We start from the raw sequence: 57,671 nt of genomic DNA on the forward strand, positions 1-57,671 counted from the left end.
TAGGAGTGACCTCCATCCCTAGATAGGTAGATAGAAGTTCTGAATGAAATTTATAGCTACCCACATCATTGACGACAATATCGTTAAACGCATATCGTCCATTGACCGCATCAGTATGAGGCTTGGATAAGTCCCCAATAGAAACATCGTCTCCCCCTGCAGGTGCACTAATTTTCGCTGTGGGATTTAAAGCAACAGAAGCAGATGGTGCACCACCTTTCCAGAAGTTAGGTGTACTTGCCCAATCAGAATCACAATGCTCTAGCCGCCATTGAATGACAGACGCCCCGCCTTTTTTAGGTCCTATCATATGTTCTTTACTCCAGATGATAGGTTTTAATGCCAAGCTGAATGACTCTCCCGCTTTTATAAATTTGTTGTCAGAACCAATCTCACTATCATCAGGCAACGAGGATCCTGCTTCACAGATCGCCAACGTATAAGGGCGAGCATAAATAGTTGCTCGTGCTTTCTCAGGGGGAGTTTCAGGTAAGGGCTTTCGTTGATTATCTATATGTTCGATTATCTCTGCGCTTGGAGATAGCGCAACCTCTAAATCAACACTGATATGCCCCGCATCCAGATAGTCGATATCAATTTCTCCCACACCTTTTTTAAATTTAATTTCAGTGAGGTTATTCCCATCGCCAGTTTCAACACCATTGAGGACCGCTTTTCGCATCCCGGAATTTGGACTCTCGAAGTTAGTCTTGGTATTGAAGTAAAATTTTCCATCTATGCCTTCCTCTGTTTCACATTGCCCTCCTCCGATTGATGTAACTACTTTTATATTTACAGTATTTGTTTTACCAGCAATTAGTTCAACCGGCCTACCTTCGTTCACCAAATAGCCAGATGGGGAAAACGAGAAGGGGCCTGCAGAGCCCATAAGACTTTTTGCACTGGATGAGGTTGGGTCATAAAAACCAACAATATCAATGCTTCCACCCCATCCGGACAATAGCAAGTTAGCAACGCCATTTTTTACTTCTACTTCTCTAAGAGATATGGCATGGCAAGTTTCTGTGGCGTCATCAGGTTTCGTCCAGCAAATATCCTTATTTTCTGACGTCACAAATACATCCAGGAGGCCATTTGCATTCCTGTTCAGATTACCGTTGGAATCTTTCACACTGAATGTTAATGGAATACGTTCGCAGGCGGATGCTGAATAAGAGATGGGAGAGATATCTAGCTGCTCGCCATAAAGTTCACCCGAGTAAACAATTTTTGCATTGCCTTGCATGAAGATTTGTCGGGCTGTTACCGAGCCAAATAAAGTCCCATCCCATGGAATTTGCACCACTCCAGAGGAATAAACATAAGCTTTAATATCAGCAGGCGTATTAAACGTAAACATGTCCTCCACACTGACAGTCGGAGCTTCATTGAAAACATAGTTCTTTTCAAACTCTTGATTATGATGATAAAAAACAAGATTCCTTGGCTGCCCACTTGCATTAACATCATTGTCCCCCCCTGCGGAAAATTGGTTGACATGAATTTCAACCTCTCCGTTAACAACAAGCTTTGCGCCATTATTTAGTCGAAAGGAACCGAAGTAATAGATTCCTGGCTCAAGCGTTAACGTGGCACCATATACGGTGTAACTCGAGAATTTGTTATTTGATGATGTCAGCGTGCATTTCTTCCCCCACTGACAAGAGCCAGTTGCTGACCCGAACTCCTTGCTAGTGAGAAGCTCAAGACCGATATTAGCAGCTCTGTAATTCGGAGCATGGGTACAGGCAAACGTTTTAAAACCATCAGAACAAAATGTATTTTTTTCCCATGGCGGCGGATAAACATAACGCTCAAAGCCAATCTTAACTTTGTCCCGCCCAAACCACTCAACAACTCCCGTATCCGCCTTAAACGCAAAAACGGTGGTATTCATGCCAGCAGGGCTTTGAGCAGGACCCGGAAAGAGTGTATCTGCACCTGAAAAAGCTGGTAATGACAAAGCCATCAGCAAAAGAAAACAAAAGGTTTTCATCACAACATCAACTCCCTCGCCCAACTCTCTTGCACGCGCACCACGTTCAAATGCGCACTTCCGCACTCGCCTTTGCTCTCAATACGATATTGCGCCAAGGGTGCAACGCCAACGGTTTCACAGGTGACAGAAACAGAACAGCCCGTCAGGCCAGCGGCATTAAAATTGGTGGTTATCACCGCCGCACTGCAGCTGGCTTCTGGGAGGTTATCTGCATCTTTTGCTATTGGAAACAACCTTGCCATCGCCATTTCCGTTCCGCTGTTCGCTGCCAACCACGCGCGCGTACCTAACACCTCTCGGGTCGTGGTGTCGCTTTGTGACCAAGTGATTTGCATCAAGGCTGCGCCAAGCGCAGCCAATGCAGTAATCGCAAACACCGCGACAATCAACATGCTGCCCTGTTGGCGTTGTAAAGAAGACAAAGAACTAAGGCGCATTGAGAACCTGCACTTGTTGGTTGTAGATCGAGGTTTCACCGGATTGGGTAAAGCGATAATAAATGTTAATCAGGTTACCGCTTGAGAGTGATTCGCCAGAAAGATTGAAACGACTACCCGCCGCGATATTTTGTGCCAGTGTGACATTCTTGGGCGTCGCGCCATTGTTCACGCGTCGAAGAAGCTCACCATTATCAAAGCAAAGTGTCACTGAATGATGATAGATGTAGATCCGCTTAGATGGCGAAGGTGCGGGCCATTCGTCTGTAAGAGGTTTATCAAGCTTCAGGGTGCTCCCCGACGCATCAGTAATCGCAAAACTGTTCGCCGCACCACCGACAAGATCAGACGGCGTCATTGGTAGAAAGACCAAGCGATGATCACCGCCTTTGACTGCGTCTTGCCAATCTGTTTGCTCGGTAGAAAGGACGACATCCAGTGTGTTCGAATTTTCTTCTAACTGGTTATACACACCTGAGTAACGAATTGGGGTATAGGTTAAACACGAACCGCCATCCCACACCGTCATGCTGTTTGGCACAGCATGGCGAAGTTCTCGTCCTAACCGCTCAACCGCAAAACGCGCTTGCGATTGCAAGGCTTCACGGTCACGAGATTCAACGTAACCCGTGGCGCTCGATTCAATAAAGCCAAAGATGCCCACAGACACAATCGCCAGAATTGTCATGGTGACGATAAGCTCAACCAGCGTAAATCCGCGTTGTTTGCGAGAGAGCAAAGCCATCAGAAGTTGCTCCGATAGGCGGTGAAGTCATATCGGCCAAAGTTGCCGGTATCCACATACAAATCAATGCGCTTGTACAATTTGCTGTTGTTTGTCGAATCATCAAACGTGCTGTTGTCATACACCACGTTAATATCTACCGTAAAACCACGGTAATCATCGGCTGCGCCGCCAATCAATTTATCTAGCGCGCCGCGATGTGTTCGTGGACAGGAACCGAGGTCACCCCAACAGCCAATGTAATCTTCTGTGGCAATGAAACCTTCGTTCGCTGAGAGCGATGTCGGTATCGGTATCGGTGTGCATACCGGCACAGGGTTGGGGGAAATAATACCTTGCGCGAGCAGCGCTCCGGCATCTTCATCACAGCGCCAACGGCTGCCATTAGGATCAGAATTGCGATCAAACTGTCGCGCCAATACTTGGTTCATCACCGCTTGCCCTAGCGCAGCAGCGCGAGCTTCGAAATGCGGGTTGGCTGATTTGGCGAACATGGGGAATAAGGTTGTGCTGATCAGCACCATGGCAACGCCGAATACGACGATGCCGATAACTAATTCCACCAGCGTATAACCACGCTGATGGCGAGAAATTGGGTTTGAAGCTCTATGCAATTTTTCAGCGACAGGCATAAAAATAACCCTCGCTGTTTAAACAGATACTAGCAGAACTAGAACCTTGCGAGAAGGTGATTTTGCATACCGATGAGATGCACAGGCGTTTGCCATCATTGTTAACGCGGCGACCGAGCAAATCAAAACGATACGTTTGTGCTGGTGACACACGAACAGAAGAATCAGATAAGTCCACCACATCACTGCGATCGGTTTTGAAACCACAGCCAGAAGCAGCACTGCCCCCCATGCGGGTGGCAGTGCTGCTCAGGGTATGGCAATCAGCAGACGGCGTCTCCTGCTGCATCGCCCTAAGCTGAACTTGCCTTGCGACAGACAAGCCCGCATCCCGCGCCCCGATCACTGAAAAGGCTTCAGATCCCGACAGGCGCGGTACGGCAAACACACTAATAATACCGAGGATAACCAAGACGGTGATGAGTTCGATTAGTGTGAAGCCTTTCATCTAATTACCCCAATTAACAACCTGAAGTATCTGAAGGGTAAGTTGGTTCTGCGTTTGCTTCAGCAGGCGCTTGATAGCCTGCATAGCAGGTATCGCTGTAACTCCAAACATAACCAACATCTGTGAGTGCTTTAACTGTCAAATCATCGCTCACTGATACTAGCTTCCCAATACCACCAGCATCTGCTGTTGGATACTGATGAATGTCAGTAAATTCATCAGTAGTAGGATTCAAAAGCAAGACACCATGCGCCATGCTTGCCGCACTTACTATTGCAGCTTCAATACCTTTCAGAGTTCCAGCTTTCGCTTCTTTTTCCAAACTCAAAAACTTAGGCGCAGCCGTTACCGCCAAAATACCCAAAATTACAATCACCACGATCATTTCGATCAGTGTAAAACCGCCTTGACGTTTCATTTTATAACTCCTGATTTTCTCTCAAAACCTCTACGCGGCCAGTCACCGGGTAGTAAGCAAAAATATGACGCGTCAGGTGTTCTGACGAGTCATCACTCCAAATACCGGTGCGAACCGGCCTTTCAAATCGGCAATAGGGCTGCGGAGAGTCTTTTTCTTTACCCAACATCACCACTGCGCGAATCTGTGGCTGAGGGCGCTTTAACGCCTCCGGCCTTGTATCTGTCTCCAACCAATAGGATTGGTTGGTAAAGTTTGCCAAAAGCTCACCACAATCTTTTGATGACATCGCCATCAAGGTGGTTGCGCCTTGCACCAGCGCAAAAGGAAAGCCCGCTTGTGCATGTTGGCTTGGCGATAATCTGAAACTGACATTATCGACAGTAACGATATCGCTTTGTTTATTCTCTGTTTTTAATGCAGATCGCATTTGTACGCTTCTGGCTGAACCTTCGAAGGCATTCGCCAGATAACGAAACTCGACTTCATCAGCAAACAGCATCACCCGATCGAAAACAGGGACAGTTGCCAATGCCAGAACGCCAATGATTAACGTAACAATCCCCCACTCTGTCGGGGTGCGATCCCAGCTAAGAAATCGCATTTAGCCGCCGCGGATCAGATCGAGCATGTTCCACATCGGCAAGAAAATACCGAGCGCGAGGATCAACACCATGCCAGCCACGATCAACAGCAAAATTGGCTCCATGCGTGCCGACAGTGTTTTCAGGTCGTAATCCACTTCGCGATCATAGAAATCACTCGCTTCCAGCAACAGGGTATCGATCTGGCCCGTTTCTTCACCGACTTGGATCATCTGGTGTACCAGGGGCGTAAACAGCTTGCTGTCTGCGGTGACCGAACTCAGATTGATACCGGATTCAATCGCCGCCTTCATTTTGTCCACTTCCACCGCGAGGTAGTGGTTATCCAACGCTTCACCTGACATCTGCAAGGCTGTGTTAAGCGGCACACCTGCGCGTAACATCAAGGCAAAAGTACGGGAGAAACGCGACATCAAGGCGCGATTCACCAAAGGCCCAACCAAGGGGATACGCAGTTTAAATCTATCCCACTGCACCCGACCCTTGTCGGTTTGTTTCCAGACGTGCCACCCTATGATCAGGCACACGGTGGAGAACACAATCAACCACCAGAAATCGACAAAAAAGCTCGATGTGGCCATCAATATCTTGGTCGGCAGTGGCAAATCTGAACCAAACTTGGCAAACATACCCGCAAACTGCGGCACGACTTTCACGTTCAAAAACGCCATCGCCGCGACGATCACGATCAATACAAAGGTGGGATAACGCAGCGCCGATTTAATGCGTCGGCGGGTTTCCATTTCTTGCTCGTAATATTCCGCCAACTGCAACATGGCATCATCAAGGCGACCCGTGTTCTCACCCACTTGGATCAAAGACACGAACAGATCGCTGAATACATTGCTGTGATCGCGCATTGCCGATGACATAGGGCGACCATTGGAAAGCTCGCTGCCGACGCTATCTAACGCCTCTTTGAGCGACTTATCCGTGGTGCTTTGCGACAAGCCTTTAATAGCGCGAAGCAAAGGCACGCCTGCTTTGGTCAGGCTGTACATTTGGCGACAAAACACCACCAGTGATTCGAGTTTCACTCTGCGCTGAAACAGCGGCGTCGAGGCTTTTTTCACACTCGCTTTCGTCGGCTCGAGCGAGAGCAATACCATGCCTAAATCGCCTACTGATGCGATCGCTTCTCGCTCGCTCGCCGCGTCAACAACCGCAGTGATGCGCTTGCCTTTGGCGTTACGTGCCGTGTAGCGAAAACGCGCCATTACGCACTCGCCATCGACAAGGTCGCAGCCTCAGAAAGCTTCATGGCTTCTTCCAGCGAGGTTTGTCCTTGCTTAGCGAACTCTAGCGCGCAGTGCACTAGCGGTTTGTAGCCCGGCTGCTGCTCAGCGAGCATGGCAAAGGTTTGAGTATCATTGGCGCGTAAGGCATCCATCAAATCAGGCGTAATTTCAAGCAGCTCAAACACACCGATTCGGCCTTTGTAGCCCGTGAAGTTACAGCTTTGACAACCGCGGCCTTTATAAAACCCCTGATTGACCATGTCGAGTTGGGTCACGCTCAGCCACATCTTCTCCATGTCTTCTGTCGCATGGGGAACTTTGCAATCGGGGCAGATACGGCGGATCAAACGCTGCGCCAATACGGTGCGTACTGCACTCGCCACCAGATAACCCGGCGCTTCCATATCCAAAAGACGCAACGCACTGTCGATGGCATTGTTGGTGTGCAACGTCGACAACACCAAGTGTCCTGTCAGAGCGGCGCGAAGGCCGATTTCGACGGTTTCGAGATCGCGCATTTCACCGACCAAAATGATATCGGGATCTTGGCGCAAGAAGGTGCGTAGCGCTGACGAAAACGTCAGGCCAATTTTGTTCGCGATCTGTACTTGGTTGATACGCGGCAGACGGTATTCCACCGGATCTTCCGCGGTCAGTATTTTCTTGCCCGGCACGTTGAGTTCATTCAATGCGCCATACAGCGTGGTGGTTTTACCGGAACCTGTTGGCCCCGTGACCAAAATCATGCCGTGTGGACGACGCAATTGATTGCGAAAACGCTGCAGCATGTGTGCGTCCATGCCGACGTCTTCCAGTTGCAATATGCCTGCGGATTGGTTCAGCAAACGCATCACCACCGACTCACCGTATTGCACGGGTAGCGTAGACACACGTACGTCAATGGCATTACCACGCACCGTGAGGTTAAAGCGCCCATCTTGCGGCAAACGCTTTTCCGAAATATCCATGCCGCTCATGAGTTTGAGGCGCAGCACCAGCGCAGAGGCAATGGCGCGCTCTTTCAATAAGGTTTCATGCAGCACGCCGTCGATACGCTGGCGAATACGCAGCATGTCGGCATCAGGTTCGATATGAATATCTGAGGCGTTGACCTGAACGGCGTCTTCAAACAAAGAATTAATCAGCTTAACAACGGTGACTTCTTCCGACTGATCGTCTTCAGCGCCAAAGTTTTGCTCAAGTTTCACGCCATGTTCAGCTTGCAAACGTTCAGCAAACGAGGCGATATCGCTAGTGCGGCGATAGTAACGATCGAACGCATCGATCAATGACTGTTCGGCGGCGATCAGCAATTCGACTTGATAGTGGTTTAGCAGGTTCAGTACGCTTTCTTGCGACGCGAGATCGGCAGGATCAGACATCACCACGCGTACTGTATTGCCAATACGACCAATCACCAATGCTCGCAAACGACGAGCATGGACTTCAGGTATTAAGGTCACCGCACTGGGATCAACCTGCGTCAGACTGAGATCGATCAGCGGAACGCCTAACTGACGCGCCAAAAAGTCCAGCATTTTGCTTTCTGACAAGATACCCATCTCAATCAAGGTATCACCGAGCTTGTTGCCAGTTTGAGATTGACGCTTCAGCGCAGCGTTCAGATTTTCATCAGTAATGATGTGCTCTTCAACCAGCAAATCACCGAGACGCTTTCGCAGTTTAACGGCCATTTTCGGCTCCTTTTGCGGGCTGACTATTGATATAAGCCAAGCGCTGACGAGCAAATTGCACCGACTCATTGCTGAGGCCACCTGCCGTTATCGCTTTCGCGTAACCGCGCTTCGCAGCGTCATCGTCTTTTTCGCGCTCGGCTGAAATAGCTAAACCCAACCACCAGCGACCATCGGCAGGCTCGCGCTCAGCCAACCATTGATAGCTTTGTTTGGCGATGTCATATTTCGCTAGTTTCTGTGCCAATGCCGCGCGCAAAGACACATAGCGAACATGTTCGCCATCTAGTCCATGCTCAGGTGCCATCAGCACATTCAGCGCAGATTCTTCACGCTGACTTTGTTGATACATACGCGCCAGCGTGAGTTTCAGTGACGCCGACGATGGGTTCGCGCTGATGCCTTTTCGCAATACCGATTCCGCATCACGCAGCTTATTACGACCATAAAGCAAACCCGCCAATTGATTGGTCGCAGCGATATGATTCGAATCGTATTTCACTGCATCGCGCAAGTAGGCAATGGCTTTTTGGGTATCACCCACTTGTGCGCGTTTTTGCGCTTTGTCGTAGGCGATATCCGCCAATTGCTCGCCGCTCAATGCGATGGTTTCTACCGACAAGGAGGATTCAGGTGCAACCTCTTCCACCATTGGCTCAGTAACCAATTCGGGGATTACCGCAGCCTTTGCAGGTGTCGCTTTGATTGGCAAAGCATCAGCTTTCGGCGACTGAACTTGCGCGACCAAGACTGGCTCAGGCACATCAGCAACGGGGGTTGGTGTCGGTGTGACGCGAACGCGCTCTTCCACAGTGTTTACATGTACAAAGTTTCTATCACGCGTCGACACTTTTTGCGTCGGTGACGGAGCGGCAATCGCAGGCGTTTCTGTTTCTTGAGGTGCTAGCGCCAGAACTTGAGATGGCACTGAAACTTCAGTAGAAACGGCAGCATGATGGTCACCACTCGATACCGCCCACGCAATACCCGTCGCACACACCAAGGTGGCCACTAGTGCCAGCACAACACGAGCGAAACGAAATCCCCACGTAGAAGGAATGGTTGCCGCGGCGACACGATTGGCGTTGTTATCTGGCGATGTCAGATCGCTCAGCATGCGGTTCAATTCACTCATGTGATTCCTACCCCCACATCGCTTGCAGCATGGTGTGCTGCTTGGCAAGTGGCGTATCTTTAATGGCTAATCGGACAGCGCGGCTTGATACCTTCTTCTGTCCTTTACCGAAACTCAGCAACAGCGCTTTATGGCAAAGCTGGTGCATTAAACGGGGAATGCCATGACTGGCAACCCAAATACGTCGTTTGGCCCACACACTGAACAAACGCGTTGAAGCGCCTTGCTCGCGAATGCGGTGATCGATATACGCCGAAGCTTCGGCAAACGTCAGCGGCGCTAAACGGGCACTGAAGCTAATGCGTTGCAACAGTTGGCGCATGTTGTGCTGAGACAATCTCTCATCAAGCTCGGGCTGGCCCAGCATGATCAGTTGAATGAGTTTTTGTTGCTCGGTTTCTAGGTTACCCAGCAACCTAATGGCTTCTAGTACGTCATCGGGCAAGGTCTGCGCTTCATCGCACAAGATCACGACGGGTTTTTCTTGGCGCGCAGATTCAATAGCCGCGTGCTGAATAGCGCCCAGTAATTTGTCTTGTGACAATGCCCCATCAACGCCAAGTTCATCGGCGATCATGCGATGTAAGCTTGCCACCGTGTTGGCGGGATTGGGCAAAAAAACCAGTGTGAATGCATCGGTCAAAGCGTTAACCAGCAGACGGCACACCATGGTTTTTCCCGTGCCAACCTCTCCAGTGACTTTCACCAGTCCTTCACCCATTTCCATTGCAGACATACAGGTATTGATGGCATCCACATGTGAGCGGACACCAAAAAAGCACCGAGTATCTGGGGTCAGGCTAAAAGGAGCGGCATTGAGGCCAAAGTGCGCTAAATACATCTGCGTTCAGTGACGATTAGTTTTCAGGAAACCAGTCGTTCAGCAGATCGCGTGAACGCTGAATTTCTTCTTGCCATGTCTGCTCGCCCACCACCGACGGCTGCAGCAAAATCACCAATTCGGTTTTTTGCTTCATGCGATTTACGTTGCGGAACAAGTGACCAAGACCAGGGATATCCCCTAACAAAGGCACCTTCGAGACCGCCTCTTCGTAGCTCGATTTCATCAAGCCACCGATCACCACGACATCACCCGAGCGGGCATGAATAATAGAATCTGATTCGCGGATCGAGGTTTTCGCCAATGGCAACACATAAGGCACAGAGGAGTTACCTAGCTGAATCGTTTTTTCTTCGGTGATCACATCAATCACGGCAGGATGGACATGCAGCAAGACACCGTTATCGTCATCAATTTGCGGCGTCACATCGAGCGAAATACCCGAGAAGAACGGCGTGAGTTCGATATTGGGCCCAGAGTCTGAGTTGTCACCAGAAGAATCGCTAGAGGAAATATCCGTCACGAAATATTCATCGCCACCGACTTTGATCACGGCTTTTTGGTTGTTTGCCGCGGTAACACGAGGGCTAGACAGCACGTTCACGTCGCCCTGCGTATCAAGAAAGCTCAGTACCGCATCAAAATGCCCATCGGTGATGGTGACATTGGTCTGCCCGCCAATGGCATTGGAAATCAAATCGCCAGCGAGATCTGTGACTGGACGACTGATATTCACCCCGCCATTTCCAATGGCCTTGCCAATATTGCTCCAACTCACACCTTGCTGATAACCGTCACTGAGGGTCACTTCGAGGATTTTAGCTTCGAGGATCACCTGACGCTTTAAGCGTTTTTGTGACACTTCAAGGAAACGCTTCACTTCACGCAGTTCACTCGGAAACGCTTTGACCGTGATAAGACTCGCCTGCGGTGACACCACAATGCTTCGTCCTTCACCTGGGCCAATCATGGCGCTGACTGCGCGTTCAAGTTGCCCCCAGAAATTACTTTCTGCGCGCGTTTCAATCACGGTGCCACCGGTCGATACGGATGAACGTTCCGTGCTTTCGCTGTCGCCACTACTTGACGTTGAATCGGTAGAAATAGCCCCTGTGCTAATCGATGTCAGCGATACGCCTGAGCGTTGCAACTGAAGATAATCAACCGGAAAAGTTTCCGTACGCAAAATGGCAGGGAAAATTTGGATCAGACGCCCTTGCATCTCGACGTTGTAGCCATAGATATCAGACACCACTTCCAGCGCTTCTGGAACCGTCACGTCTTTAAGCGATACGGTGACTTTCCCGCTCACATCCGGATGTATCACTAAGTTGTAATCCGTGCCTTGTATTAAGCTGCCAAAAAAAGCTTTTGCATCAACATGATTGGCATTAATACGCAGACGGTTTTCCGACAATTCACCGCTGCCGGAACGATCAGAAAAATCGCCCATGAGATCTTGAGAAACCGCATCGGGTAACTCACTCAGCGGCTGACCACTATTTTGCGCATACGCTTGGTTTAGCGCTTCTTGCACTTCCGTGGGTTTCTGGTGGCCGACACTTTGACACGCTGATAACAGCAAGCCTGCGAAACATATTATCAATCGCTTGCTCAATAGATTCATTTTGCTCACTGTACTACCTGCTCGTTAAATACTGTCAGTGACCAGCGACGCTCGCCACGTTTCAACGTCACACTGCTGTCATTGATCGCGCTAACAACATACCCACTAATGGATTGCCCTGCGGTTAGGCTGCGCCCATTCATCACCGCCGAACAGCGGTTGTCACTGCTGCACAAAATGGCGTTTAAGTTTGGTAAACGTTGCGTCGTGACTTTCCTCGCCTGACTCGGCGCTTGATAGCCCAATGGCGCGGTCGGGTCGTTATCCGCAAACACCAAAAATGACATCACACTCATGGCAAATAACACGGCCAGTTTATTCAGCACTTTCACTCGCACCTCCAATAAACACGGCGCTTTCGCCCAAGGTATAAACCTGCACAGTCACTTCAGCCCAAGGGTAATCAGTGACGCGATAATCCAATCCCTTCCAGTAGTATTTCACGGGAAGGTTTTCGAGCGCTGTCAGATATTCCACAATGTCGAAATAGCGCCCTTTAAGCGTCATTTCGATAGGATGAATAAAGTAGCCCGCATCTTCGGTGTGTGTCAGTTGCTCGGCGGGCAGTGATGCCATCGAAAGGAGCGTGAGACGATCAGATTGATTGAGCACACTTTCCATCAAGGACGCCATTTGATCGGCATTGACCAAGCCTTCCACTTTGTCAGCCATGCGCTGGTCTAAATCAACAAGCTGCTGTGACAATTGAGCAAGCTTTTGTTCAAGCTCGACGCTTGGTGAAACGCTCAGTTTTTCTTGTTTAAGCTGATTCAGCGTCAGTAAATCTTGAGTGCTTTGTTGCTGCTGCGTGATTTGATTGCTGATCTGAGTCAGCGTCTTGGTCATGGGTTCAAGAAATAACAGTGCACCCATGGCGATAATTGCGGCCCAACCCGCCAGTGCAATCAGCCATTGTTCACGGCCAGAAAGACCGTCGAAGCCCTGCTTCATGCGTTCAATCAATGGATTCATCACAACGCTTCCCCCTTCTCATGCTTAGAGGTCAAGCTAAACGACAGGCGATTATTGTCATCGCGACTTAATGCCATTTGCTCAAACACACGCCCCGCAAGTGGCGGCTGAGTTTGAAAGCTTTGAAGCCACGCAGGTACAGACGAAGGGGTGGCTGCCAGCCCTTTCACATCCAATGCATCTTGGCTGATCGCAATGTCTGACACTGAGATATCTCGGCGTGACACATCGGACAGCGCGCGAAATACCGATGCGTAGCCTTGCTGCAAAGCAATGTCGTGTTGGCGAACAGCTTCAAGTGCCTTACGTTTCGCCGCAATCGCTTCTTCAGTGCGATTGACGTCATTGACCAAATTCAAAGAAGGAACATGAAGTTTGAGTTGCTCATTCAACTGATTGGATAGCGACTCTGCCGTGCTTTGCTCCTGTGTCGCAATACTCAACATCTTGTCAGACTGCGCCAATTGCCATTGTTGGTAAGCGGCCACTAACACGATGAGAAGCCCTGTCAGCCCCCACGTCACCACCATTTTCTCGAACGTCAGCAAAGCTCCGCGAGGCGTAAGATCATCGCTGAACAGGTTAATATCAGGCGAGCATTCTCGATTCAGCGCGGCTAATGCAATGTGCTGGTGATGCTCGCCAGAATCAAACAGGGTTTGCGGACGAACGGCGACGGTAAGCCTTGAAGAAAGCTGGAATGCCAGCTCGGTATCATCGATGTTCTGAACGCCCACGACCAAGCCACTGACTTGCGCATTTTTAAGCTGTGAGCGTAAATAATCGAGCGATCGCTGAATTTCCAAAGCCAGATCGTCGACCACCAATGGTTGCAGCTGCTGACCTTCAAATATCACGCCACGAACTTGGCGCTGAAAGCACAACTTACCCTGGTCAAACACGGCGATCTGGAGCATGCCCTGACCATCACGGGTCAGCACCATTTCGGTTTTATCCAGTTGCGTCCACTGGCGCAACACCACATCCTCCAACGAGACATTGGCTAATTGGCATTGACGCTTTTCAAGTGCGTGACTGAGCTGAATTAAGGGTAACTTATGGCAAACAAACGCTTGGTAACGGTTAGCGATAGGGGAAGAAAAACCATCAGCGACAATGTCGGACGGAGAATCAGAAATGAAATCTTTGAGCTTAAACGGCAACGCTGCACGTTTGTCTTCATCAGACAATTGTGGGTCATCAATCAGCAAGGTTTGATAGAGCCCATGCCCTAATACCAAATGAATGTCTGACTTGGTGATCTCATGCCGCTTCAGCAGCTGTAATGCAGCCGTCCAAGGATCAGATTGCGTGATGGGCTGGCAATCGACTTGCTCACTCCCATCAACACGAAAGCCAATAACAACCTGACTGGCAGATACAACAAGGCTAACAACATTTCGCTGCCTTGATGAAGAAAAACGCGCAAGAAGAGTGGGAACGGCCATTTACGACTAATAATTACTCGAAGCTGTTAAAAGGATGGTTGTAAATCATTTTTTGGCGTACAGCATATTCTATCAAAATTCCCGCCAAAAAATAAGTCTGTGAGCGACAGTTTTATGACACAATTGAGTGCTTTATAAACAATCTTCGAGCTAGGTCATTTTTTACGCCAGCGTTGGCGCTTCAAAGTTACCGGATTGCCAGACAATTCCGCACCGAATAAACGACCTTGTCCACCTTGAACGCCTAGCTGTAACAGCACATTCCATTCAGGCTCAGATTCCACGCCAACGGCCAGAACTTCGGTCGGTGTCGCCTCACAGGCTCCCAGCATACTGCGAACATATAGCTGGTTTTCTGGACGTTGATGAATATCTCGGATCAGGCTTCGATGAAGCTTGATGTATTTGGGTTGAATATCTTTGACGTAGTGGGTACTTACCACTGAGCGCCCTGCTTGATCGACAACCAGTGGACACCCTAGCGCACGAACCATGCGTAATGCGGGACGAGCAGCGTCAAAATGCTTCACCAATGGCCCTTCTGACACTTCAAATTGCATACGGTTCAGTACGCTTCGAGGCGTTTGCAATAAAATATCTCGTAACCATATTTGAAAGGTCCGCTGTCGCAACGAATCGGCGCAGATATTCAATGACAAGACTTCGCGACCATCGCCGTTGCGCAGTTGATGCAGCGTCTTACTCACCACACTACGATCAAGGACTGTGTTCATTCCAACCAATTCAATGCCATTCAAAAAACGGGACGCTTTAATCACCAAGCCATTTTCGTCTTTGATACGGGCAAGCAATTCGGTATGAAGTAATTCTCCCTGCGTATTTTGCACCACTTGTCGATAAAGCTCAGGGCCACCGCTTTCAAACACTCTGCCTAACAGTGTTCTCCAGCGAACACTGCCGCGTGCCTCGTCAGCGACCACATCTTTTTTGAAGGCATGCCAGCCGTTACTGCGTTGCAGCACCGCACTGCGCTTGGCCATATCCGCCTCTTCCATTAACCGCCCGCGACGCTCACCGGTGCTGAAAAAGGTCATGCCCATGTGCGCCCAATTTTCCTCTTCCAAGGGATCTGGCGGTGATAATCGTGCTAACGCTTTCATCAGTTGATTGGCAAAAAGACGCGCATCTTTCGCAGATTGATGAGTCAGCAAAATGGCAAATTCCGTGTCGTAATAACGTGCCAGTATGGCATCGGGGAAACGTTGAATGGCGTTAGATAAGACGTTACCCACCTCCTTCACCCATTCATCTGCACCCGATTTCCCGCTATTCTGAGTAAGCGTTTCCCAATCGCCAATTCGAAGCATCAATACTGCGCCTTGCGCGCCTTTGTCTTGCAATAGCGTTTGCAGACGGTTATCAAACATCACGCGGTTTGCCGCGCCTGTGAGTTTATCCAAAAAGGTATTACTTCGAATAAAGGTGTCAAAACGGCTTCGCTCTTGCCGAGCGTCACGCAATTCAACAATCATCTGATCCAACGCGATACTTGCCGTCGATGGCCACTCTCTGTCATCGCCTGTTTGCACATCTTCGGCTCGCCCAGCCAAAATGAGTCGCCCTCGATGTTCAAGCAATTCAGCACCAAGTAACTGCGTACGCAACCATTTAATCCCCCACGTCAGCGCGAGCACAATGACGAGTACGGCAAGAGATAACGAGGACATTGCACCGATGGAGTAGGCAAAATCGGCATAGGGCGGGACGGATTTTATCGTAATGAAAAAGCCAGGGTTACTCGGTAAGTCATAGCGATTTTCAATCAATTCAAGCGGTTTGACTGCCGTTTGGATCTGCTCATAACGATAGAGCATGCCTGTTTTACTGCTGATTTCCAGTTCAACGACGTCACTCGCTTTTAACAGCTGGGGCAGCCAAAGGCCGATATTTTCATTGGTGTTAGGATCGGCAATGGCTTGGTCAATTTCGACCACCACTTTCCCGAGATAATGAGAAAGAAAATCCGTGCCTAATTTACGAAAACTCACTGCACCGCCAATAAATAAAACAAACATGGCACAGACAACGATTAACGTAACGAAAGCGACCAAACGGTTGGTCAGCTTCATCCCTGCAACTTTTCGCATTCGATATCCAACTAAAGGAATGTACGGCTTACTGTTCAGCAATTTTAACGGCTTAACGCTTTTTTACGCCGCCCAATTGGCTATTATACCCAAACAACCTCAAGATGCTGGATTCAGAATCATTCATCACGTTCAATTTGAGGTTGCTTGGATATATCTATCGTTTTTCACGTAGCGAAAGTGAACGCAAACTCGATACACAATGGAAAGAATCAGTAGATGGATTGGATTACCTGCGCCAAAAGCTATATCACCGTTGTTGAGATGGGTTCGTTGGCGCAAGCCGCAACCAAGCTCAACACGTCCAGCTCTGCGTTATCAAAGCGCCTAGCATGGCTAGAAAACCAACTTGGTGTGCAGCTACTAAAACGCACCACCCGTAACCTCACCATGACGGATGCGGGACGTTTGTTTTACCAGCGAGGAAAGCTGTTACTCGATGATTGGACACAGTTAGTATCAGAAACCACCTCAACCTATGGTGAAGTCAGTGGGGTGTTGCGTATTGGTGCTCCATTGGCAACGGGCAGTCGATTGCTGGTAAACAACATCGGGGAGTTTCTTGCCACTTACCCCAATATTCAAGTTGAGCTGCACACGCTAGCGCCCGGTCAGTTACCTGACCCGAATTTAGACATAGTGATCACTCGCGAACTCGCGGATTTTAATTCATCCAGTTTTATTGCCACCAAGCTGTTTGATTTCCAGCCGCGTTTTTTTGCATCCCCCACCTATCTCGCTCAACATCCACCGATCATTGAGCCCGAGCAACTGCTCCACCATAATTGCTTGCTGTACGGTTCAACAAGCCACCCACAAGAGCATGAATTTGAACATGGTCGTCGACTGCGTTTAAGCGGAAACTTTGTCTCGCCAAATCCAGAAGCGCTCGTCAATGCTGCCGTAGCAGGACTTGGCATTATTTTGGTGGGCGATGTCACCATCCGAAAAGAGCTCGACCAAGGATTGCTCGTTCCCGTCTTGTCCGATGTACGTCAACCCAAAAGCCCAGCCTACGCGTATTATCCCAAACTGGAATACAACCACACCAAAACACGATTGTTTATCGATTTCCTCAAGCAAAAAGTGGTGCATTAACGAAGAAGCGCCAACGCATCACGCTGACGTTTGCATCATTGAACTAAGACAATGTCACTACGATAACCGTGAATTGCCAATAGAGAGCAAATTGGCTATTTCCGCGCCTTGGTTGGCGCGATTAACTGCGCCTCTCCCACTCGGTGTTGGAGAATATAATAGCCTGCGAGAGCTGGAGAACCATTGACGGGAACCCCCAGTTTTTCAACATCAAGCGCATAAACCGTGATCTGATAATTATGGGGTGATGCTTTGGGCGGTGGACATGCACCACCAAAACCGTGAAAGCCGAAGTCATTGCGCTGCATTTGCGCACCCGCTGGCATCAATTTGCCACCTTCATCACCGGCATTAAGCTGCAAATGATGGACATCGGCTGGAATGTTGATCATCGACCAATGCCACCAACCACTGCCTGTCGGTGCATCCGGATCATACATGGTGACCGCGAAACTTTTTGTTCCTTCAGGAATATCTGTCCACCTAAGTTCGGGGGATTTGTTATCGCCTTCGCAACCCCATTGATTGAATATCTGCTGTGTTTTTAACGTTTCACCTTCAACAACCTGAGGGCTAGTTAAGGTTAACGCTGACGTTCCCATCGACACCAACACCATTGACAGGGCGATGCCTAATCCATTTCGTTTCGCTTTATTCATCGTATTCACTCCGATTGATTAATGCACGTTAGGGCGATCGAAGTATCGTAGCGATGCATATGGATAAATGACTCATACCTAATACTTGTTGTACTTAATTCGTCATACCATCGAAACAAAAAAGCCCCGTAGATACGGGGCTTTTGAATGTCTTTAGCTAACTGATTTATTCCTAGAATGGAATATCATCATCAAAATCAGGCATTTCGTTGTATTGCTGAGGCGCCTGTTGCGGAGCCTGCTGAGGGGCTTTTTGTTGCGCAGGTTGCTGCTGGTAAGCAGGCTGTTGCGGCTGGCCCCAATTACCTTGTTGCTGGTTTTGCTGCGCAGGCTGACCTTGACCCATACCACCACCGGCACGGCTATCTAGCATCTGCATTTCATTCGCAACAATTTCCGTTGTGTAACGGTCTTGTCCGTCTTGGCCTTGCCATTTGCGTGTTTGCAGACGGCCTTCCAAATACACTTTTGACCCTTTTTTCAGGTACTCACCGGCAATTTCAGCTAAACGACGATACATCACCACACGGTGCCATTCCGTCATTTCTTTGTTTTCACCAGTGCTCTTGTCACGCCACGTTTCTGAGGTCGCAACAGTCAGATTGGCAACCGCACCGCCATTTGGCAGATAGCGAACTTCAGGATCGTTACCCAAGTTGCCAATCAAAATTACTTTGTTTACACCACGGCTGGCCATATTTTGCTCCCAAACCTTCTTCATTGCGTCATCAGGTACATTGCGCCACTCAGTGCGCGGATGACAATTCAACGGCGATGATAACAGAAGCCAGAACATTGATCACAGGCTTTCAATTGAAACTTCGAAGACCGCTCAGTCCCAGCGCAACATGATGAAAACCTCACTTTAAAGATGAAAAGTAGAAGGCATAAATCAGCGATAAGAACGAATTTGTATTAGACTAACAAAGAGTTTGAGATAGTTGCTGCGAGCAAAGCTCAGTCTGAGAGTTCTAAAAATGATACGAAAGGCTTTCCGATTGCGCTTTAGAATGCTGCGAAATGCGTTTTTTAATCTGTTACCGTGAGATAGCGAGGAAAAACGCGAAGTCATCATCAAAAGCATTAGGGATACACATGCAGAACATTGAGACCACCTCTGACAAATACACGATTCTCCTTGTTTCCGAGCCAAGCATGACGATCACTGCGCTAATTTCATGCCTCGAAAAAGAAATTAAGAGTAGTGTATCTCTGGTAGAGAAGCAGACCATTAGCGAAAAGCTCGCTACCTCTTCAGGTCTGGTCTTGATCGATTTAAGCGCTTTTGAAGGCGATACCGTGAATTTTGTTAAACAGAGCCTGTCTCCTTTTAGTGAGCAGCATGTTTTTGCACTGTTTAATGCTCATGATTTATCTGCCAAAGAACTCGCCAGTTGGCCGTTTATTAAAGGCGTTTTTAAGAAAGAGGATGATCTCGAACACCTTTGCCACGGCATTGAAAAAATGTTGTCAGGTGAATATTGGTTGCCAAGGCAAAAACTGGCTGAGCTCATTCATTACTACCAACAGAACAATAACAACGCCATCGACTACTCAGAAATCTGCCTGACCAACCGTGAGCAGCAAATTCTGCGCAAGCTCGTCACTGGCGCATCCAACAGCGAAATTGCGGATGGCCTTTTTGTATCAGAACACACGGTGAAATCACACTTATATAATATTTTCAAAAAGATAAATGTTAAAAACCGCGTACAAGCTGTGTTTTGGGCAAAAAACAATTTGTCAGTAATCGGATTAGACTATCAAGGCTAACCCACTGAGACCTTTCCCCTTTATAAGTAGGCGCTCATGTATCTTCATGAGTGAGACACTTACCTAAGCACTTTTACGCCATAGTTAGAATTGCAAAGCGTAGGTAAGCAATATCTAATAATTCCCCATAATTCGCTTGCCTCGTTGATGTTTGCACTGATGCGAGGACTGCTCCTCAATGTCGACGTACGCATCCCATCTATTCGTTTTGTGACTTAGGTATATTCAAAAATAGAGGGTTAGCATTATGGCTAATATAAACGGTACCGCTTACGCGGAGACACTATTAGGCACCAGTGAAAGCGACAATATTTTCAGCTTCGGTGGAGATGATGTAAAAGTCGGCTACGGTGGAGACGATTTTGTCTTCGGTGGTCGAGGCCATGACACCATGACTGGTGGTGCAGGTAACGATTTCGTCAGCGGTGGTATTGGTAACGATATCGTTGGCGGTGGTAGCGGCGACGACATTCTGTTTGGCGGTGAAGGCCATGACATTGTATTGGGTGGCGTCGGTAACGATCTACTGTTCGCCGTATCGGGCAATGACGTGCTTTATGGCGGCGACGGTGACGACTGGCTAGTCAGCGGCATAGATAATGATTTCCTTGTCGGTGGCGCAGGAGCTGATACCTTCCTGTTCGATAACATTCTTGGTTTTCACACTGGGAACGATCGTGTGGTTGATTTTGAAATCGGGGTCGATCTGCTCTTTATCAGAGCAACGGGAGATACTGATTTCGCTTCTCTTTCCATGACTCAGGTGGGCAGTAACACGCTCGTTGATCTGGCTGATGGTTCTAGTTTTATCCTGAACGGTATTACTGCTGCAGATCTCTCTGCCAGTGATTTCCATATTGTCTAACAAACTCAAGGTCTAACACCTAATGGGCAATAACGAATTTGACCTATTGCCCATTTTTTTATCTCACAGTCCATTGTAAGTATTAAATAACTAGAAACCCCTCCATATCAGACTGTTATTTCCGCATTGAATATTAGGCATTATTTTCCCACCACAACTCACCAATGAGACACCATTCTCGCGTCAACTCGTTCAAAGTGTTACAGCCATTTTTCGGCAAGCTCATGATGGCTAATTGCAGCTTGCCTAAGGCAACGTGCTGACCATGTCGGCCGTACATCATGACAAAGGTATGAAATAACTATAAAGGGAAGAAGTAATGGCTGACATTAATGGAACCGCAACTACAGATACGTTGGATGGAACCAGTGACACAGATGTTATCAATGGTTTGGGCGGTGATGACCGCATCATCGGATTTGGTGGCGACGATACGATATTTGGCGGTAGCGGTGATGATTTTCTGATTGGCGGTGGCGGTAATGACGTTATTAGCGGCGGGTCAGGTGACGATTACGTTGGCGGCGGTAGCGGCGATGACACCTTGTATGGCGGAGAAGGTAACGATGACCTTCTTGGTGGAACGGGGAACGATTCCCTTTACGCAGGTTCAGGTTCAAACAGACTGTTTGGCGGTTCAGGTGATGATTGGTTAATCAGTGGTTCAGGCAATGACTTTCTAATTGGTGGTTCAGGTGCAGACACTTTCCTGTTTGACAATATTCTGAACAAGCACACAGGCAATGATCGTGTTGTTGATTTTGAAATTGGCATTGACACTATCTTTATCCGTTCAAGCGGTGACACTGATTTTGGTTCGCTCGACCTTGCTCAAGCTGGTAACAATACCTTGATCAGTTTGGCCGACGGTTCAAGCGTCACACTTCACAATATTTCCGTTGGGGATCTCTCTGCCGACGACTTTCAAATCGTCTGATTTAACCAAGCTATACTCAAGGCAATCAGTGCAGAAACTGATTGCCTTTTTTAGGGCCATTTAAGCATTCGCTTCGTTGCAGTATAAAAAAGACAAAGTGATTAGAAATCATTGGATACGACATGTCTCTTTCTACAGAAAAACAGCTACTAACAACCATCGAACAATGTAAAAAAGCCATGGTATTTGTTATCGCTTTCAGTTTTTTCATCAATATTCTGGTGCTGAGCGTTCCCATTTACATGCTACAAATTTATGATCGTGTCATCAGTTCTCGCTCAATAGACACGTTACTGCTATTGACGATGATCACCGTATTTGCGCTACTCACCATGTCAATACTAGAAAATGTGCGAACTCGCATTATGGTGCGAATTGGCGCTTGGTTTGATCAAAGTTTATCCCCCGACATTTTAAGCGGCAGCATTGCGTTGCAGCTTCGACAAGGACTGTCAGCTTCCGTGCAGAGTCTGCGTGATATCGCCGCTATTCGGGCCTTTATCGGTGGCAATGCAGTGATACCCGCCTTAGATGCTCCTTGGACCCCTGTATTCCTAGCCTTTGTTTTTCTCTTGCACCCTTTACTCGGTATTATTGCAACGGCAGGGGCACTCATCTTGTTTGCTATCGCCATCATTAATGATATCACCACGCGAAAAGCTCACAAAAGCGCCAACGAATCAGCGATTCTTGCTATGCAACAAGCAGAGTCAGCGGCCAGAAACGCAGATGCTATTGAAGCCATGGGCATCATGCCCAATTTCATCAAAAACTGGTCTGAGCTGAATAACAAAAGCATCGATAGCCAAGTCAGCGCAAATTCCAAAGGTGCACTATTGACAGCTACGTCTAAGTTCATCCGAATGCTGCTACAAATTGCCATGCTGGGTGTGGGTGCTTGGCTTGTCATCGAAAACGAACTCACTGCGGGCGCAATGATTGCAGGCTCCATTTTGATGGCTCGCGCATTGGCGCCAGTAGAGCAATCCATTAGCGCATGGGGTACTGCTATTTCTGCAAGGCAAAGCTATCAGCGCCTTAAAGAGCAAATCCCAGCGTTTCCAGAACGTGCAAAATCAATGCCATTACCGAAACCACAAGGCGTGATATCGGTCGAAAAAGTGACCTACTTCCATTCGGGCCAACCTGAGCCAGTGCTGCATGGCATCACTTTCAAACTCAATGCCGGAGAAGCACTTGGGATCATTGGACCATCCGGTACAGGGAAATCCACACTGGCACGTTTAATGCTCGGAAACTTGACAGCAACTGCTGGCACAATTCGACTGGATAATATGGATGTGGCCAAATGGGATCCCGATGATCTTGGCCCCCATTGCGGCTATTTGCCACAAGATGTAGAACTGTTTCCAGGCACGATCCGTCAGAACATAGCTCGCATGTCAGAAGGCGAGCCTGAGCTTGTCATTCAAGCCGCAAAACTTGCGGGCTGTCATGAGCTCATCTTGCGTCAGCGTCAGGGTTACGACACCGTTGTCGGCGAGCGAGGCCTTGGCTTATCAGGCGGTGAACGTCAACGTGTAGCGCTTGCCAGAGCACTTTACGGCGACCCAAGCTTGGTGATCCTCGATGAAGCCAATGCCAACCTTGATGGTGTTGGAGAGATCGCACTACAGCGTGCCATCGCCTATCTTAAATCTCGCAAAGCCACTGTTATCTTAGTGGGACACAGACCCAGCATGATGCAATCGATGGACAAATTACTCGTACTGCAAGATAGCCAAGTTCGCGCCTTTGGTGAGCGAGACGAAGTACTCAAACCGTTAATGGAGCAAAGCGCAGCCATTTCTTCCAACAAAGGAGGGAAGCAGTAATGGGCATTCCTGCTATTCGCCAACTCGCTTTGTTCGGTTTCGGTGTCATCGCACTTTTCTTTGGCACATTTGGTGTCTGGTCCGTATTTAGTCCGCTCGAGGGAGCATCTATCGCACCCGGCGTTGTTACTGTGGATAGTCAGCGCAAAACCGTGCAGCACCTTGAAGGTGGCATTATTGACAAAATAACCGTCACAGAAGGGGCAAATGTCACCAAAGGTCAAACGCTTATTTTGCTTGATGACACACAAGCGCGTGGTCAATTGGAGCAATACAATAGTCGTCAGCGTAATGCATTGGCACGTGAAGCAAGACTGATCGCCGAGCGCGATAATCTCGACACGATTGTATTTACCGAGCAACTTGAATCAAATAAACAAGACCCACGCGTAGAGGAGATCCTCACCAATCAGCGTCGGATCTTCCAAGCCAGAAATGATTTCTACGCCTCTCAACAGGAAGTCCTAAAAACACAACTCGCGCAGAATCGCGCAGAGCTTGATGGACAGAAGCAGCGCTTCGTGATTGAAAAACGTCGATTAGCCATCATTGGCGAAGAAATTGCTGGCAACCGAAAATTGGCAGAAAAAGGCTATGCGAGCAAGACTCAAGTGTTGCGGTTAGAACGTGAGGAAAGCCAAATATTAAGTACCATCAGCCAATTGCAATCCAATGCTAGTCGCTTGGCACAAAACGTGGCTGAAAGTCAGGCTCAATTAAAAGAGCAAGAACTTGAACGTATTAAAGAAGTGGTGGAACAGTTACGTGAAACTCGGCAAGAGCGTTATGAATTAGATGAACAATTGGCAACGGCGCAAGATATTCTCAATCGCACAAAAATTGTTGCCCCACTGTCAGGAACGGTATTAAACCTTCAGGTGTACTCGGAAGAAGGTGTCATTTCCCCCGGGCAACCGCTACTCGATATCGTGCCTAACAACGAAAGCTTGATGATTGAAGCGCGTGTTGATCCTTCAGATATCGACCAAGTACGCGCTGGCATGAAAGCACAAATCCGTCTTACTGCCTTGAGTATGCGAAGCATCAAGCCCCTCAACGGTGAGTTACTAACCGTGTCTGCAGATAGGCTCATCGATGAGCAATCAGGGTTGGCTTATTATCTGGCGCGCGTCAAGCTCATCGACAATGTTAACGAGCTTCTTAACGGCATCGTTCTTTATCCCGGCATGCAAGCTGAAGTCATGTTGCTTACAGAGCCTCGAACTCCGATAGAATATTTGGCCAAACCACTCACTGAGAGCCTCAATCGAGCATTTCGAGAAGAGTGATCTCTATCATGCGCTCTCATACTTAACTCACACCTAAGAATGAGGGCGCTTAATACTGTGCAAAATAGACTGATAACTTGTTAGATACTTTTCGAATCAAAATCTTTTCATTGATACAAGTCACCCTTAAAAGTGTGATCTGGATCACTGCGCATACAACTCGATTCAACGCCAATTTATAGGGCAAAGTATGTTCCATTTTCTGGCAACATAAATGTCACAAGTGAAAATCGGACAAAGTTCATCTTCTTTCTGTCTTCTCATACTGTTCTACTTGCTGCGTCTTGTTGGAAAAATAAACCAATCGTCAAAGGCACCTCCCTAGCGAGGTTGCGATGCGTGGTTTACTTTTAAGAGTAAGAAATGAAATAAAAAAGTGATCGAATAATCGAGAACACAAAAAAATATGAGCTTTATATCTTATGGACAGCAGAAAAATTCGTACACATGGAACCGAATCCGCCATTCTTTACCGTCTTTGTGATCTTGCGGTAATTGGTGGGTCACTTGTCGTCGCAAGTTTTCTCTACTTAGGAGCCGTCAGTGAAGACTGTCTCTTGCTCGCCACACTGACATCCATTTTCTACCTGCTTTTTGCCGAAAGCTCCCACCTTTATCGTTCGTGGCGCATCAGTAATTTTCAAGGCCAAATGGTCGCAACTCTGCTTCCTTGGTTGGGTGCATGCCTTGTTCTGGTCGCTTACTTTTTCTTTACGCAACGCGGCATCGAGTTTTCCCGCATTGTGATGACAATGTGGTTTGTACTTGGCGGTATTGGCCTCGTACTTTGGCGCTATCTTGCCCGTATTGCATTAAGTCGCCTTCGCAATCATGGCATTAACACTCGTTGCGCTGCCATTATTGGCACCACCGCAAACGGCATCGAATTGGCTCAAGAGTTTCAACGCAACCATGCACTTGGCATAAAGTTAGTTGGTTTTTATGAAGACCGCAGTAGCGATCGTATTGAAGGAAGCTTGCCCGCACCAATGCTGGGCAAAGTAAGTGATGCGCTAGAGCAAGCAAAACAAGGCAAGCTTCAGCATGTCTATATTGCCATGCCTATGCATGCGAAAGACCGCATTGCTCGCTATCTCAACCAATTTGCAGACACCACTGCTACCACCTATTTGGTACCAGACTTTTTCACGTACAACCTATTACACAGCCGTTGGCAAACCATTGGTCACGTGCACACATTAAGTGTTCACGACACGCCATTCAGTGGCATCGCTGCGTGGGCTAAACGCCTTGAAGACATTATTCTATCGACGCTCATCATCATTTTGATCTCTCCGGTTCTGATCGCTGTTGCGGTTGGCGTGAAAATGTCATCACCCGGAAAAGTCATCTTCAAACAGCACCGATACGGGCTAGATGGTCGACAAATCAAAGTGTGGAAGTTTCGTTCCATGTCCACCACTGACAATGGTGACGTAGTGAAACAAGCGACAAAAAATGATCCTCGAGTCACGCCCTTTGGTGCATTTATTCGCCGTACGTCGCTCGACGAACTTCCGCAATTTTTTAACGTATTGCGCGGCTCTATGTCTATTGTTGGTCCTCGTCCTCACGCTGTTGCCCACAACGAACAATACCGTGCCATTGTTGATCGCTACATGCTACGCCACAAAGTGAAACCCGGAATTACCGGATGGGCGCAGATCAATGGTTATCGCGGTGAAACAGACACACTAGATAAGATGGAAAAACGCATCCAATTTGATCTGGAATATATCCAAAACTGGTCTTTATGGATGGATATTAAGATCGTCTTTGCCACTGTGTTTAAAGGCTTTGTTGGCAAATCGGCGTACTAGGAGATGGGTGTGATTCGCAATAATTTTTGGGTGTGTCCCCTTGTCTTGCTGCCGCTCTCAGTGGCAGCCGTCGAACCTTTGGCATACCAAACTGAAAATGGCATTGACATCATTCCAACGCTAAAAGTCAGCGCGGGACACAACGACAATGTTCGACGAACGACCAAGGATCCGGTCAGTTCGCCGATGACGCTCATTTCCCCTAAAGTTATCGCGTTACTGGAAACAGAAAGCACTGCCTATCAATTCGATTATCGTATGGATGCGTTGTATTTCACCGATAGCAGCGATGACAACACTGTTGACCAACAAGCTCATGCCGCTGGGTTGTGGCTTTTCAATATCCGGAATCGTCTACGTCTAGATTACCTTTATAAAATCGTTAGCGAACCAAGAGGTACTGGCTTGACCGAAGGTAATAGTCTGGCCGTTGAAGAACCTCTACGTTTTCACTTTCAAGATTTCAATGCCCGCTACACCTATGGTGCAGCGGGTGCCAAAGGTCGTTTAGTCGGTATCGCGGGCTACGAGAGCAAAGACTACAAAGACGTGACCTACGTAAACAATGGCGGTCAAACCGATGAAAGCCGCTATTACAATTGGGAGCAGCCTTATCTAAGTGGCGAATTCTATTATGCCTTCTCAAGCTATTTCCATGCTATCGCCATGGCGCGTGTTGAAGATCGTAGCTATGAGTTTGTTCCGCCGACATCAGGCTCCCGTGATAACCAAAACACCTTGCTGTATGGCGGTCTGGAATGGGACATCACAGGAAAAACCCAAGGCAAGCTACTCGTCGGCATGCAAAATAAAGACTTTGATGACTCTAATCGCAAGGATTTTCAAGGATTTAGCTGGCGCGCGAATGTAAGTTGGGCACCAACAGATTACAGCACGTTCAAATTGGAAGGACGCGATTATGCTCGCGATCCCGACATTAATGCTGACTACGTTCAAGATCGTTCAATTAAGCTCGATTGGGAGCACAGTTGGACACCACAACTAACATCCATTGCCACTGCCCGTTATGGCACCAACGACTACCCTGGCGGGTTGCGAAATGATGACGACACATTACTTGAGCTTTCCGTGGTTTATAGCTTAACGAGATGGTGGGATGTGTCTGTGGGTGCAAGCAAATTTGAGCGCGATTCAAGCTTTGCAGGATACAGCTACGACCAAACACGTATTTTCATTGGCATGGAGGTGAGTTTGTGATCCATCGATTTCTATTACTCCTTTTAATGTTTCTACCCTTCTTTAGTGGAGCCGCAGAGACAGAGCAATATGTGTTAGATGATGGAGATCGTATCTCCATCAAAGTGTACGGGGAAGAAGACCTTTCCATGGACATTTTGCTCAGCACACGAGGGCGTTTTGATTACCCTTATCTAGGCCGCCTTGAGGCTGCTGGGAAATCCGTCGGTCAACTGCAACGCATTATCGAACAGGGACTTCGGGGTGATTATTTAATCGACCCTAAGGTAACGGTTAACGTTATTCAGTTTCGCAAGTTTTATGTTAACGGTGAAGTAAACCAGCCTGGTGGTTATGACTATCAACCAGGGCTGACCATTGGTAAAGCGATTGCGATTGCGGGCGGATTTACCGACCGAGCATCACGTAAAAAAATTCAAAAGACAGAAGCCAAAAATGGAAGAACACAAAAAAATGTTGGCCTGTCACAAACTGTGGGCCCCGGTGACATCATCGTGGTTGATCAGAGTTTTTTTTAGATAGCGCTGCGAGAATAAAAGGAAATTACCACCATGAAATTGACCGAGCCTAACCCGGCAAGCGGGCAATCACGTATCGATCTTAAACGGTATTTCAGCGTGATCGGGCGTTACTGGATGCCCATCACCTTGTTTGTCATTGTTGTTACGCTCATTGCTACGCTGCTGATCCTTGCCATCACACCAGTTTACCGCGCGACAGCCACACTGCTTATCGAGTCTCAGGCCAGTAAAACAATTTCTATCGAAGAAGTGTACGCGCTCGATACCAGCAAGAAAGAATATTACCAAACACAGTTTGAGATCCTTCGCTCGGATTACCTATCAGAGAAAGTTATCGAAGAGTTGGGTATATCGCAAATTAGAGAGTTCAATAATCTCGTCGGAAAACCTTCTGCGCGAGATAAATTGCTCGCCATGCTCCATCAAGTAGAGTTTTTACAGGGCTTTTTACCCAAGCAAAAGCCGCTAACTGACGCCGTTGATAAGGGTGCAGCAGATCAAGCTGTCTTGAAGAAATTCAAATCCCATTTAGCAATAGAGCCTATTCGCAACACCCAGTTAGTCAGAATTCAATTTGGTTCAGCCGACCCCGTGCTAGCCGCGAATGTCGCCAACGCACTCGGTCAAGCGTATATAGAGTCAAACCTTGAAGCACGACTGGTTGCAACACAGACTGCATCAGGCTGGATTACAGATCGATTGGGTGAGCTTAAAAACAACTTGGACATCTCCGAGCTAGCCTTGACTCAATACCTGCAAGACGAAGGACTGATTGAGCTAGATGATATCGATGAACTCGCTGGTACCGAGCTCACTAACTTAACCATTCGCGTGGCTGAAGCCAGAGAAAAACGCGTCGCCGCTGAAAGTTTGTATTCACTGATGCAAGGCAACGGTGCAGGCAGTGCAGCCTTGCTGTCGGTGCCTGAAATCTCAAACCATCCACAGGTTCGTGATGTCAAAAATGCCGAGACCGATGCGCAGCGCAAAGTTTCAGAGCTGTCAAAACGTTATGGCGAAAAACACGACAAGATGATCCAGGCTCGTGCTCAGCTGACGGCTGTCCGCAATCGCGCTAACTCTGTGATCAACGAATTGGCACGCGGTATCGAAAAAGAACTCACCAATGCACGCAAACAAGAAGCGTCGCTGATTACTTCGCTCGCCAACAAAAAGAACGATTATCAACACATTAGTTCAAAGCGTGCACAATACGAATCGCTCAAGCGCGATGTTGACTCCAGTCGTCAGCTTTACGATATGTTCTTGAGTCGGCAGAAAGAAACGACTGCAACCAGTGACTTTGAATCGGTGATTGCTCGGTTTACCGACAAAGCGAAAACAGCACAAGACCCCTTCCGTCCGCAAACCACCAAATTAATCGTGATCAGCGCCGCATTCGCTCTTCTGATCGCTATCGCGGGTGCATTTTTGGCAGATGCTTACCGCAACACGATTGAAAAACCCGATGATGTTGAGGAGAAACTCGGTTTGCAGCATTTAGGCTTTCTTCCCCGGGTCAAAGCGAAGCGATTCAAAAATACGCCACTGGATCACACCCTTTATCTTGACCCCGATGCCGCCCTATTCAGTGAGTCAGTGAGGACAATACGCACCTCGATACTACTCACTTTAACAAACAGTAAACGCAAAATATTGGCGGTAACGTCTTCTTTGCCGGCTGAAGGCAAAACCACCGTAGCACTTAACTTGGCTCAATCATTGGCGAAGATGGAGCGCACTTTGCTGATTGATTGTGATCTGCGCATGCCCGCTATTGGTGGTCGCTATGGTTTACCACGTAACCAAGCAGGCCTCACCAATGCACTGGTCATGGGCACACCGATAAGCGAGTGTATTTACCATGATGACGAGTCGTCACTGGATCTCTTGCCAGCCGGTCTGTTGCCACCGAATCCGCAAGAATTGCTAGGCTCGCCCAAGTTTGCCGCGTTAATTGATCAGTTAAAGCAAAGCTATGACCGCATCATTCTTGATACGCCGCCAGTGCATGTTGTGAGTGACAGCTTGCTCCTCGGACGCTTAGCCGGTGGCATGGTGCTTGTCGTGAAAGCGGAGTCGACCACAGAGAAGCAAATCAACTTTACGGTCTCTCAGCTCGTACGCCATGACATCGCCATAGACGGAGTGGTGCTCAATCAGCTCTCCAGCAAGTTTGCCGAAGAAAAATACAAGCTGCACTATGGGTACTACAACGCTAACAAACAAAGTGATGACGCGCTCGAAGCCAGCTAAGGCTCGAGTGTTGACAAGGACATATAACAAGAATGAAGACAAGTTTTGATGTATTTAACGGCGATGCCGATGGGATTTGCGCACTCTTACAGCTTCGATTAGCCACCCCAAAAGACAGCGTGCTGATCACGGGTGTGAAACGTGATATTGCTTTGCTCAAGCAAGTCGATCCTGCCATTGCACAAGATGTCACTGTGCTGGATGTCGCCATGGGCAAAAACCGGGCTGCGTTGGATAATCTCCTGTCGCAAGGCGTGCGGGTATTTTATGCCGACCACCACAATCCAGACGATATCCCTGAGCACAATGGGTTAACCACGCACATCAACACTGCAGCCAATACATGCACTAGCTTGATCGTCGATAAGCTGCTTGATGGCCGATACCGCGAATGGGCTTTGGTTGGTGCTTATGGTGACAATTTGTTTGCAGTTGCCGATACGCTGGCAAATAAAGCGGATCTTTGCGATCAAGATAGGCTCACGCTCAAGCAATTTGGTACTTATCTCAACTACAACGGTTATGGCTCGTCGCTGGCAGATTTGTTGTTCTCTCCTGCTGAGATTTACAAACTGATGTCGCCATATCCTTCGCCATTTAACTTTATAACTGAACGCCCTGATGTATACGACACACTAGAGAATGGCTTTATGAATGACAGTGAGAAAGCGGCTGCCATTGTGCCTTTTTCTGAGCAATCAGGTTCGCGCGTTTACATGTTGCCTGATGAAGCTTGGGCTCGCCGTATTAGCGGCGTGTATTCAAACGATCTTGCTAACCAAGACCCCAGTGTCGCCAATGCCGTTATTACCGAAAAAGCAGACGGTAGCTACTTGGTCAGTATTCGAGCGCCACTGAAAAATCGCATCGGTGCAGACGAACTTGCCGCTGCATTTCCAACTGGGGGTGGCAGAAAAGCCGCCGCCGGCATCAATGCTCTGCCCGCAGAATTACTCCCTGAATTTATAGAAGCGTTCCACCAGCGTTATCCGCTGGCAACGTAACAAAAGGATACACAATGGTGGATAAGATTTCGCTAAACCAGACCCATCTCAAACAGCTTGAAAACGAATCGATTCACATCATTCGTGAAGTCGCTGCTGAGTTCGATAATCCCGTGATGATGTACTCCATCGGCAAAGACTCAGCGGTGATGCTGCATCTTGCCATGAAGGCATTTTATCCCGGTAAGCCGCCCTTCCCGCTACTCCACGTCGATACGACGTGGAAGTTTAAGGAAATGATTCAGTTTCGCGATGAATTCACCAAAAAACTGGGGCTAGATCTTCTTGTTCACATTAATCAAGACGGCGTCGACATGGGGATCAGTCCCTTTGAACACGGCAGTGCAAAACACACTGACATCATGAAGACACAAGGTCTAAAACAGGCGCTGGACAAGCATGGTTTTGATGCTGCATTTGGTGGTGCCCGTCGCGATGAAGAAAAGAGCCGCGCCAAAGAACGCGTGTACTCATTCCGAGATAAACACCATCGCTGGGATCCGAAGAATCAACGTCCGGAGCTTTGGGATACTTACAACGGCCGTGTAAACAAAGGCGAAAGCATTCGCGTGTTCCCTTTGTCTAACTGGACTGAATTGGATATCTGGCAATACATTTACATGGAAAATATCGATATCGTTCCTTTGTATTTCGCCAAACAGCGCCCGGTTGTCGAGCGTGATGGCACGCTAATCATGGTAGATGACGAGCGCATGCCATTAGAAAAAGGCGAGAAGGTTGAAATGAAATCCGTGCGTTTTCGCACCCTGGGTTGCTACCCATTAACGGGCGCGGTGGAATCTACCGCTGCGACCTTGCCTGAAATCATTCAAGAGATGCTGTTAACCAAAACCTCTGAGCGTCAAGGTCGGGTTATCGATCACGATCAGTCTGGTTCTATGGAGCAGAAAAAACGAGAAGGCTACTTCTAAAAGCCTCACCACTTTACTGAATGAATTTGCTTGTTTGCATAAGGAATGCCCCATGAGCCATAGCTCAACTCTGATAGCCTCGGATATCGAAGCGTATCTCCATCAGCATGAAAATAAAGATCTGCTGCGTCTTTTGACCTGCGGCAGTGTCGACGACGGTAAATCTACATTGATCGGCCGCCTACTTTACGACACGAAGCTGATCTTTGAAGATCATCTTTCCACCTTACACAAAGACAATGCACGTGTCGGTAACGCGGGCGAATCACTCGACCTTGCCTTGTTGGTCGATGGCCTGCAATCCGAGCGCGAGCAAGGCATCACCATTGATGTGGCCTACCGCTATTTCTCGACCGAAAAGCGCAAATTCATCATTGCCGATTGCCCAGGGCATGAACAGTACACACGGAACATGGCAACAGGCGCATCTAACTGTGAATTAGCTATTGTGATGATTGATGCACGTAAAGGGCTGTTAACCCAAACTCGCCGCCATAGCTATATCGTCAATAAGCTAGGGATTCGACACGTTGTTGTCGCGATCAACAAAATGGATTTGGTCAATTTCGACCAAGCTGTGTTTGATGGCATTAAAGCTGACTATCAGGCAATGGCTGCACAACTTGGGATCAAAGACGTGCATTACGTCCCTCTTTCAGCGCTCACTGGCGACAATGTCGTGTCCAACAGTGACAACATGCCGTGGTACACAGGTCCATCTTTGATGGCGCTTTTAGAAGGCATGGAAATCAATCGAGATCAGAATCTTGATTTGATGCGTTTTCCTGTTCAGTTCGTTAATCGCCCTGACGATGGATTTCGCGGTTACTGCGGTACGCTCGCTTCTGGCATTTTGCGCAAAGGCGATGAAGTCGTAGCACTGCCTTCAGGTCAGAAGAGTACTGTCACCGCCATTGTGACTTTCGACGGCGAACTGGAAAGCATTGCCCCAAACAATGCCATCACCGTCACCCTTGCTGATGAAATTGATATCTCACGTGGCGACATGTTGGTTCACGCAGACACGGCTCCGGTATCTACAGACCGCCTTACAGCCAGTCTGGTTTGGATGGCGCAAGATACGCTGAAATCCCGTCACGATTATGACTTCAAGTTCGCGACACATAATGTCACTGGGCGAATCACGAACATCGTGCATAAAATCGATATCAACAATTTCGAAACGCTGACTGCCAACGAACTAGCACTGAATGAAATTGGAGTGGTTGAGCTTCAACTCAATGCACCAGTCGCGGTCGATCACTACGCAGACATTCGTAAAACGGGCGCCTTTATTGTCATTGACCGACTGAGCAATATTACCGTTGCCGCTGGCATGGTTGAAGCATTGCATTCGTCGCAAGAAGCACAGCAAAGCCGCAGCTACACTGCCGCTGAAGTCGCGCTTAATCACTATATTCGTGAACACTTCCCTGAGTGGGAAACCAAACCGATTAAGTGATCAGCGAGAAAGAAACAGCATGGACACTGTGTCTTTACACACTGACAAGGAGAGCGAACCACCCATGACCGTCAAGGTTTTACATATTATCAATGACTTGTCACGCAATGGCGGCGCACAGCGTTTCGTGATCGATTTGATTTCACCGCCGCCTGACGGTTATGAAATTCGCGTGATCACGCTGGAAGACACCAATGACTTCCGTGCTGAAATAGAAGCACAAGGTGTGGCCTGTTATGTGTGGGATAGGCTGTCACTAAAAGAAAAATGGCAACTTTTACGTTGGCCAGATTTGGTGCACGGGCATCTGTTCCCGTCTATCTACATCGCCTTGGCGGCCTTTGGGAAGAAGCGTATTCAAACTGAGCACGCCACTCACAATCGTCGTCGTGATCATGCATGGATGAAGCCGTTCGAGTTTTTCCTCTACTGGCGCTATCACACCACAGTGTGTATTACCGAACAGGTTCAGCATGCGTTAGAAGCATTTTTGCCACAGTGGAAAAGTCATTATCAGGTGATCTTAAACGGGATTGATTTAAGTAAGTATCCGTTAATTGCCAAGTCAAGACCTGAATCGGATTCGCCGATCCGCATCGGTATGGTCGGACGTTTTCATGTGTATAAAGATCATCCGACGTTGATCCGCGCACTTGCCCTGTTACCAGCAAAGTACGAACTTCATTTTGCTGGTGACGGCGACCGACGAGAGGAATACCAAACATTGGTTAAATCGCTTGGGTTAGATGATCGCGTTATCTTTCATGGTGTCCGGGCGGATATTCCTGCGTTTCTCGACGGAGTGGATATTTATGTTCAAAGCTCCATTGTCGAAGGATTTGGTCTAGCCGCAGTGGAAGCCATGGCTGCGGGCTTGCCTGTTTTAGCGTCACGGGTGCAAGGCATGAGTGAGGTTATCGACAACGAGGCATCTCTGTTCAACGTGGGTGATGAAAAGATGCTGGCACAAATGGTCGCCTCGCTGTGCGACGATGCCGCTAGCTACCAAACATCTGCACAATATTCGGTTTCGCGCTGCCAACACTTCACCTTATCGGCATTTCGTGAACAGTACTACGACACCTATCAATCATTAGTCGACAACAAACAGAGGTTAGCCGATGGCAAGGCCTCTTGAGCATTTGGCGGCACTTGCCGTCATCTTGTTTTTTGTTCCACTAAAAGTGAATGTGTCTGGCATTTCACTGTATCTGGCGGATCTCGAAAGTATTGCAGCCCTAGGCATTCTTACCATTATCCTGTTTCGAGGCAAGTTGAAGCAAACGACCATCAAAGCAACCGGTTTTATTCTGGTGTTTGTGGCTTACATACTGCTCGCTGGGGTGCTCAGTGATGTCTCCTTCAAGCTGGTCATGATTGAAATGATCCAATGGCTATCTGTGGCCGCATTTCTCGGCGTGCTTCATCAAGCAGACCTGCTTGCTTCACCACGCTTTTTGTCCATCGTGGCACTTTATGCATTCGCTGGCGCAGTCTATACCGCCATCTGGCACTTAATGCAGCCAGGCATGCCCGATTTCAAACAGCTCGCTAACACCAAGTACTTCTTTGGTTTCTGCTGCGTGATGTTGTATCTGATGCGTGATCACATCCGTTTCAGCCATATTCTACTTGGCATCGCGTTGGTTTTATTAGTGATGTCTGGCGAGCGAAAAGCGTTACTTGGCGTCATGCTGATGATTGCATGTGACTACGCATTTTGTCGCAAGGTGGGCGATGCCAAGACGCAACGCGCCTTTCATACTCTCGGCTTTATGGTTTTTTTTGGTGCCATTATCGCCCTGTTTTCTATCTGGTCTCTGATGGGGCTCCCTGCCATATTAAACCATCTAGAGTTTACACAGTTTGACATTCTGTTTGCCGACCAAGAGCAAGCCCGTTGGGATTCTGAAGTGTGGCGAAAACTGCTCCTTGCTAATGGCTTCTCGCTGTTTTTAGAGCACCCCATTTTTGGTGTCGGCCCCAAAATGCTGCCGGAATACATGGCGAATTATTTCCATAATCAGGAACTGGCCATCTATACCCATAATTTTGCGCTTGATGTTGCGATCGAGTACGGCCTTGTGGGTCTTACGATCCTCATTGGCGGTTTTGTGCTTAGCATGCGCCAGCTATTCCATCAGCGCATGCTAAACCCTGTCGCGTTTCTTATGGCCGTCTACATTCTTGCGATGGTGCTGTTTGTTGCCATCAACAGCACCATCATGCTGATGTTTTTATTCCCGTTCTTCGTCAACACTCGCGCAGAGACTCAAGAGTCACCAGACCCATCGATAAATACTCGATCAATAAAAACCACCGTCACCGCTAAACCATTTTCAAACGTCGTTATGCATAAGGATAAGCAATGAAATTCAGTCTGGCCCGACAACGCGCCTTCGACCAAACTCTGCGCGAAAAGGATTTCGTTTTGGTATACCAAATGGGCAAAGTTGGCTCGTCATCTATCGAAGCATCACTCGAACATGCAGGGATCCCAAGCTGGCACATTCATACCTTTGATGACAATGAAGAGTTCCAGATGTACCGCAATACCGCTGATGTTGCCTGTTTCTTTGATTGGCCAGTACGAACCGCATATAGATTGACGTTGGCGCATCGCTGCCGCGTGCTGCAAAAACGTGATTACCTCAAAATCATCACCTTGGTTCGTGATCCTGTGGCCACCGTGGTTTCTCGTTTCTTTCAAGATCTGCACATCCAGTTTATTTCGGGTAAAAAGAATGATGCGATTCACGGTGACATCGATGCCACGCTAAAGCACCTCACCGATGCGTTTGAAAACCAAATGCATTTGGATTATTTCACTGAATGGTTTGACCGAGAGCTAAAGCGTCGGTTTGGCGTAGATGTGCTCAAGCACATTTCCGATCCAACACAAACCCATTGGCACATTGAACAAAATGGTTGCGATGTCTTGCTGATGAAATGCGAAGCTATCAATCAATCTGCCGATGTGTTGGCCACTTTTTTAGATCATCCGGAGTTCACGCTTGAGTCCAGCAACGAAGGATCTAACAAGTGGTATTCTGCGCTTTATCAACGCTTTAAAGAAACCTATTCGTTTGAACGTTTGTTCCATCTTTATGACGCGCCACTGTATCGCGCAGTCTACAGTGAAGAAGAAATCACACGCTTTAAAAACAAATGGAGCAAGTGATGAAAACAGTTCTCCATATCACCGAGGCATTTGGTGGCGGTATTCAAACTGCCCTGTGTAGCTATGCTCGCTCGACAAAAGATGATCCAATTCATCATAATTTGCTCGCCCGTTTGCGCCCTAAAGACAATACGGGCATGGCAATCCAGTCACTGTTTGATGAGGTAAAAACCGTAGAAGGCGGACTGCTCGCTTTCTATCGCGCAGCGCGTCATGCAGTAAAAGAAATTCAGCCCGATATCATTCATCTGCATTCGAGCTTCGCTGGCTTTCTCGGGCGCTATTTGCCCAAAGGCAACGCTAGCATTGTTTATACGCCGCACTGTTATGCATTTGAACGACGCGACATTTCTGATTTGATGCAAAACGCGTACATGCGCCTTGAACAGCTAGGATTATCGCGTATTGATGTGGTGGCAGGGTGCAGTGAGCGTGAATGCGAGCTGGCATTAGAACTTGGCGCCAAGCGTGCTGTTCATCTCAATAATTACGCCGATTTACCCAGCGAATTAATAAACAATAAAGCGGAAAAGTCAGCGCCTCCTCCCTTCAATGTCGTCGTGGTTGGTCGCGTGTCTGCACAAAAAGACCCAGGTTTTTTGCTCGAAACCGTAAGAAGTTTAAAAGCCTACCCCGAGTATGAGCAGATACATATCCGCTGGTTGGGGGGGGGCGATCAGGAACAAGAAGAAGCACTAAGAAAGGTTGGCATAGAAGTAACGGGGATGATTCCCCACCAACAGGTCATGCAAACACTGCAAAATGCCGATCTCTATCTGCATGCTGCAGCATGGGAGGGCATGCCATTAACACTTCTTGAAGCTGCTCGCATGCAGGTACCGATGATTTTGCGCATTATTGGCGCAACGCAAAGCCTACCGTATCCATATATGGTTAGCTCACCAGAAACGATGGCAAAGCAAATCGTGGAATTTTGTCGCCATCCCGAACACCCGGACTACCAAAGCGCACTTATGCTATTTAACAACGATTTCAGTGCCGATAAGCAACGTAACACCTTACTGTCCATCTACGAGGTGTAGCCGGTGAGTTGGTTAGTCGCACTCATTATAGTGGGATTACTGGTGACATTGGTTTTCACCAGCCTTCGTCCTGCATTGGTGTTTGGTGCAGTTTTCACGGTATTGCTTCTCGCAGATATCGTGCCGGCTAATCAACTTTTTAATAACTTCACCAATCCGGCACTCATCACTTTGGTTTTGCTGATACTGGTGTCAGTGATACTGGAACGCACAGTTTTAATCAGCGCTCTCGGTCACTGGTGCACTCGCGGAAGCTTGCGTCGTGTCGTATTGCAAACCACAGTGTCAGCCGGATTGTTATCGGCGGTCATTAACAACACGGCCGTAGTATCAACACTGATGCGCAGCATGACACGCACCAAGCATCCAGGCAGTAAGCTGCTTATTCCGCTCTCTTATGCCGCGATCCTTGGTGGCACCATGACCTTAATTGGGACATCTACCAATTTGCTGGTTAATGGCTTCACCCTCAATGCCGGATTTGAGGGGATCAATTTCTTCGATTTCACCTTGGTCGGTGGTCCGTTGTTTGTCATTGGTATTGTGGTGATTGTTTTTCTTTCACTGCCTCTTTTACCAAGCCGCGATACGGCTCCCGACAACGACACAAACCAGTACTTACTCGAATCCCGCCTTGATGCTGACTCCCCCATGATAGGCCTTAGCGTTGAAGCCAGCGGACTCCGGCACCTAGAAAGACTATTTCTCGTGGAGATCATTCGCGGTGACCGAATCATTTCCCCCGTCACGCCCAGTGAACCACTGCAAGCAAATGACGTTTTAGTGTTTTCTGGTGATCTTGAGGCTACGCCACTGTTGGCTCGCTTTAAAGGCCTCACCCTTCACTCCCAAGGCGAGAAATTGCCCTCTGATAACTTAATGGACGTGGTGGTGGCACCGCATGCCATGGTGTCAGGGAAGACCATTAAATCTCTCAATTTTCGCACGCAATTTGACGCAGCAGTTGTTGCCGTAAAGCGCGGTGACCATCAACTTCGAGGCGGTCTCGGTCAAGTCAGACTGCAAGGCGGTGATTTGTTGGTATTGGCAGTGGGTGACGATTTTTATCGTCGCGATACGCTAGTACAAAACTTCGTCTTAGTCGGAGAGCGCCAACACGGGACATTTCTCAGCGCACGACAATCCGCGTTATTTTGCTTAGGTGCTGTCATTGCATTGCTCGCGAGCTTCGTTGAAGTGTTGCCGCTGTACAAAGGACTGATTTTACTTCTGGCAGCCGCAATTGGTAGTCGACTGGTGTCGATACACGACCTTCGTCGTCGATTCCCATTTGAATTGGTCTTGGTCGTCGGCTCAGCGCTTGGACTTGCTCAGGCCATTAGCCAGACAGGATTGGCAGATAATATTGCCTCTAACATGATGTCATGGAGCCAAAACAGTGGCCCGTTTGGGGCTTTAGTCATGTTGTACCTCGCCACATGGGTAATGACGGAACTTATCACCAACAATGCCGCAGCGGCGATTGCATTTCCTATTGGGCTCGCCATTGCCGCCCAGTACCAAGTTGATCCCATGCCTTATATCATGACCGTCGCTTTCGCAGCCAGCGCCAGCTTTCTCTCGCCGTTTGGTTACCAAACCAACCTAATGGTGTTTACAGCCGGACGCTACCAACCCAAAGACTATATCAAAGCGGGTTTGCCCCTGACTGTGATTTACGGACTTGGCGTTATCACTCTTGTTCCACTTGCATTCCCTTGGTGAGGATCGAGTCATGCTTTCCACCCTCATAAGCCGCGTTCAATCCATGTCGCCAGATCGTCGGCAGTTTCTTTACCATGCTGCCCTAGCCGCACTATTTCGCGTGTTCGCAGCAGGCGCTGCTTTTTTACTTAGTGTTGTCGTCGCGCGCGTACTCGGCGCTGAACAATCAGGTTTGTTTTTCCTTGGTTTAAGCCTTGCCACATTGATCGGCACTTTGTGTTTACTCGGTATGGATAACGCCATACTGCGCTTTATTGGTCAATCCCATACCTCCGATAACCCGGTGCAAACCAATCAGGTATTTACCAATGCTTACGCTGCGGTCGTGCCCGTTTCAGTGTTATCTGGCGTAATTGTCTATCTCTGTTCGCCCTGGCTAGCTGATGCAGTGTTCAATAAACCCGAAGCAACAGCAACGTTGCGTTATTTTGCAGCGGCTATCCCTTTTGTCAGCCTATTTTTCTTAAATGGGTACGCCCTTCAAGCAACACGAAAAGTGATTGCATCGGTCTGTTCAATGCAACTTGGGGTTACGATAATTGCGCTCCCCGCGCTGCTTTATTTGCCACACTATCAAGCGGTTCCTCTCGCTAGCAGCGCTTCTTTCGTCTATGTCTTGGCGTCAGTGCTGGTTGTTATCGCTGGCTTATGGCTGTGGTTCAACGTGCCTGAACATCGCATCGATAGTACCCATTTACGTATGCCTGCCCTTTGGGGAGCAGCCCCCAACCTTTGGCTTATTTCAGCAACCGGGCAGGCGATCCCTTGGGCATCAGTCGTGATCGTTGGCTTTTTTGTAACCAGCGAGGAGGTTGCATTTTTTTCTGCGGCGCAGCGCACCTCTATGCTCATCAGTTTTATGTTGATGGTGGTAAACTTCGTCGCGGCACCTCGATTCTCAGCGTTGTATAAAGCCAATGAATTCAATCAGCTTAAGAGATTGGCACAGTTATCAACACGGTTGATGATTGGCTTTTCACTCCCCGTATTGTTTATCGTACTTATTTGGCCAAATGCCATCATGTCTTTGTTTGGAAATGCCTTTTCTCAATCAGGACAACTACTTGTTATTCTGGCTATCGGTCAGACGATCAACGTGATGACAGGCTCGGTCGGTTTCTTGCTGACCATGTGTGGCTATGAAAAAGACATGCGTAACGTCACCGTTTTTACTGGGGTTTTAACCGTGACTCTAACGGTTATATTTACGTCTATATGGGGAATACTCGGTGCGGCTATTGCGGTGAGCATAGGTGTCAGCACTCAGAATCTGTTAGCGCTGCACAAAGTGAAAAAGCGCCTCGGCTTTTGGCCTATAGGCTGAACGAAGCCATACTCTAAGAAAGAATCAATATTGTCATGGGTTAGTGGTAGTATTTATTGCCCAATTAGAACGACATGACCCACAGTTAGTTAGATGTAAAAAATTAAGGATATCTGATGATTAAGAAGTGCCTATTCCCGGCAGCGGGTTACGGAACCCGCTTTTTGCCTGCCACAAAATCCATGCCCAAAGAGATGATGCCAATCGTCAACAAACCGTTAATTGAATACGGCGTCGACGAAGCCATTGAGGCAGGAATTGACGGTATGTGTATCGTGACGGGACGTGGTAAGCACAGCCTGATGGATCATTTCGATAAAAACTACGAACTTGAGCATCAAATAAAAGGCACCAATAAAGAAGCTCTGCTGGAAGATATTCGCGCCACCATTGATGCCGCATCTTTTACGTATATTCGCCAAAAAGAAATGCGCGGTCTTGGACACGCCATACTGACCGGACGTGATTTGGTCGGTGACGAAGCCTTTGCCGTTGTCCTTGCCGATGACCTTTGTGTCAACCAAGATCAAGGCGTTTTGTCGCAAATGGTCGCACTGTACAAACAGTTCCGTTGCTCAATTGTCGCCGTGGAAGAAGTGCCAGACGACGAGACACATAAATACGGCGTTATTTCAGGCCAAGAAATCAAAGATAACCTGTTTCGCGTTGATAATATGGTTGAAAAACCCGAGCCGGGCACAGCGCCAAGTAACCTTGCCATCATTGGCCGTTACATCCTAACTCCAGATATTTTTGATATTCTGGAGACAACGGAGCCGGGTAAAAACGGAGAAATCCAGATCACCGATGCATTGCTACAACAAGCGCAAACCGGTTGTGTGCTCGCATACAAATTCAAAGGCGAACGTTTTGACTGTGGCAGTGTAGAAGGCTTTATTGAAGCGACTAACTACTGTTATCAAAATATTTACCTTCAATCTGACGCGCCTAAACAGCCTCAGAAAACCGTCAAATGCGAATGATCTTTTTTCGCGAGTTTCACGTTTAATATCGTCGCTATTTAAACCAAGAAGGCTGTATATTTATACAGCTTTCTTCTTTTTCATTACACGATATTGTGGGATACTCCTCTCATCCGTTTTTCTTCAGACTCAGGTCTGATAAGTAGGCAAGGTAGACATGGATACAATTGACGTCAGAGGGGCTCGCACCCATAACCTGAAAAACATTAACCTGACGATCCCTCGCGATAAGCTGATTGTGATCACAGGGCTTTCCGGTTCAGGAAAATCCTCTCTCGCATTCGATACCTTGTATGCGGAAGGCCAACGTCGTTATGTTGAATCGCTGTCTGCTTATGCTCGTCAGTTTTTGTCACTGATGGAAAAACCAGATGTTGACCACATCGAGGGCCTTTCGCCCGCGATCTCCATTGAGCAAAAATCCACTTCGCATAACCCGCGCTCAACCGTGGGTACCATCACTGAAATTTACGATTACCTGCGTCTGCTCTACGCGCGAGTCGGCGATCCGCGCTGTCCCACGCACAACGTGACATTGGAAGCACAAACCGTCAGTCAGATGGTAGATAAAGCGCTGGAGATGGAAGAAGGCACCAAACTGATGTTGCTGGCGCCAATTGTCAAAGAGCGCAAAGGCGAGCACCTCAAAACCCTTGAAAACTTGGTCGCCCATGGCTTTATTCGTGCCCGTATCGACGGAGAAGTGTGCGATCTTTCCGATCCACCGACACTTGAACTTCATAAAAAACACACGATTGAAGTGGTCGTTGATCGCTTTAAAGTGCGCAACGACCTTCATCAGCGCCTAGCGGAATCATTTGAAACTGCACTGGAATTAACCGGCGGCACGGCGGTGATTAGCCACATGGATGGCGATGGCGACGATCTTATTTTCTCTGCAAACTTTGCCTGTCCGCACTGCGGCTACAGTATGCAGGAATTGGAACCACGCCTGTTTTCATTCAACAACCCAGCGGGCGCCTGCCCGACTTGCGATGGCTTGGGCGTGCAGCAGTATTTCGATGAAAATCGCGTTGTGCAAAATGTCGCGGTTAGCTTGGCGGGTGGTGCTATTCGTGGCTGGGACCGTCGCAATTTTTACTATTTTCAAATGTTAACTTCATTGGCAGAGCACTATAAGTTCGACATCGAAACGCCATGGCAAGACTTGCCTGACGCGATTCGCGATGTGGTACTCGACGGCTCAGGTAAAACCAACATCGACTTTAAATATGTCAATGACCGCGGCGATCTCACCGTACGCAAGCACCCATTCGAAGGCATCTTAAATAACCTTAATCGGCGCTATCGCGACACTGAATCTATGGCAGTACGTGAAGAGTTAGCGAAATATATTGCCAACAAGCCTTGCTCTAGCTGCGGCGGATCTCGACTTCGCGAAGAAGCACGTCATGTATTTATTGGCGAAACCAATTTGCCGACCGTGTGCGAAATGAGCATTCATCAAGCATTGACGTTTTTTGCAGATCTCTCTTTGACCGGGCAACGTGCGCAGATCGCCGACAAGGTGATGAAAGAGATTCATGACCGCTTGCACTTTTTGGTCAATGTCGGCTTGAACTACCTCAACCTATCGCGCAGTGCAGATACACTCTCCGGCGGTGAAGCTCAGCGTATTCGCTTGGCCAGCCAAATTGGTGCGGGCTTAGTCGGTGTGATGTATGTGCTTGATGAACCTTCAATTGGTCTTCACCAACGTGACAATGAACGTCTGCTCAGCACACTGAACCACCTGCGTAACCTCGGTAATACAGTGATCGTGGTTGAGCATGATGAAGATGCTATTCGTGCGGCTGACCACATTATTGATATTGGCCCCGGAGCTGGTGTTCACGGCGGTTTCGTCGTTGCAGAAGGCACCTATGAAGACATCATTACTAATGAGGCTTCACTAACAGGTCAGTACCTTAGTGGTAAGAAGAAAATCGATATTCCAGCTAAACGTGTGCCGTATGACAAAACGAAAGTAGTGAAGCTCAAAGGTGCATCGGGTAATAACTTGAAAAACGTTAACCTGACACTGCCTGTCGGTTTGTTTACGTGTGTCACTGGTGTATCTGGCTCAGGTAAATCGACACTTATCAATGACACCTTTTACAAAATTGCCCACCAGCGTTTAAATGGCGCGACCACTGGCGAGCCCGCCCCGTTTAAAGATATTGAAGGGATTAACCACTTTGACAAGGTGATCGACATTGATCAGAGCCCGATAGGTCGTACACCTCGCTCAAACCCCGCAACTTATACCGGTATTTTTACCCCTATTCGTGAGCTGTTTGCAGGTACTCAAGAGTCGCGCACGCGTGGCTATAAAGTGGGGCGCTTCAGCTTTAACGTCAAAGGGGGTCGCTGTGAAGCATGTCAGGGCGATGGCGTGATTAAAGTTGAAATGCACTTCTTACCTGATGTTTATGTTCCTTGTGATCTCTGTAAGGGCAAACGCTATAATCGAGAAACATTGGAAATTCGCTACAAAGGAAAAACCATCGACGAAGTGCTGCAAATGACGGTCGAAGATGCTCGTGAATACTTTGATGCAGTACCAGCCATCGCACGTAAGCTGCAAACCTTAATGGATGTGGGTCTGTCATACATTCGTCTGGGCCAAGCGGCAACGACGTTATCTGGCGGTGAAGCGCAACGTGTTAAGCTTGCAAAAGAGCTTTCTAAGCGAGATACCGGTAAGACGTTGTATATTTTGGATGAACCAACAACGGGGCTGCATTTTCACGACATCCAACAGCTACTGAATGTATTGCATCGTCTTCGCGATCACGGGAACACTATCGTGGTTATCGAACATAATTTGGATGTCATTAAGACCGCAGACTGGATTGTTGATTTGGGTCCTGAAGGTGGTAATGGCGGCGGAATGATCATTGCTGAAGGCACACCTGAGAAAGTAGCGAAATCGAAAGAATCGCATACTGCACGCTTTTTGAAGCCGCTTCTCGCGTAAAAAGCCGATATCATCGAACGTTAGGTACTGAATAAGTTAAGCATGCCAACAACACGACTCCATCTTCACTGGCCATCAATGGTGGCCAGTAAGCCATTGGTCAAGCCAGTATTGATTGCTATGGCCGCACTGTTTCTGTTCTGTCTTCCTTTGAATCAGATCCAGCTTGCGGTGTCTGGCATACAGCACCCCTCTATTGCGCTCACTTTTTTATTAGCGGTCGCCATCGTTTGTTTTGGGCTTTGGGAAATTGCACGCCAAAAACGTTTTTGCAGGACATCTCTCACTGGATGGCTGTCACTCAGTGCGCTGTTTTCCGTTGTACCCGCGTTTTACCTTCACGCTAGTTTTGGTGCATCGCTTTGGCATGTCTCCAGTATTGCCATCGCGCTACTCACATTTAGCACCTTACAACAATTCAGTTTCAACCATTTACAGCGCCAATACTTGCTTTGGCTACCGTTACTGTCGGGTTGGCTAGTTGCATTTTTGTTTTTCCTACCCAGTATTCTGAATACGTCAGGATTACAAGAATTGGCTTGGCAAACTGATAGCTTGTACCAAGACACCGCCAGTATTGTGTTACTCACATCAGTGGCACTGTCGGCATATCTACTCGCGCGTACTCGCGTCTACAAACGCAACATTGCGCCCGTTCACATCCTATTATTGGCAACACCAACAGTGACGTTATGCGCCCTTATGGCCTTACGCCAAGCATGGCTAGTTACCATTGCAGTGCTGATCATTATTCTCATCCAGCCATTCTTGTATCGCTTTTGTCGTAAGCTTCATCATGGGCTTTGGAACTGCGCCGTTTTTTTAGGTTTTTTGATCGCAGGTTATGCTGACTGGCTACCGTCTGCCGCCTTGTTCTCTCCCCGCTTTTCAACGCAAGAGTTTTCCGTTGTCGAACAATCCTTAGCGCTGCTAAAAAGCGCACAATTTGAAGGGGTCGGCCTAGGCCAGCAGTTCACTGCACAGTTACTTTTCGGTGTTGAATCTAAGAATGTATTGCCAATGCCCACCCTTCACCCTAGTTGGTTAGTCAAATCGCTCACCGAAGGTGGACTTGCTCTTTGCGCAGGTATTGGATTGCTTACTGTATTGGTGATTCGACGCCTAAATGATGCCCCTTGGGGGACACGTTTAATGCTAACGGCCATCATGTTGCCATCATTAATCGGCATTGTTGTAACGCCTTTTGTCAGTGTGAATCCGGCGTTGGCTTTGCTATTTGTGGTCTTGCTCTATTGGATTGATAACCTGTCAGCTCGCTATCAACGCATTTCCGTACGCCCAATAAAAACCGTCAAACTGGTTGCCTCTTCAAGTTTGATTTTGGCATCCACCGTTGTGTTAAGTTCTGTGTATCTTGGTGAGCAGGCGCTGCATACCTATCAAATCAGTGATAGCAAACTGGCTCAATATCAGGCACACCCATGGTGGCGCAGTTTCTATCATGAAGAAGCTGGAAAACGTGCATTTCTTACCAGCGTAGAGCGCAGAGATATACGTGCGCAGGAGGCTTATTTACGCCAGCAAGTACAGCGACTAACGTTAAACCCGAACGCCGATGATTATCAGTCACTGATTGAGCTTGCAATGTTAACGGGCAACAAAGCGATGGCGAAACAGATAAAACAGGAAGCCAACTCATTGTTTCCTAACCGTGTATTTCAACCCTCGTTTTCTGAGTAACTATCCCGCGCGACCAAACACTGACAATAAAAAACGCCCCGAGAGGCGTTTTTTGTCAATTGATGATCGGGTCTATGACTAACCCAATACGTCCTTTAATGCTTTGGCGCACAGGGCAACATTTTCTTTTCTCGCGGTGTATCCCATCAAGCCAATACGCCATGCTTTGCCTGCTAATGCGCCGAGTCCTGCGCCTATCTCAAGGTTGTATTCATTGAGCAAACGACTACGCACGCTGGCATCATCAATACCATCAGGCACTGACACTGCATTTAGCTGTGGAAGACGATCGGCTTCATCGACAAGAAAGCGGATGCCCAACGATTCAAGTTCGGCTTTCAACAACGCATGCATCTCGCGATGACGCTGCCATGCATTTTCTAGCCCTTCTTGTTTGAGCATCAGCAGCGATTCATGGAGCGCATATAAGCTATTTACAGGTGCAGTGTGATGGTAACTGCGCTTACCTGTGCCACTCCAATATGCGAGCACCAGGCTCTGATCGAGGAACCAGCTTTGTACTTTCTCAGTGCGCTTCTGCATTTTCTCAACCGCGCGTGGAGAGAAGGTCACGGGCGATAATCCTGGTACGCAAGACAGGCATTTTTGGCTGCCGGAATACACCGCATCCAGTTGCCATTCATCCACCAGCAATGGCACACCGCCTAACGAAGTCACAGCGTCGACAATGGTCAAGCAATCATGCTCTCTCGCTAAAGCCGATAACGTTTTTGCGTCACTAAGCGCACCGGTAGAGGTTTCTGCATGCACAAATGCCAACAATGACGCCTGAGGGTTGTCACGCAATGCTTGTTCAACTTTGGCGGGGTCAACTGGCTTACCCCACTCATCGTCTACCATTACCGCCGTTGCACCGCAGCGTTCTACGTTTTCCCGCATACGGTCGCCAAACACGCCATTGCGGCAAACGATAACGGTATCGCCCAGCTCAATCAGGTTAACAAAGCACGTTTCCATGCCCGCGCTGCCGGGGGCAGAAACAGCAATGGTGAACGCGTTTTCAGTTTGGAATGCGTATTGAAGTAGCGCCTTAACCTCATCCATCATGCCGACAAAAAGTGGGTCTAAGTGACCAATCGTTGGCTGGGACAAAGCTTGCAATACCCGCGGTGATACGTCTGAAGGGCCAGGGCCCATCAAGGTACGTTGCGGCGGAATAAATCGGGATATTGTCATTGTCGGCTCTCCATAAGCATCCATTCGTTTACTTACCCTATCACCGGAACTGCATTTGCCAAACCCCCGTCCACGCATAAACCCAAGCTTCGTCATGCTTCATTTGATCGACTGAATCGAAAAGAGATGCAAGTTGATGCAATCGGTAATTGACAAAAACGTCACAAAACATTATCAATAGAGAGCAATTTTTGCGCAGTGCATTTTTGCCACGCAAAAGCAGAAGAGGCGCGTCTATCAGGCAGTCTGTTTGCGGAGCCCCAACTCCAAAGCAAACCGATCAGGGGATAGACGCCGAGACAAAACCAAACCTTGGGGGTTGGATTGTCGGTCTTGAGGGTTGAATCCTTCGGATTGTCATCTCTAATGAGATGGAGCGCTTCTGGAGAAATATCCTTTCTTCCGTACCCGCCCTCTTACTGCCATACAATTTTTACTATTTTAAGTTTCAAATATTTTGGGATAACTCCATTCGCAATTAAGGGAGATAAAGGGAAGTGAACGCATTAAATGTCGCAAAATTTGGCGGCACGAGTGTCGCCGACTACGCTGCTATGTCAAACAGCGCATCGGTGATCAAAGGGAATTCAGACACTCGACTGGTAGTGATTAGCGCTTGTTCTGGCGTGACAAATTTACTGGTTGAATTGGCAAATGGTGTTGCCGATGCAAAAAAACAACAAGATGTGTTGGCCAAAATTGCCGATATTCACTTCAGTATTTTGGAACACTTGCCTGCGAACGCAGCGGTGGACATTGCCATCAATGACGTTCTTGATGAAGTTGCAACTTTCGCAACTGCCGCTGCAACGTCCCCTTCTGACCGTTTAACGGATAGCCTGGTTGCATGCGGCGAATTGATGTCTACGCATATTTTCACGCACCTGTTAAATGCCCAAGGCATTGATGCTGAACGCGTCGATGTACGCCAAATATTAAAAACAGACAATGTCTTTGGCAATGCAACCCCAGATTTGGTTGAAACTGCCTTTCATGCTCAAGGAATTCTGCGCCCGCTGTGTGATGCAAAGGTCGCGGTAACCCAAGGTTTCATTGGCGCGGACAATGACGGCAATACCACCACCCTAGGCCGTGGTGGTTCAGATTATAGCGCCGCGTTGCTGGCAGAAGCCGTGCAAGCAACCTCACTGGAAATCTGGACGGATGTGCCTGGTATCTACAGTACCGATCCTCGAATTGCGCCTGCAGCCAGCCCCATTGATGAAATCAGCTTCAGTGAAGCGTCTGAGATGGCCAATTTTGGTGCGAAAATCTTGCACCCATCCACCTTAGTACCCGCAATGCGCCACGATATACCGGTGTTTGTTGGCTCATCAAAAGCGCCTGAGCAAGGTGGAACTTGGATTCGCGATACCGCGAAACAATCTCCTCTATTTCGCGCACTGGCACTGCGTTGCAACCAAACCATGGTGACGCTCACTAGCCTGAATATGTTCCACGCTTACGGTTTTCTTGCCGAGGTCTTCAACATTCTGGCCAAGCACAAGGTCTCCGTGGATCTCATCACCACTTCTGAAGTCAGTGTTTCCTTGACTCTTGATCAGACAAACACCCGTGGCGGGGCACCCACCTTACCGGACGGTGCAGAAAAAGAGTTAGCAAAACTGTGTAAGGTCACCGTGGAGCAAGATATGTGCTTAGTTGCTTTGATTGGTAACCATATGGGCGAGTCACGCGGCGCAGCTGCCAAAATTTTCGGAACACTCGAAGACTATAATCTGCGTATGATTTGCTATGGTGCCAGCAGCCATAATCTGTGTTTTTTGACGAGCACAAACGAATCAAAAGACGTAGTAAGAGCACTTCATAAAGAGCTGTTTGAAAACGAATAATCGAAAGGATAAACACTCACTTTAAACAAGCAGGAACTTCCTGCTTGTTTGATTTTTAACGACACTACTCCCCCTTCCCTCCTAAAAACACGCTCTAACACAATCAATAAAGTCATCACGTTTATTAGTTTTAAAACACGTTAAATCCAACTTGCTTCATAAGCTTATTGCCAGCCCGCACCTGCGGAGCCGCGATATAAGCCTTGTCTATGAACATTGAATTGATAAGTGGGTTTCGTATGAGTGATGGCACTTCTGCAGCGATAAAACGTTGGCTGAATTTTCGATGGTTTTTGATCGCGAGTCTTTCTGTGTTGTTTGGTTGTGACCGTCACGATAACTATGACGTCATCGAGTGCCTCGATGATAACGCTGTTTCAGTACAAATCTCACCGTTCCCCATTAACACCAAAGGCTCATCTGCGCTTATTCTCGCCAAAGGCAATACCCAGCCTTTTATTGCATTAGCCACTTATCCCGACGGACAAGTAGTCAATGTGACCAACATGGCACAATGGATAAGCAGCCATCCTGAAATTATTTCTATCGACAACAGCGGGATTGCCACCTTGCTGTCGTCAGCCGCTACTATCGAGATCGTCGCATGCTTAGGCGGCGTAAACAGTAATTCATCAACAATTACTGGCACAACAGCACGCTTAACCAAGATTCAAATCACGCCACCAGCGATAACATTAGCCAAAGGGTTGTCACAATCGCTCACGGCGATTGGCACATACAGTGATGGCACGACGGCCAACATATCCAGTCGTGTGACTTGGCAGAATACCTCATCAAATATTACGATCAGCCAAGAAGGGTTGCTGACCACAATCCGAGCAGGGGCAGAGAGCACTATCTCAGCCTCGTTAAGTGGCATCACCAGCAATACAATTGGTATTGAAGTCACTTCCGCTGTGCTTGAAGCCATTCAAGTCACCCCTGCCCTCGTTAGTATTGCAAAAGGAAATAGTCAGCAACTTCGAGCTATTGGGTTATATAGCGACAATGCTTTCGTCGATTTAACGAACAGGGTCACGTGGAGTAGCAGCGTCCCGAAGTCCATATCAATCAGCAAGATTGGAATAGCCGAAGGTCAACAGGAAACCTCTGAAGCCATCGTCTTTGCTTCGTTAGAAAGCATCACCAGTAACCGTGTCAATATGACGGTGACACCAGCAACGCTAACGTCCATCCAAATCACCCCAAACAAGCTGGCTGTCGCTAAAGGCATTCAACAACAAATGTCGGCCATTGGTACATACAGTGACAATACCAATGCTGATCTCACAACACGAGTCCATTGGAACAGTACCAATACATCTGGATTAACAGTAGATAACCTCGGGCTGATCAGCACCACAAACGTTGCAAACGACATCGTGGTGTCCGCTTTTTTGAATGGCATTACCAGTAATCAGGCCGAAGTTGATGTGACGTCAGCGGCGCTGCAGTCTATCCAAATTACCCCAGCGAGCATCACGCTGGCAAAGGGGCTGCAACAACCACTCATAGCAACGGGAACATTTAGTGATAACACCAGCCAAAACATGACCTCCCTGGTTGCATGGGAAAGTTCAAACACAGCGATCGCGACAGTTGGTCAAAACGGGGAAGTCGAAGCCGTTAATGAGGGCATGATAGCCACCATTACTGCAACCCTAGATGGTATCGACAGCAACCTTGCTCAAGTCGATGTGACCGTCGCTATTCTAGAATCAATTCAAGTAACGCCAGCACAGCTTCAATTGGCGAAAGGCAATTCAGGTGGGCTCACGGCGACAGGGATTTATAGCGACAAAACATCGGCTGATTTAACGTCTCAAGTGACCTGGAAAAGCACCAACACGAGCTTCGCGACTGTGACATCAAAAGGAAAAGTAACGGCTATTAACCCAACAAGTAGCATCAAAGTGTCTGCCGCTTTAGGTCATGTCGGCAGTAACGCTGCATCGATTACGATCACCGAAGCAGAACTAGAAGCCATTCAAGTTACACCAACAAGCTTTAGCGCTGCCAAAGGCGTTCCTAAGCAATTAGCTGCCATTGGCATATTTAGTGACAACACCAAGCTTAATTTGACTAATTCTGTGGCGTGGTCAAGCCGCGACAATACCATCGTAACCATATCGCCAACGGGCTTGGCAAAGGGTGTTGAAATTTCAAATGGTATAGCAATTACTGCCAATATGAATGGCATTACCAGTAATACCGCGACTATGTCTATCTTAGCGGCGGCATTAGAATCCATTCAAATCACGCCCGCCATTATCACTGTCGCAAAAGGACTCACTCAGCAATTAACGGCGATGGGCACTTATTCAGATAACACCTCCGCTAATATCACCAGCACAGTGTCATGGTCATCAACAGATATCAGCAATGTGACGGTGACACCAACAGGTCTTGCTCACGGTGTCGATATCACCACCGACACCGAAATCACTGCAAATCTTGATGACGTAGTCAGTAACTCAGCGTCTGTTGCAGTGGGGTCAGCTGATTTAGTTAGCATTCAGATCACGCCCGCATTTGCCACCCTACCCGAAGGTCTGACACAAACCTTGACTGCCACAGGTATCTTGAGTGATGGCACCATGGCTAATCTGTCAGATAAAGTGACTTGGATCAGTGCAAATACATCGAACGTGACCGTGACACCACAAGGCATTGCCCGCGCGATCACCGTTTCTAGCGGCACTCGAGTCACCGCGACACTGCAAGGTATTACCAGCAATTCAGCGACTATTGATGTGGTTGATGCGGTGTTGACGGCGTTGCAAATTACTCCCGCTAACAGTCAACTGGCCAAAGGCGTCAGCCAACAATTAACGGCAATCGGAGCATTCAGTGACGGAAACAATGCCAATTTGACAGACGTCGTGGTTTGGAAAAGCAGCAACATGGCCAATGTGACTGTAACAGAAAATGGCTTAGCCAAAGGAGTCCGTGTTTCAGCGGGCACAACCATCACTGCGAACTTGGAAAAGATCACCAGTAACACGGCAATCGTTGATGTTATCGATGCCACGCTCACAGCCATTCAAATTACTCCCGCTAACGCCATCATTACTAAAGGAATAACGACTCAGCTTACCGCCACGGGGCTTTATACTGATGCAACGACAGCAAATATAACGACGTCAGTGAATTGGAAAAGCGCTGACACGAAACGAGCGACAGTGACACCGTCTGGCCAAGTTCGTGGCATCAATGTTAGTAACGGCACTGCCGTCACTGCATCACTGGATGGAGTGACCAGCAACACCTCTGCGATTGTGGTCAATGTAGCTGCATTGAACGCAATACAAATCACGCCTTCTGTCGTGCTTATTGCTAAGGGTCAAACAACCACGTTTACGGCAATCGGCACTTATAGTGATGACACCAGTGCAAAATTAACGGAAGCCGTGACCTGGAAAGTAAGTGCACCCGAAGCGCTAACCATCACAACTAACGGCGTCGCCAACGGAGTAAGTGTTGCTAGTGACATTTCTGTCAAAGCGAACTTTCAAGGTGTGTTCAGTAATAGTGCGTTAGTTACCGTTACGGCAGCGGTATTGACCGCGATTGAAGTCACGCCAACAGAAGCGTCAATAGCTAAAGGTCAATCCCAACAAATGCGTGCGAATGGGAGGTACAGCGACGGTACAACATCGAACTTGGTCAACAATGTCAATTGGCTCAGCACAAACACGCAAGCGGTAACCATCAATGAAGCGGGTTATATCACGGGCATCAATGAGGCGACGGATATAACGATCTCCGCAAGCGCCGAGGATATCACCAGTGATAACGCATTGATCACAGTTACCTCTGCTGTACTCACTGGAATAACCGTAACACCAACGAGTGTGACCATCGCCAAGGGTCTGACCCAAAAACTGTCGGCAGTTGGTGATTACAGCGATGGGACAAACGTTCCGATAAGCTCAGATTTAAGTTGGGCGAGCAGCAACCCCAGAGCCGTCACAGTGTCTTCTGGAGGGCTTATTACTGCGATAGAACCCACCGCAAATACTAATATTTCAGTGACATTTGACGGTATGACGAGTTCATCCGTTCCGATTGAAGTGTTGTCGGCAGCCTTAACATCTATCGATGTGATCCCTGCCAGCGATAGCATCGCACAAGGCAGCACTCAACAACTGTCAGCATCTGGGTATTATTCCGATAATTCAACGGCATCCATCACAGAAAATGTCGTATGGAAAAGCGCAAACACTGCAAATGTTACCGTGAGTCAAGCGGGGGTCGCAGCGGGCGTCGTGCAATCCGACAATACCGTGATCACAGCGTCGCTAAACAACATCATTAGCAATGACGCTGAAATCGACGTGACAGCACCAGCAGTAAAAATCCCAGTTTGCGGAAACAAGCTCAATGATACAACGAGCAATAATGCCTCCGGATTTTGCGTAAAAGTGACGTCTGACTCTCGAGGAAACTGGTTCACATCATCACCTAGCCTCACCGTACTGCAAAATATCCATTTCACTCGGCAAAATGGTACACAGAATGGCGTAATGACCTATTCCAGTACCTACAGTGAAAGTCATCTGATAGGCCCGACGGGTTCATTTGGGCTGTTTGATCAAATTGATGGGGCATTTGTAGGAACCAATGGTCAAGCGGATCGCTGGTGTCAGCATCTAGCCTCGATAAAATTTGCAGGCCAACAAAATTGGACCCGTCCCACTATATTTGAGCTTAAGTACTTCAACGGCGTATTCTTTAATTTCATATTGAGTTATGGCTGGCCTGATGGAAAACGCTATTGGTCAAGTTCGTTTAACTCTGCGAGCACGCTTTCTACGCTCAATCTGTCCGTGTTTGATAGTGTTACTTCTGTGCCAGCTAGCACGGCACTTTATGTAACCTGTATTTCAGAGCCTTAAAACGAAATAAGCCCAACCCCTGAGGGCTGAGCTTATTCTTAGTCTCGAAACCGTCGTTATTTATCAGCTAAGGTTAGGACCTAGCCATTTTTCAGCTTCGATCAGATCCCACCCTTTGCGATCTGCGTAGCTATCACGTTGATCTTCTTGGATCTGCGCTACCGCAAAATAACGCGATTCTGGGTGTGAGAAGTACCAGCCTGATACCGCGGCTCCTGGCCACATTGCATAACTTTCCGTTAATACCATGCCCGTGTTTGCTTCAGCATTCAGCAACGACCAAATTGCACCTTTCTCTGTATGCTCTGGACATGCAGGATAACCAGGTGCAGGACGGATTCCTTGATACTTTTCTCGGATCAAGTCTTCTCTATCCAACGCTTCATCTGGTGAGTATCCCCATAGGTCTTTACGTACCGCTTCATGCATATATTCCGCAAACGCTTCCGCCAAGCGATCAGCAACTGCCTGAACAAGAATCGCGTTGTAGTCATCGCCTTGGGCTTTGTATTGCTCTGCGATGTCATACTCACCGATCCCCCCCGTCACCGCAAACGCGCCAATCCAGTCCGCTTTCCCACTGTCTTTTGGTGCAATGTAATCAGACAAGCAGTAGTTCGGCCCTTTCGGCTTTTTCGTTTGTTGACGCAGGCCGTGCAACACCGTCAACACCTCGGTACGGGATTCATCGGTATACACTTCCACGTCATCATCAATGCTATTTGCAGGAAATAATCCGCAAACGCCATTGGCTTTAATCATGCCAGTACGTTCGATTTCATCCAGCATCTCATTGGCATCATCAAACACGCGCTGAGCTTCTTCCCCCACCACTTCATGGCGAAGAATGGTCGGGTATTTACCACTTAACGACCACGTCATGAAGAAAGGCGTCCAATCGATATACTGACGGATTTCTGAGATAGGAAAATCAGTGAACACGTGTACACCGGGTTTCTTTGGCTGTGGCGGTGTATATCCGTCCCAATCCAATGGCACCTTGTTCGCACGCGCCATTTCTAATGTGATAGGAGCGGTACGCGGTTTTTTGCGAGCATGTTGCTCTCGAACAGTGACATATTCTTTTGCGATACGATCTATAAAGCCAGGGCGATGCTCGTCAGACAGGAGCGAAGAACACACCCCTACCGCACGAGAGGCATTTGAAACATACACGACAGGCGCGTGGTAGTTCTCTTCGATCTTCACCGCGGTATGCGCCTTAGATGTCGTTGCACCGCCAATCAGCAAAGGAATATCAAACCCGCGACGTTCCATTTCCTTGGCAACATGCACCATTTCATCGAGTGATGGTGTGATAAGGCCGGACAAACCAATGATGTCGACATTCTCTTCAATCGCCACTTTTAGGATTTTATCCGTGGGTACCATGACACCAAGATCGATGATTTCGTAGTTATTACATTGGAGTACTACGCCAACAATGTTCTTACCGATGTCATGAACATCGCCTTTTACTGTCGCGAGGAGAATTTTTCCGTTGGTGTAACCCGCTTGCTTCTCTGCATTGATGTAAGGTTCTAAATACCCCACAGCTTGTTTCATTACACGGGCTGATTTCACCACTTGCGGCAAGAACATTTTCCCTTCACCAAACAAATCACCCACGATGTTCATGCCTGCCATAAGCGGGCCTTCAATCACTTCGAGAGGCTTACTCGCATTGGATCGTGCTTCTTCTGTATCTTCAACAATAAACTCAGTGATCCCTTTGACCAATGCGTGCGCCAAACGTTTATCAACAGGCCAACCGCGCCACTCTTGCGCGGTGCGGTCTTCTTCTACCGCACCGCTATCGCGATAGTTTGCCGCAATATCAAGCAAGCGTTCGGTACTGTCATCACGACGGTTCAATACAACGTCTTCAACCGCTTCGCGAAGTTCATCCGGCAGATCATCATAGATGGCAAGCTGACCTGCATTCACGATGCCCATGTCCATGCCGTTCTTAAAACAGTAATACAAGAACACTGCATGAATGGCTTCACGGACCGCGTTATTGCCCCTGAATGAAAATGACACATTAGACACGCCGCCAGATACCATGGCATGGGGCAAGGTGCGTTTTATATCGCCCACTGCTTCAATGAAATCAACCGCGTAGTTATTGTGCTCTTCGATGCCAGTTGCGACTGCAAAAATATTAGGGTCAAAGATTATATCTTCAGGCGGAAAGCCAACCTGATCCACAAGGATGTTATACGCATTGGTACATATTTCGATTTTGCGTTCGCGCGTATCTGCCTGACCAACTTCATCAAATGCCATCACAATGACTGCGGCACCATAGCGACGAATTAATTTCGCTTGTTCGATGAACCTATCAACACCCTCTTTCATTGAAATAGAGTTAACGATGGGTTTGCCTTGAACACACTTCAGGCCTGCTTCCAATATTTCCCATTTCGAGGAATCGACCATGATAGGTACTTTGGAAATATCAGGCTCTGTCGCACACAAATTGAGGAAGCGAACCATGGCTGCTTCTGCATCCAGCATCCCTTCATCCATGTTGATGTCGATAATTTGGGCGCCGGATTCAACTTGTTGGCGAGCCACTTCAAGCGCTTCGTCATAGAGCTCTTCTTTAATCAGACGCTTAAAACGTGCAGAGCCTGTCACGTTGGTACGTTCACCCACATTGACGAACAAGGTGTCAGGCGCAATGTTTAAAGGTTCTAGACCCGACAAACGGCAGTATTTCGGCAATTCAGGAAGTGAACGCGGCACGACATTTCGTGTTGCCACT

Annotated in this window: 44 protein-coding genes and 1 riboswitch (2 of these 45 running past the window's edge); of the genes, 24 read left to right on the plus strand and 20 right to left on the minus strand. The window is 48.1% G+C overall.

The genetic code is table 11. From position 1 onward, the window contains the following. The 16 genes from ACED36_RS11615 to csrD form a co-directional block, all read right to left on the minus strand. Window positions 1–1,996: the 5' portion of a DUF6701 domain-containing protein gene (locus tag ACED36_RS11615; protein ID WP_017007141.1), read on the minus strand. Its footprint begins 1,031 nt before the window's first position; 1,996 of the gene's 3,027 nt are visible here — the first part of the coding sequence; it begins with the start codon at window positions 1,994–1,996; the stop codon falls past the left edge of the window. Then, entirely contained in the window at window positions 1,996–2,436 is a 441-nt protein-coding gene (locus tag ACED36_RS11620; RefSeq protein WP_017005100.1) for a hypothetical protein, read from the minus strand. The genes ACED36_RS11615 and ACED36_RS11620 overlap by 1 nt, the downstream gene beginning before the upstream one ends. After that, window positions 2,426–3,181: a PilW family protein gene (locus ACED36_RS11625; RefSeq protein WP_017005101.1), complete on the minus strand. Its 756-nt coding sequence runs from the start codon at window positions 3,179–3,181 to the stop codon at window positions 2,426–2,428. Before ACED36_RS11625 ends, ACED36_RS11620 begins: the two co-directional genes overlap by 11 nt. Next, window positions 3,181–3,813, minus strand: a complete 633-nt coding sequence (locus ACED36_RS11630; protein WP_016960808.1) for a prepilin-type N-terminal cleavage/methylation domain-containing protein — start codon at window positions 3,811–3,813, stop codon at window positions 3,181–3,183. The genes ACED36_RS11625 and ACED36_RS11630 overlap by 1 nt, the downstream gene beginning before the upstream one ends. Continuing rightward, on the minus strand, window positions 3,800–4,261 hold the full coding sequence (locus tag ACED36_RS11635; protein ID WP_016960809.1) for a type II secretion system protein: 462 nt from the start codon (window positions 4,259–4,261) through the stop codon (window positions 3,800–3,802). Before ACED36_RS11635 ends, ACED36_RS11630 begins: the two co-directional genes overlap by 14 nt. Window positions 4,262–4,274: 13 nt before the next feature. Next, window positions 4,275–4,679 (minus strand): type II secretion system protein, encoded by a 405-nt coding sequence (locus tag ACED36_RS11640; protein ID WP_016960810.1) that lies wholly within the window; start codon window positions 4,677–4,679, stop codon window positions 4,275–4,277. A gap of 1 nt (window position 4,680) precedes the next feature. Beyond that, on the minus strand, window positions 4,681–5,283 hold the full coding sequence (locus tag ACED36_RS11645) for a hypothetical protein (RefSeq protein WP_371733289.1): 603 nt from the start codon (window positions 5,281–5,283) through the stop codon (window positions 4,681–4,683). Continuing rightward, on the minus strand, window positions 5,284–6,501 hold the full coding sequence (locus ACED36_RS11650) for a type II secretion system F family protein (protein ID WP_371733290.1): 1,218 nt from the start codon (window positions 6,499–6,501) through the stop codon (window positions 5,284–5,286). Beyond that, window positions 6,501–8,216, minus strand: a complete 1,716-nt coding sequence (locus ACED36_RS11655; RefSeq protein ID WP_371733291.1) for a GspE/PulE family protein — start codon at window positions 8,214–8,216, stop codon at window positions 6,501–6,503. The genes ACED36_RS11650 and ACED36_RS11655 overlap by 1 nt, the downstream gene beginning before the upstream one ends. Next, on the minus strand, window positions 8,206–9,351 hold the full coding sequence (locus ACED36_RS11660; protein ID WP_016960814.1) for a lipopolysaccharide assembly protein LapB: 1,146 nt from the start codon (window positions 9,349–9,351) through the stop codon (window positions 8,206–8,208). The genes ACED36_RS11655 and ACED36_RS11660 overlap by 11 nt, the downstream gene beginning before the upstream one ends. A 7-nt stretch (window positions 9,352–9,358) precedes the next feature. Beyond that, complete coding sequence (locus ACED36_RS11665) at window positions 9,359–10,192, minus strand: ExeA family protein (RefSeq protein WP_016960815.1); 834 nt, start codon at window positions 10,190–10,192, stop codon at window positions 9,359–9,361. A 16-nt stretch (window positions 10,193–10,208) separates the two neighbouring features. Further along, complete coding sequence (mshL, locus tag ACED36_RS11670; RefSeq protein WP_039731941.1) at window positions 10,209–11,819, minus strand: pilus (MSHA type) biogenesis protein MshL; 1,611 nt, start codon at window positions 11,817–11,819, stop codon at window positions 10,209–10,211. A 5-nt stretch (window positions 11,820–11,824) separates the two neighbouring features. After that, entirely contained in the window at window positions 11,825–12,151 is a 327-nt protein-coding gene (locus tag ACED36_RS11675; RefSeq protein ID WP_016960817.1) for a hypothetical protein, read from the minus strand. Further along, window positions 12,135–12,791, minus strand: a complete 657-nt coding sequence (gene pilO, locus ACED36_RS11680; RefSeq protein WP_016960818.1) for a type 4a pilus biogenesis protein PilO — start codon at window positions 12,789–12,791, stop codon at window positions 12,135–12,137. Before pilO ends, ACED36_RS11675 begins: the two co-directional genes overlap by 17 nt. Further along, window positions 12,791–14,239 (minus strand): hypothetical protein, encoded by a 1,449-nt coding sequence (locus ACED36_RS11685; protein ID WP_016960819.1) that lies wholly within the window; start codon window positions 14,237–14,239, stop codon window positions 12,791–12,793. The genes pilO and ACED36_RS11685 overlap by 1 nt, the downstream gene beginning before the upstream one ends. A gap of 155 nt (window positions 14,240–14,394) precedes the next feature. Beyond that, entirely contained in the window at window positions 14,395–16,347 is a 1,953-nt protein-coding gene (csrD, locus tag ACED36_RS11690; protein ID WP_016960820.1) for an RNase E specificity factor CsrD, read from the minus strand. A 219-nt stretch (window positions 16,348–16,566) separates the two neighbouring features. On the opposite strand from csrD, the gene ACED36_RS11695 reads away from it, so the two are divergent. Then, complete coding sequence (locus ACED36_RS11695) at window positions 16,567–17,445, plus strand: LysR family transcriptional regulator (RefSeq protein ID WP_016960821.1); 879 nt, start codon at window positions 16,567–16,569, stop codon at window positions 17,443–17,445. Between the two features lie 95 nt (window positions 17,446–17,540). On the opposite strand, the gene ACED36_RS11700 is transcribed toward ACED36_RS11695, so the two are convergent. After that, window positions 17,541–18,104 (minus strand): YbhB/YbcL family Raf kinase inhibitor-like protein, encoded by a 564-nt coding sequence (locus tag ACED36_RS11700; RefSeq protein ID WP_016960822.1) that lies wholly within the window; start codon window positions 18,102–18,104, stop codon window positions 17,541–17,543. A 172-nt stretch (window positions 18,105–18,276) separates the two neighbouring features. Then, window positions 18,277–18,801, minus strand: coding sequence for a single-stranded DNA-binding protein (locus ACED36_RS11705; RefSeq protein ID WP_029486530.1), 525 nt, complete (start codon window positions 18,799–18,801; stop codon window positions 18,277–18,279). A 398-nt stretch (window positions 18,802–19,199) separates the two neighbouring features. Between ACED36_RS11705 and ACED36_RS11710 the strand changes: the two genes are divergently transcribed. From ACED36_RS11710 to ACED36_RS11810, 21 genes are all read left to right on the plus strand, one after another. Next, window positions 19,200–19,877 carry a LuxR C-terminal-related transcriptional regulator gene (locus ACED36_RS11710; RefSeq protein WP_016960824.1) on the plus strand — a complete coding sequence of 226 codons (678 nt, stop codon included), beginning with the start codon at window positions 19,200–19,202 and terminating at the stop codon, window positions 19,875–19,877. 247 nt (window positions 19,878–20,124) lie between these two features. Further along, window positions 20,125–20,742, plus strand: coding sequence for a calcium-binding protein (locus ACED36_RS11715; RefSeq protein WP_016960825.1), 618 nt, complete (start codon window positions 20,125–20,127; stop codon window positions 20,740–20,742). Window positions 20,743–21,061: 319 nt separating this feature from the next. Next, complete coding sequence (locus tag ACED36_RS11720) at window positions 21,062–21,679, plus strand: calcium-binding protein (RefSeq protein ID WP_016960826.1); 618 nt, start codon at window positions 21,062–21,064, stop codon at window positions 21,677–21,679. A 122-nt stretch (window positions 21,680–21,801) separates the two neighbouring features. Beyond that, window positions 21,802–23,514: a type I secretion system permease/ATPase gene (locus ACED36_RS11725; RefSeq protein ID WP_016960827.1), complete on the plus strand. Its 1,713-nt coding sequence runs from the start codon at window positions 21,802–21,804 to the stop codon at window positions 23,512–23,514. Beyond that, a complete protein-coding gene (locus ACED36_RS11730) occupies window positions 23,514–24,803 on the plus strand; it encodes an HlyD family type I secretion periplasmic adaptor subunit (RefSeq protein WP_016960828.1) in 1,290 nt (429 codons plus the stop codon). Before ACED36_RS11725 ends, ACED36_RS11730 begins: the two co-directional genes overlap by 1 nt. A gap of 422 nt (window positions 24,804–25,225) precedes the next feature. Next, a complete protein-coding gene (locus tag ACED36_RS11735; protein ID WP_016960829.1) occupies window positions 25,226–26,623 on the plus strand; it encodes an undecaprenyl-phosphate glucose phosphotransferase in 1,398 nt (465 codons plus the stop codon). Between the two features lie 3 nt (window positions 26,624–26,626). After that, window positions 26,627–27,841, plus strand: coding sequence for an outer membrane beta-barrel protein (locus ACED36_RS11740; protein ID WP_016960830.1), 1,215 nt, complete (start codon window positions 26,627–26,629; stop codon window positions 27,839–27,841). A gap of 26 nt (window positions 27,842–27,867) precedes the next feature. Further along, on the plus strand, window positions 27,868–28,359 hold the full coding sequence (locus ACED36_RS11745; protein WP_198928378.1) for a polysaccharide biosynthesis/export family protein: 492 nt from the start codon (window positions 27,868–27,870) through the stop codon (window positions 28,357–28,359). A 33-nt stretch (window positions 28,360–28,392) separates the two neighbouring features. Continuing rightward, on the plus strand, window positions 28,393–30,618 hold the full coding sequence (locus ACED36_RS11750) for a polysaccharide biosynthesis tyrosine autokinase (RefSeq protein WP_016960832.1): 2,226 nt from the start codon (window positions 28,393–28,395) through the stop codon (window positions 30,616–30,618). 32 nt (window positions 30,619–30,650) lie between these two features. Further along, window positions 30,651–31,622 carry a DHH family phosphoesterase gene (locus tag ACED36_RS11755; protein WP_016960833.1) on the plus strand — a complete coding sequence of 324 codons (972 nt, stop codon included), beginning with the start codon at window positions 30,651–30,653 and terminating at the stop codon, window positions 31,620–31,622. A 14-nt stretch (window positions 31,623–31,636) separates the two neighbouring features. Further along, window positions 31,637–32,554: a sulfate adenylyltransferase subunit CysD gene (gene cysD, locus ACED36_RS11760; protein ID WP_016960834.1), complete on the plus strand. Its 918-nt coding sequence runs from the start codon at window positions 31,637–31,639 to the stop codon at window positions 32,552–32,554. Between the two features lie 52 nt (window positions 32,555–32,606). Then, the gene (cysN, locus tag ACED36_RS11765) at window positions 32,607–34,016 is read left to right on the plus strand and encodes a sulfate adenylyltransferase subunit CysN (protein ID WP_016960835.1); all 1,410 of its coding nucleotides are present in this window, start codon (window positions 32,607–32,609) and stop codon (window positions 34,014–34,016) included. A gap of 64 nt (window positions 34,017–34,080) precedes the next feature. Then, window positions 34,081–35,154, plus strand: coding sequence for a glycosyltransferase (locus tag ACED36_RS11770; RefSeq protein WP_016960836.1), 1,074 nt, complete (start codon window positions 34,081–34,083; stop codon window positions 35,152–35,154). Next, on the plus strand, window positions 35,138–36,388 hold the full coding sequence (locus ACED36_RS11775) for an O-antigen ligase family protein (protein ID WP_371733292.1): 1,251 nt from the start codon (window positions 35,138–35,140) through the stop codon (window positions 36,386–36,388). Before ACED36_RS11770 ends, ACED36_RS11775 begins: the two co-directional genes overlap by 17 nt. After that, the gene (locus ACED36_RS11780; protein ID WP_016960838.1) at window positions 36,385–37,197 is read left to right on the plus strand and encodes a putative capsular polysaccharide synthesis family protein; all 813 of its coding nucleotides are present in this window, start codon (window positions 36,385–36,387) and stop codon (window positions 37,195–37,197) included. Before ACED36_RS11775 ends, ACED36_RS11780 begins: the two co-directional genes overlap by 4 nt. Beyond that, the gene (locus ACED36_RS11785; protein WP_016960839.1) at window positions 37,197–38,240 is read left to right on the plus strand and encodes a glycosyltransferase family 4 protein; all 1,044 of its coding nucleotides are present in this window, start codon (window positions 37,197–37,199) and stop codon (window positions 38,238–38,240) included. Before ACED36_RS11780 ends, ACED36_RS11785 begins: the two co-directional genes overlap by 1 nt. 3 nt (window positions 38,241–38,243) lie before the next feature. After that, a complete protein-coding gene (locus tag ACED36_RS11790; protein WP_017007066.1) occupies window positions 38,244–39,965 on the plus strand; it encodes an SLC13 family permease in 1,722 nt (573 codons plus the stop codon). A gap of 10 nt (window positions 39,966–39,975) precedes the next feature. Next, window positions 39,976–41,289, plus strand: a complete 1,314-nt coding sequence (locus ACED36_RS11795) for a flippase (RefSeq protein ID WP_371733293.1) — start codon at window positions 39,976–39,978, stop codon at window positions 41,287–41,289. A gap of 116 nt (window positions 41,290–41,405) precedes the next feature. After that, a complete protein-coding gene (galU, locus tag ACED36_RS11800; protein ID WP_016960842.1) occupies window positions 41,406–42,272 on the plus strand; it encodes a UTP--glucose-1-phosphate uridylyltransferase GalU in 867 nt (288 codons plus the stop codon). Between the two features lie 157 nt (window positions 42,273–42,429). Further along, window positions 42,430–45,252, plus strand: a complete 2,823-nt coding sequence (gene uvrA / locus ACED36_RS11805; protein ID WP_016960843.1) for an excinuclease ABC subunit UvrA — start codon at window positions 42,430–42,432, stop codon at window positions 45,250–45,252. A 78-nt stretch (window positions 45,253–45,330) separates the two neighbouring features. Next, window positions 45,331–46,953, plus strand: coding sequence for a Wzy polymerase domain-containing protein (locus tag ACED36_RS11810; RefSeq protein WP_016960844.1), 1,623 nt, complete (start codon window positions 45,331–45,333; stop codon window positions 46,951–46,953). Between the two features lie 78 nt (window positions 46,954–47,031). Here the strand turns inward: ACED36_RS11810 and ACED36_RS11815 are convergent, their stop codons facing one another. Next, on the minus strand, window positions 47,032–48,150 hold the full coding sequence (locus ACED36_RS11815; protein WP_016960845.1) for an alanine--glyoxylate aminotransferase family protein: 1,119 nt from the start codon (window positions 48,148–48,150) through the stop codon (window positions 47,032–47,034). A gap of 215 nt (window positions 48,151–48,365) precedes the next feature. Then, window positions 48,366–48,540: riboswitch (Lysine riboswitch) on the plus strand. Window positions 48,541–48,647: 107 nt separating this feature from the next. Here ACED36_RS11815 and lysC point away from each other — a divergent pair. Continuing rightward, window positions 48,648–50,003: a lysine-sensitive aspartokinase 3 gene (gene lysC / locus ACED36_RS11820; protein WP_371733294.1), complete on the plus strand. Its 1,356-nt coding sequence runs from the start codon at window positions 48,648–48,650 to the stop codon at window positions 50,001–50,003. A 239-nt stretch (window positions 50,004–50,242) separates the two neighbouring features. Next, window positions 50,243–54,901, plus strand: coding sequence for an Ig-like domain-containing protein (locus tag ACED36_RS11825; RefSeq protein WP_371733295.1), 4,659 nt, complete (start codon window positions 50,243–50,245; stop codon window positions 54,899–54,901). Window positions 54,902–54,964: 63 nt separating this feature from the next. Here the strand turns inward: ACED36_RS11825 and metH are convergent, their stop codons facing one another. Continuing rightward, window positions 54,965–57,671: the 3' portion of a methionine synthase gene (gene metH, locus ACED36_RS11830; RefSeq protein ID WP_016960847.1), read on the minus strand. The gene runs 968 nt beyond the window's last position; only the last 2,707 of its 3,675 coding nucleotides appear in the window; its start codon lies beyond the right edge, outside the window — the gene reads right to left on this strand; its stop codon occupies window positions 54,965–54,967.

It is taken from the genome of Enterovibrio sp. FF113 (assembly GCF_041439165.1).
GTDB classification, from domain to species: Bacteria; Pseudomonadota; Gammaproteobacteria; order Enterobacterales; family Vibrionaceae; genus Enterovibrio; species Enterovibrio norvegicus_A.

What these genes read in the sequence shown, in the direction of transcription:
- ACED36_RS11710 (WP_016960824.1), top strand. Translation starts at nt 19,200, where the DNA reads ATGCAGAACATTGAGACCACCTCTGACAAATACACGATTCTCCTTGTT.
- ACED36_RS11750 (WP_016960832.1), top strand. Translation starts at nt 28,393, where the DNA reads ATGAAATTGACCGAGCCTAACCCGGCAAGCGGGCAATCACGTATCGAT.
- ACED36_RS11705 (WP_029486530.1), bottom strand. Translation starts at nt 18,801, where the DNA reads ATGGCCAGCCGTGGTGTAAACAAAGTAATTTTGATTGGCAACTTGGGT.
- ACED36_RS11630 (WP_016960808.1), bottom strand. Translation starts at nt 3,813, where the DNA reads ATGCCTGTCGCTGAAAAATTGCATAGAGCTTCAAACCCAATTTCTCGC.
- ACED36_RS11795 (WP_371733293.1), top strand. Translation starts at nt 39,976, where the DNA reads ATGCTTTCCACCCTCATAAGCCGCGTTCAATCCATGTCGCCAGATCGT.
- cysN (WP_016960835.1), top strand. Translation starts at nt 32,607, where the DNA reads ATGAGCCATAGCTCAACTCTGATAGCCTCGGATATCGAAGCGTATCTC.
- ACED36_RS11775 (WP_371733292.1), top strand. Translation starts at nt 35,138, where the DNA reads ATGGCAAGGCCTCTTGAGCATTTGGCGGCACTTGCCGTCATCTTGTTT.
- ACED36_RS11735 (WP_016960829.1), top strand. Translation starts at nt 25,226, where the DNA reads ATGGACAGCAGAAAAATTCGTACACATGGAACCGAATCCGCCATTCTT.
- ACED36_RS11715 (WP_016960825.1), top strand. Translation starts at nt 20,125, where the DNA reads ATGGCTAATATAAACGGTACCGCTTACGCGGAGACACTATTAGGCACC.
- ACED36_RS11620 (WP_017005100.1), bottom strand. Translation starts at nt 2,436, where the DNA reads ATGCGCCTTAGTTCTTTGTCTTCTTTACAACGCCAACAGGGCAGCATG.
- ACED36_RS11625 (WP_017005101.1), bottom strand. Translation starts at nt 3,181, where the DNA reads ATGGCTTTGCTCTCTCGCAAACAACGCGGATTTACGCTGGTTGAGCTT.
- ACED36_RS11695 (WP_016960821.1), top strand. Translation starts at nt 16,567, where the DNA reads ATGGATTGGATTACCTGCGCCAAAAGCTATATCACCGTTGTTGAGATG.
- ACED36_RS11655 (WP_371733291.1), bottom strand. Translation starts at nt 8,216, where the DNA reads ATGGCCGTTAAACTGCGAAAGCGTCTCGGTGATTTGCTGGTTGAAGAG.
- ACED36_RS11730 (WP_016960828.1), top strand. Translation starts at nt 23,514, where the DNA reads ATGGGCATTCCTGCTATTCGCCAACTCGCTTTGTTCGGTTTCGGTGTC.
- uvrA (WP_016960843.1), top strand. Translation starts at nt 42,430, where the DNA reads ATGGATACAATTGACGTCAGAGGGGCTCGCACCCATAACCTGAAAAAC.
- ACED36_RS11815 (WP_016960845.1), bottom strand. Translation starts at nt 48,150, where the DNA reads ATGACAATATCCCGATTTATTCCGCCGCAACGTACCTTGATGGGCCCT.
- ACED36_RS11685 (WP_016960819.1), bottom strand. Translation starts at nt 14,239, where the DNA reads ATGGCCGTTCCCACTCTTCTTGCGCGTTTTTCTTCATCAAGGCAGCGA.
- ACED36_RS11635 (WP_016960809.1), bottom strand. Translation starts at nt 4,261, where the DNA reads ATGAAAGGCTTCACACTAATCGAACTCATCACCGTCTTGGTTATCCTC.
- mshL (WP_039731941.1), bottom strand. Translation starts at nt 11,819, where the DNA reads ATGAATCTATTGAGCAAGCGATTGATAATATGTTTCGCAGGCTTGCTG.
- ACED36_RS11825 (WP_371733295.1), top strand. Translation starts at nt 50,243, where the DNA reads ATGAGTGATGGCACTTCTGCAGCGATAAAACGTTGGCTGAATTTTCGA.
- ACED36_RS11720 (WP_016960826.1), top strand. Translation starts at nt 21,062, where the DNA reads ATGGCTGACATTAATGGAACCGCAACTACAGATACGTTGGATGGAACC.
- ACED36_RS11660 (WP_016960814.1), bottom strand. Translation starts at nt 9,351, where the DNA reads ATGAGTGAATTGAACCGCATGCTGAGCGATCTGACATCGCCAGATAAC.
- cysD (WP_016960834.1), top strand. Translation starts at nt 31,637, where the DNA reads ATGGTGGATAAGATTTCGCTAAACCAGACCCATCTCAAACAGCTTGAA.
- ACED36_RS11725 (WP_016960827.1), top strand. Translation starts at nt 21,802, where the DNA reads ATGTCTCTTTCTACAGAAAAACAGCTACTAACAACCATCGAACAATGT.
- ACED36_RS11665 (WP_016960815.1), bottom strand. Translation starts at nt 10,192, where the DNA reads ATGTATTTAGCGCACTTTGGCCTCAATGCCGCTCCTTTTAGCCTGACC.
- ACED36_RS11755 (WP_016960833.1), top strand. Translation starts at nt 30,651, where the DNA reads ATGAAGACAAGTTTTGATGTATTTAACGGCGATGCCGATGGGATTTGC.
- ACED36_RS11780 (WP_016960838.1), top strand. Translation starts at nt 36,385, where the DNA reads ATGAAATTCAGTCTGGCCCGACAACGCGCCTTCGACCAAACTCTGCGC.
- ACED36_RS11770 (WP_016960836.1), top strand. Translation starts at nt 34,081, where the DNA reads ATGACCGTCAAGGTTTTACATATTATCAATGACTTGTCACGCAATGGC.
- galU (WP_016960842.1), top strand. Translation starts at nt 41,406, where the DNA reads ATGATTAAGAAGTGCCTATTCCCGGCAGCGGGTTACGGAACCCGCTTT.
- ACED36_RS11645 (WP_371733289.1), bottom strand. Translation starts at nt 5,283, where the DNA reads ATGCGATTTCTTAGCTGGGATCGCACCCCGACAGAGTGGGGGATTGTT.
- ACED36_RS11740 (WP_016960830.1), top strand. Translation starts at nt 26,627, where the DNA reads ATGGGTGTGATTCGCAATAATTTTTGGGTGTGTCCCCTTGTCTTGCTG.
- ACED36_RS11745 (WP_198928378.1), top strand. Translation starts at nt 27,868, where the DNA reads ATGTTTCTACCCTTCTTTAGTGGAGCCGCAGAGACAGAGCAATATGTG.
- ACED36_RS11785 (WP_016960839.1), top strand. Translation starts at nt 37,197, where the DNA reads ATGAAAACAGTTCTCCATATCACCGAGGCATTTGGTGGCGGTATTCAA.
- ACED36_RS11650 (WP_371733290.1), bottom strand. Translation starts at nt 6,501, where the DNA reads ATGGCGCGTTTTCGCTACACGGCACGTAACGCCAAAGGCAAGCGCATC.
- ACED36_RS11700 (WP_016960822.1), bottom strand. Translation starts at nt 18,104, where the DNA reads ATGAATAAAGCGAAACGAAATGGATTAGGCATCGCCCTGTCAATGGTG.
- ACED36_RS11810 (WP_016960844.1), top strand. Translation starts at nt 45,331, where the DNA reads ATGGTGGCCAGTAAGCCATTGGTCAAGCCAGTATTGATTGCTATGGCC.
- csrD (WP_016960820.1), bottom strand. Translation starts at nt 16,347, where the DNA reads ATGCGAAAAGTTGCAGGGATGAAGCTGACCAACCGTTTGGTCGCTTTC.
- pilO (WP_016960818.1), bottom strand. Translation starts at nt 12,791, where the DNA reads ATGAATCCATTGATTGAACGCATGAAGCAGGGCTTCGACGGTCTTTCT.
- ACED36_RS11640 (WP_016960810.1), bottom strand. Translation starts at nt 4,679, where the DNA reads ATGAAACGTCAAGGCGGTTTTACACTGATCGAAATGATCGTGGTGATT.